The sequence below is a fragment of the Glaciimonas immobilis genome, assembly GCF_011947285.1.
Taxonomy (GTDB): Bacteria; Pseudomonadota; Gammaproteobacteria; order Burkholderiales; family Burkholderiaceae_D; genus Glaciimonas; species Glaciimonas immobilis.
Genome location: NZ_JAAOZT010000002.1, coordinates 859,299 through 908,765, shown reverse-complemented (window position 1 = coordinate 908,765; position 49,467 = coordinate 859,299). Strand labels below are relative to the sequence as shown.

The following is a 49,467-nucleotide window of genomic DNA, read 5'->3' as shown; positions in this document are numbered from 1 at the left end:
TGCGGCCCGGCAAAGTCGTAGCGCGGCCAGCGCGCAGCTTAGCGTAGTGCACGATTCTTCGTACTCGACCTCATAATTTCCGAGTATTGAAATTTGCCACGAACCAGACAACTTGACTTGCCGTTATGGCTGCCAACTACAACGCATTGGCGAGGATATCAGTGAGAAACTTAACTATACGCCAGGCGCATTCAGCGTCGAACGTCATGTTCGCGGGCAATGGGCTTGTGCGAGCTGTGAGACATTGATTCAGGCACCTCTCCCGGCCCAAGTGATTGAGGAAGGCATTCCCGCTGCAGCACTGCTGGCTCAGGCGCTGGTGGCCGGGTATGCCTATCATCCCCCCCCCTTTATACCGGCAAATCAGTATCTTCGGGCGCGTCCGTTTGTCGTTGCCAATTTCAACCCTGGGTGCTTGGGTAGGTATTGGGGGGTTGCGCTGCGCGCTGAAATGTTGCGCGAAGAGGTTCTTTACGCCGATGAAACACCGCTGCCCATGTTGAGTACGGGTAACAAGAAGACCACCGTGGCTATCTGTGGGCCTCTGCGAGCACACGTTTCTCTCCTCTGCGGGTCGTCGTTTATGACTTTGCCAAAAGTCGGGCAGAAGAATACGCCAGAAATTCCTTGGCGACTGGAATGTCAGTCTGATTTGCGACGATTATGGTGACTACAAAAAAGGATTCCAGCAGGGCATTTTGACAATCGGCGGCATGGCACACGCACGCCGAAAATTCTTTGATCTGCCAATCGCCAATCAAATCTAGATTGCCGAGCAAGCTGGAAATTCTTTACGGCCCTCTACGATATTGAACGGGAGGTCCTCACCCTCACGTCCAAAGAATGGCGGAAAATTCGCATGGCGTGCGCAAAACCGATTGCCGACATGCTGCATGCGTGGATGCAGAGTCAACGCCAGATGGTACCGGAGTGGTCCGCCATTGCCAAGGAACTGGATTACAATCTCAAACGCTGGAATGCCCTCGTCCGCTACTTCGATAACGCCTACCTTCCCATCGATAACAATTGGATTGAAAATCAAATAAAACCGGAGGCAATTGGGAGATGAAACTGATTATTCGTCGGCTCCCTGCGCGCCGGAGAACGCGCGGCAGCCCTCAGCGATCATGAGCTTTATTCAATCCGCCAAGCTCAATGGACACCATCCGTATCTTTATCTCAAAGATGTGCTCACGCGTTTGCCTATTCAAAAAGCCAGCGACATATCCTCACTCTTGCCGCACCGCTGGAACCTTGACCTGTCAACCGTCTCCTAACGCGGATCGCTAAACGGTGTAGGGGTCAAGGAGACTTCGCTAGCCGCTTACACTCAGGCTTATCGTGCGCGCTGATCATCAAGCGTTTTGGGAACGGTCTTTGTCGGTATGATCGCTGCACCGGCCGCGAATTGGTAGAGGCCGAGTTTCAGCCGATGTATCGGTCACCCAACTGGCGTAAGGGTGTATCCGCCTGCTCACACTGCAAATCTATCGCGTTAGAAGGTCATCTCTTCGCGACTACTCAAACATCTCTCTATAAATTTATGGTTAAACTGCAAATTATACGAGTTTGGTGGGGTCGTAAAGTTCATCTAAGGTATTACGGAATTTCGCCCAGTGGCTCTGGTAATAATCTGAAGTAGATGTTTTTACTGCATCATTACTCGGTTCTTCGTCAAAAATAACGGTTACGAGTTTGTCATAACGCTCTTCCTTTTTATCTCCTTGCAGGACGTGCTTAAGTCCCTCTGATAATATTTTTCTTCCCAGGGGACCATAATTTTGCGCTGCGAGGCCAACTTCCGGCAGTAGGCGATTAAAATTAACAGACTCTCTGTCATGACTAGTTTCATCGGTAATAAATAAATTAGCCATGGTAAACGTCGGGAGCCCAATTTTAATGGCATTAACCGATTGTTGTATCAGACTCTCTTTCAAGGAAAGTTTGGTGTCGCCGATGCCATTCAAAAAGTCACTGCAAATGCAAATATCATTTTTTATATACTCTTTATCCGCGCACGCTACCTCGGAAAGTTTTTCTTTTATTCCTTTAATATATTGCTGCTTGATATCGCTTCCAGATTCGGCCACTTGTTTCAAGGAGGCTGCAATATCAGTATCCTTTTTTACGGTTAAAGGATCGATGACATTGAAAGTATTATCAATCAAATCCTGAATCGAGAGTTTCCTCAGGTTTGATGATGGTGTGTTACCGCCGCTACTTATTGAACTCAGCATGTGTTATTTCCGTGAATGAGATGGTGGGCATACCATAAATATTTTTACTTAAAAAAGATTGCAACTTTCGATCATTTCACATGAAAACATAATTATTTTCCGAACCTGTCGCATAACATTTTTAGTAATGTGTTCGCTCAACTCAGTGCTCGCCGCCTCGAAGGTTGTCGACATTGTCGGTGTACAGATTTGGAAATCAGGACAGCGGCGCGGTGTGACACGGGCTCTGAAGGCGATAATTAAGCGCCACAGTGCCATTGAGCCGACCATTGGCCATATGAAATCGGGCGGCAAGCTCGACAAAAGCTGGCTCATAGCCTTGGGTGATGCGATGCACGCGATTCTGAGCGGTGCTGGCACAATTTACGCATGATCTTGAGAAAGCTGCGGCTTTCTTGTGACCAAATTCTGGACAACTTGGGGCGCCGATTTCTCACATCGCATCTGACGACATCACCACTGAACTGAAAAATTGAATTATTCACGGCCGACTACTTAGGTCGACACCTACAGGTTTTTCATTTACTACGACGTTTCGATTAGAAACAGTATCGTTTCTCAAAGAAACGAACGCGACCCAACCCGTTTCATCACGCACGGTAGAGCAGGCGCCTAGAGTCAAATTCCCCAAGGCTCTGGCCAAAATTACCTCGGCGGCGGGAGTGATCAGGACGATAAATTGGTCTGGCACGAACTATGCTAATTTGAATGAAAGAAATTATCTTTTGAGGCAGTACGCGGCATTAAAACAATTGTTCACATAGCGTACAAAATATTGCATCCACCGGGTTCAGTTAGGCTATTGCAAGCATCTTAAACTTGCAAAAGCAGCAGCTTTTTGCGGAAAACGCAGGCTAAAACCACCGTGGTCGCTATATTAAAAATTAATTCGCTATTTGTGCTGGTTTCCAAATGGAGAAGATCTATGAAAATTGATGACAAACTCTTTCGAAAAGCAATGAGCTCGTTTCCAAGCGGCGTGACGATCGTTACTACGCTTGATACGGAGGGACAATCGCGGGGATTCACAGCAACCGCGTTTTCTTCACTTTCGTGTAATCCACCGATGATCTTGATCTGTCTTTCTAACAAAGCAGAGTGCTTTCAGACATTTACCTCGTCGGGCCGCTTTGCGGTCAACATTCTCAGTCAGGACTATGAACAACTCGCAATGCGCTTTGCGACGACGGGGGCTGACAAGTTCGCCGGTGGCGAGTTCGTATTAGGGGAGAGTGGACTGCCCGTTTTGCCTTATGCGCTTGCTTCGCTTGAATGCAAGGTCGACCAATTTCATCCTGGTGGCGATCACGTCATTCTCACCGGGATCGTGGAGCACGCAAACGTCCATGAGGGTGAGGCTACCGTTTATTTTGGTGGAAAATTTCGCTTTTTGGCGGAACTTGTTCCGGCAAAAATTGATGCGTTAAAACTTCAAGTTACTGCCCTGATGATTAAGGCAGTTCGCAAGGAAACCAGGGCCGGTACGCTTGACTGCAGAGCGGTCCTCGACGAGACGGGATGCGACGTACAAAAAGCTATTGATTTAATTCGTTCACGTGGACAGAAGACGCCCAAGATTGTTTGGGTGTGAAGATGATTCGTCCAGAGCACGATAGCATTTTAAAAATACCAGGATTTATACAGGTAAATGAAAGCGAGGGCGAGCCTGTTTCGGCGGTGCCTGCCGGTGACGCGGCTCCCGGAGTTATCGCATTTACGCGCGACCGAGCTGGCCTTTCAAAGTGGTTTTTCGCTGCGAGATTCTGATTGGTAGCTGGCAAATTAAATGGCCTGTTTTTCGGGTGCTCGCGGTTGTAATACTTTATTAATCTTAAATAAATACTAGGAGATTTCGATTATGGCTCGCGAAGAACTGGAAGGCGAATGGACTCAGGGTTGGCCCGATCGAAAAAGAGCGCGCTTGATGCCCAGTAAAGATGCAGATGGGCGAACGATCTACGCCCGGACCCCAATTCTTGAACTAGAAGGCCTGATTACGCCGACCGATGCCTATTACATCATCGCCCAACTGAATATGCCAGAACCTATCCACCCAGACGATTACGTTTTTTCGGTGACCGGTATGGTAGATCGGCCGCTGAAACTGACGTTGAAGGATTTGCAGCTGCTACCAAGCCGGACGGTCCGCGTGGTAACCGAGTGCGCTGGGGACGACGGGGAGTTTTTCGGGTGGCAAAAAAATGGCGGCAAGAAACCGTCGCGGCTGAAGAAGCAGGCAGAAGCGGGAGGGTGGAATCAGATGGTCCCGGACGGCAAGAAGCCGGAAGTGGCTGAGCTTTTGAATACCATTCCGACCACTTGTCTGGTCAGCGGCGGCGAGTGGACCGGTGTGCCATTGTCGGAAGTACTTAAAAAAGCCGGAGTAAAGGCGGGTGCCGTCAGCGTGCATCTCGTCGGATTTGACAAGGGCCGGCCAGATCCAACCGCACAGTATCTATCTTCAGGTCGCACCGACATCGAGATATTCGATCCGGGGATCATTAACTATGACAAGGCGCTGGAGCTTGAAAAAGCACTACACCCGGATACGATCCTCGCATGGGCGCACAACGGAGAACATCTGCAGCATGTACATGGTGCACCACTTCGATTGGTAGTGCCCGGGTGGTCTGGAAACTGGTGGGTCAAGTGGATCGAAGAGATCGAGCTACTCGACTACACTCCTGACTGCTATTACCAGACGCATTACTTCGTTCTGGCAGACACGCCCGAGTCGACCGATCGCAAGCCATGCAAGGCATTGGGATGCAAGAGCATCATAACGTATCCAATTGATGAAGATTCGCCGATGGAGCCCGGTGCACATGCTGTGCGCGGACTTGCCTGGAGCGGTGGCGGAGCCATTACCCGCGTTGAGGTGAGTCTCGATGACGGCGAAAGTTGGCGCGAGGCCTACGTTGAAGAACACCAAGACAAATGGTTATGGAAACGCTGGTCGTTTGTGTGGGAGGTCCACAAGCCGGGTCATTACAAGATAATGGCGCGCGCGTATGACGAAATTGGCCGCATCCAGCCTACACAACCCTGGAATTTTCAGCAAAAGCACTTTGATGGGATTGTTCCCGTTGATGTTGAAATCCGCTAATAGAGGAGTACCTCAATGCATATCGTTGTCTGTGCCAAGCAGGTTCCCAACCCTGAAATCGCATCCAGTATTTTTAGAGTGGACGAGGTGAACAAGCAGGTTGTCGCAATCGCCGGCATGTCAATGGTGGTAAGCCCTTTTGATGAGCAGGCCATGGAAGCAGCATTGCGTATCCGGGAAAAGGGTGAGGACGTAAAAATTACGATCATGAGTATGGGCCCACCCTCTGCGCGCGATGTCATTAAGTACGGATTGTCGATGGGCGCTGACGAAGGCGTATTACTGACCGATCCAAGTTTCGACGGTGGCGATGCATTCACGACGGCGCTGGTTCTGACCGAGGCAATCAAAAAGTTAGGTGGGTGCGACTTGGTACTTACCGGACGCCAGGCGGCTGACTGGGACGCAGGAATCGTCGGATGTGGCATTGCCGAAATGCTAGGTATTCCTGCTATTACCTTCGCTAAATCTGTGCAGGTGGACGCGTCGACGCTGCGCGTGATTCGTGTCTTGGATGACGGGTTCGAAACCGTTGAAACGGCTCTACCGGCGGTGGTCACGATCTCCAACGAGCTTGGCACGCCTCGCACTGCCAACCTGCGTGAAACCATGCGTGCAGCGCGCAAGCCTGTACAGGCATGGACTGCCGCCGATCTTGGACTCGCAGCAACCCAAGTCGGTAACGCGGGCGCGCGCCGATGCCTGGAAAGGCTGTATGTGCCAGTCAAGGCGCGTCATTGCGAGTTGATTAAAGGTGCCTCGCCAGAAGAACTTGCACGAAACCTGGTACAGCGATTGCAAGAGGCCAAGCTTATTTAACCGTCTTATATCAGCTTACGGAGTCAGTCATGACAAAAGCAAACGGCATATTGGTAATAGTTGAATTGAAGCAGGGTAAGCCGAGCGGACCAACCTGCGAACTGCTTGGCTTGGCTGCACTATTGGCCAAAGACACCGGCGGCAAGGTTTTTGCAGCTGTATTCGGTTCCGCAATCGATGCGGCAACGCAAACGCTTATCGCCCACGGGGCTGACATAGTGTACCTGGCAGACCATCCTACACTTTCAGAATATCAGGCCGACGCTTGGGTCCAAAGCGTCGCTAAGATTACTCTGCAAGCGGTTCCAGCGATCGTGCTACTCAACCATACCGCCACAGGCGCTGATCTCGCTCCGCGCCTTGCTTTTCGCCTGGGCACGATGGTTGCAATGGGTGCGATCGAGTTGGCTGTCAAAGACAGTGCGTTTCATATAACCCGTCCGTGCTATGGCAACAATGCTCGCGAAGTGTTGTCGATTAACACCGAGCCGGCAATCGCGACCGTAAAAGCCAAGACCCAGGAAGCCCTTGTGGCGGACTATGGTCGTGTAGGGGAGGTTATAAGCGTCCCTATCGACATTGATCCCGCCACCCTTCGTACGCGTGTCGTTGATCGGCAGCGGGAAGTATCAGAAGGCGTTAGTTTAGAAAGCGCGACCATCATCGTGGCCGGCGGGCGCGGCTTGGGCGGCCCCGATGGCTTTCGCGAGCTGGAAAAACTTGCGAGTCAGCTTGGTGGTGCGGTAGGCGCCAGTCGCGTCGCTTGTGATCTGGGTTGGTGTCCGCCCTCCTGGCAGATCGGCCTCACCGGCAAGACCGTCGCACCCGATCTCTATATTGCGGTCGGCATCTCCGGCGCCAGCCACCATCTGGCAGGTATTGGTGCAGCCAAGACCATCGTGTCCATTAACAGTGATCCGGACGCCGCAATGTTCGATGAGGCCCGCTATGGCATTGTTGGCGATCACAAGGAAGTGCTGCCAGCATTGGTTGCCGAAATCCATAAAATGAAAAGCACAGTTACTTCCGGTGGGCAGTTTACGCAGGGCGTGGGCTGACGAGTATTGTTATCCGAGATGCATGGCGGATTACTCAGCCGGTCAGCGTCAGAAAAGCTTGGTTACATTATGGATTGGCCGCAGCTTGTGCATCAGGCTGCCAGTCATTAGTGAATTGCACCCGTACGCAAGTCCTGGTAAGACGTTGATTGACCAACTTTCAAGGAGTGAGAGTGTTAGATCGTTCGTTCATGGAGTATGACGTGGTGATAGTCGGCGCAGGGCCAGCGGGTCTGTCAGCCGCTATTCGCCTGAAACAACTGGCGAAACAACATAAACGCGAAGTAACAGTCTGCGTGATCGAAAAGGGTGCCGTCGTCGGCGCACATAACCTTGCCGGGGCAGTGCTGGAACCGCGCGCCCTGAACGAACTCCTGCCGGATTGGAAAAATTTGGGCGCGCCCCTCATTACGCAAGTAAAAGAGGACCGTTTCATGTTTTTTACTAAAAATAAAGCGATGAAACTGCCGACTCCGCCATCTATGCACAACGGGGAAAACTACGTAATAAGCTTAGGCAGTTTCTGCCGATGGCTGTCGGAACAGGCCGAATCACTTGGCGTTGAAATCTATGCAGGGTTCGCTGCCGCCGAGGTACTCTACAGAGATGGCGTCGTCTACGGTATCGCCACAGGAGACACTGGTGTAAGCAAGGCGGGCGCGCACACTGACCGTTATCAGGCGGGTATGGAATTGCACGCGAAGCAGACGATTTTTTCCGAAGGCTGCCATGGCTCGCTGACCAAAACACTCTTCAAAAAGTTTGATCTGCGCAAGGGTGTATGCGCGCAGACCTACGGCATCGGGATAAAAGAATTGTGGGAGGTCGCGCCCGAAAAGCATCAGTCCGGACTCGTGATGCATTCGGTCGGCTGGCCGCTAGATAACCAAACCTATGGCGGCTCGTTTATGTACCACCTGGAAGGCAATCAGGTCGCGGTGGGGTTCGTTGTTGGACTCGACTATTCGAATCCGCATCTGAGCCCCTTCAATGAGTTTCAGCGATTTAAAACACATCCAGCGATTCGTGAAACCTTCAAGGGAGGACGCCGCATCGCCTATGGCGCACGCGCCTTGTCCGAGGGTGGATTCCAGTCTATACCGAAGCTTACTTTCCCTGGTGGCATGCTCGTTGGCGACACGGCTGGCTTTCTCAATGTGTCGAAGATAAAAGGCATACATACAGCAATGAAGTCGGCCATGGTCGCCGCCGAAGCGACCTTCGACCATTTATCAGTTGGAGTCATCGAACCCGAAATCAGCGACTATCGCGCACGCCTCGAAAACTCCTGGTTGTGGCAGGAGCTTCGCCTGACCAGAAACATTCGCCCTGCGTTTCGATGGGGTTTAATCGCGGGCATGGCGCACGCCGCGTTCGATACCTACGTGCTCCGCGGAAGAGGGCTCTGGACCTTGCGCCACCATGCCGATCATGAAATGCTCAAAGACATAAAAAAATGTTTGCCCATCTCCTATCCCAAGCCAGATAACAAGATTACTTTCGATAGAACTTCCTCGATCTTTCTGTCGAACATACAGCACGATGCCGATCAACCGGTGCATTTACAGCTTCGTGATAAAAGCATTCCAATCGCAGTCAATCTCACAAAATACGGGGCACCAGAGCAAAATTATTGTCCAGCCGGCGTGTACGAGATCGTGCGCGATGCAGACGGCCACAACCCGGCGTTATTGATCAATGCGCAGAATTGTATTCATTGCAAAACCTGTGATATCAAAGATCCTACGCAGAACATTGACTGGGCTGTTCCGGAGGGTGGCTCTGGTCCGAACTATCCGAACATGTAAATTTGTAGTCCGCCACGGATTGATTTCGACCGCTTCGTGCACCAACGCTGCGGGCGTTCAATCCTAACGCTGTAAGACGATGAATTCCAGGAATGCCTTAACCACATCATTGTGGAATAAAGGGGTGATCTATCCCGCAAATGTTGGATTTTATAATATTAAAATAAGGAGACTCACAATGACGGGTGATTTCTTAGGCGTTCCCTTGATGTTCATAGGCATAGCAGTAACGCTAAATGCGGCTTGGCTAGGGCAAAAAGTTGATACGCGCGATGTCGGCATTTATAACCTGCTTGCCGGAACTCTGGGGGCAATCGGATCAGTTTATTTCGCGTGGGCGCATTCAAACATTCCATTGTCTGCTGCGGTAATGCTATTTGCGATGACATTTATATGGGTCGGTATCAATGCAATTCGCGGTGCTGTGGACCAGCGTGCTCTTGGCTTGTACTGTCTGCTGGTCGCTATCATTACCATTCCCTTTGCGATCCAGGCTTATCGTGGCGGCGACCTTGGCTGGGCTTTCGAATGGGTTACTTACGGCATACTTTGGTATTTGTTTTATCAATTGATGGGTCGTGCAAATACGCGGTCTATGGGGCTGACTATCGCAGTTACCTATTTTGTCGGCATCGAAGTATTGATAACGGGCTGGGTTTATTTGTACGGCTACTGGCCCTTTGGAAAAATGTGGCCGCTTCAATAAGGAGAAAAGCATGAACATAAACCTGGCGCAGACCGAAGAGATTGTCGCTGAGCTGAAAGCTGGACGGATGGTCATTTTAGTTGATGGAGAAGATCGCGAAAATGAGGGAGATCTTGTGGTGGCGGCAGAGTTTGCGACGCCGCAGGTAATCAACTTTATGGCTACGCATGGTCGCGGGCTCATCTGCCTGACGCTTACGGATGAACGTTGCAGGCGCCTTAACTTACCGCAAATGGTTGTCGAAAACCGAACTTCCCACAGCACGGCATTTACGGTTTCGATAGAAGCTGCGACCGGTGTAACGACCGGTATTTCGGCAGCAGACCGTGCGTGTACAGTCAAGGCCGCTGTCGCACCTGATGCGACTAATCTTGACCTGATTCAACCTGGGCACATCTTTCCATTGCGCGCACAACCGGGCGGCGTGTTGAGGCGAGCGGGCCACACCGAAGCGGGATGTGATTTTGCACGGCTGGCCGGATTGGAGCCTGCTGCAGTGATCTGCGAAATCTTCAAGGATGACGGGACGATGGCACGCTTACCGGATCTGGTTATTTATGCAAAACTGCATGGCCTAAAACTCGGGACTATCGCAGACTTGATCAGCTACCGCATGCGAACCGAAAAGTTGGTGGAGCGGGTAGCAAGTCGTTTCATCAAGACCAATTACGGCCGATTCAATTTGACTGCTTATCGCGAGACTTTATCAGGCGTCGAACATTTTGCCATACTCAAAGGCGATATTAAAGCTACGACCGAGACCTTGGTAGGGGTGCAGGATATGCCATCGGCGATGGAGATGCTGCAGGTAAACGGCTGCGGCAATTTCTTTTCCTTAAATCAGGCTTTGGAAAAAATCTCCGGCGTGGGTGTGGGTATGATGATCTTGTTGCAGCAGCCTGAGAACCAGGCCGGATTAATAGGGCGGGTAATGAGCGAGGACTCCGTTGGACTAGCGAAAATGCTGGACGTAGTAAGCCAAGGTATCGCTGCGCAAATATTAAAAGATGCAGGCGCTGGCAAAATAAGGCTACTGACAACATTACGGACGATGCCGTCACTTGTAGGTTTTGGTCTTGAAGTGACCGGTTACGAAAGTCAGGTTCCGGAAAAGCTCGTCAACGCGAACAACTGGCTCAGTGATCGATTTACGTCACAGTTTTGGGTTGGTGGTCGTACCCAAGAGCAGCCAGATGAGGATGTCAATGTGATGCAGCGACATTGGCAGCTCCAAAGTTAACTCTGTGTTCATGCGCCGTGTCGACCCTGCGTGCTGGGGTCGACGTTTGGTGAAACTGTGTAGTCGCTAATGTCAAAGATGATCAGGCGCACATCGCCTAAGCTGTCAGGTGAGCGACTTTTCGCAACCCGCACACCAGAATCTATGTGATAAAAAGCCGCATTCGATAAACAGATTATCTCAACCCTTGGCGATTGTAAGCATCTTCAGCGCTTCCATTTTTACGTACATCGTTTGATTGGTTTTATGTGCCAGAAACCCGGTAGCGTCGTCTATCATCGCCATCAAGCCTACCCTCAGGCAGGTCCTCGCTATTGAAATTGCTTGGTCTACGGATTTGCAGTTGGCCCGGCTCAGCAAGTCGCGTTCCCAGGCTTCGAGATATTTCTCTAATATCTCGATGACGATCAGCGCGTCATAGCCGATTTCATGCTGTTTCATTCCTGTAATCTTGAACGTAAATGCATTGCTTTCAACCAGAGCATTATTAATCAACGGATTTACTTCGAGTAACGCTAGCAAGTCCACGCTCTGCTCTCCAGCTGTTAACAATCTCGTCAGTTCTTTTGAGGAAAAGGCGCGCCGGAAGTCGTTGAGCACGTGGCACTCATAAGCAATACCATTGATCTTTAATTTGCCGCGGAATATCGAACTAGGTATCACTGCATCGTCGCCGCTATGGGCTGATTCAAGCGCTGGTTGATTGTGGTGTTCCGAAGTCATCCCGAAGCCCTTTTTGGTTGCCAGGATAGTATGAAAGAAAGTGCTGACTCAGAAGGTAGTACTCTCTATGCCAACATAAAACATGACCACTACAAAGGTGGTGGAATCGAAAAGGATGAAAACAAAGCGCATTCAGATTTGAACAGTGACCTCCGTTTGCAGAGTGCTCGATACGATTGAGTCACAAATTGGCTTACTGCATCAAATTCAATCTACGCTTCAATAATTATTTTCTATAAACGCAGTGGCCCTCGAATGTTTTGCGTCGAGATAAGCTTTGTTGAGAGGATTTTCATGTTCGGTGGTGAGAACCTGTCCCGAAACCTCAATCCCGAGTTTACGCAGGTTTTCAATTTTCTCTGGATTGTTCGTAAGTAGCCGCACCGTCAGGATACCCAAAGCACGCAACATTTGCGCTGCGATATTGTATTCCCGCGCATCTTCTGGATGGCCTAAAAGTGCATTTGCGCTATAGGTATCCACGCCGGTTTCCTGTAGCAAATAAGCTTCAATCTTTGCCCGTAACCCTATGCCCCGGCCCTCCTGGCGAAGGTAAAGCAGAATTCCTCCAGTTTCAGAGAATATCCTCAAAGCCTCTTTGAGCTGTTCACCGCAATCACATCTGAGCGATCCTAGCGCATCGCCGGTAATGCATTCCGAATGTATGCGTATCAACGGCACGCCGGTGAAGTTATCCTTTGACTTAAAAATAAGCGCGAAATGATCTCGCCCGTCGTCTCCCTCAAGGCCATAGAATGTCGCGATTTCCGGATGACCTCCTGTTTTAAGCGGAAGCTTTGCTCGCGTTATCTTCAATGCCATGGTGTCATTAACCAATCTGTTCTGAGCAGCGCAACACGCTTTTGGTGAGCGCCGTTACTTCTAGTTCGACGCGCGACTAGAAAAATGACAGGAGTAACGGGGTAAAAATTACTCACCTATATTTTCAGTGCGCCGTTAATGAAATAAATTTGGTTATATATTATTGCAATCCAGAACTGCGAGGCCCCACTTTACAATTTACGCAATTTTGTACAAATCCTGACGCTGTTTTCAAGATATTTTTGCATTCCCACGAAACCATCTTTACACCCAAACAATTTTGGGTGTTTTCTGTCCACGCAAACGAATCAACTCGATAGCCTTTTCTACGTCGCATCCGGTCTCCTCCAGAACTGCCCTGCAGTCGAGGGTACCGGCTCGGGTTTCCTTGCGAACTGCCTTTATCATCAAGGCAGTAACTTGAATTTTTAATTTTTCGTCAATCTGCATAAGTCTTCTCCATCTAGAAATCAGCACAAATATCGACTAGATTTTCAAGTATAGCCACCCAGCTCGGTATTGAAGTTTCACCCCGTCAAAACCTAAAGCAAAATGCTATCAGGAACTGTATTTCTATCTAATCATCGTAACTAGTGGAGGTATCCATACCGATGCCTCCATGGTTTCTGGGGAACGATGCGACCAGACCCTGGCTTTTTTTCGGCAGTTCCTTGTATAGCTTCTCCGCGTCTAGTGGCGACAACACTTCCAAGCTATCCTTGCCGCTTTCGCGTTGAACAAAATAGTTCGAGTTGGATGCTCGAAATAAGAAAGTGGATTTTTCGTCTGATGCCAGCAAATAAGACGTGTCAGTCCGGTAACGCTCGCCATCAACAACCATAGATATATTCTTTGGCTCATTCATAATGTCCTCGAGTAGTCTTAAAAAAATGGGTGCTTTTTTAGTCGACGTTGGGTCCGACTGTGGCATCCGGAAATCTAATAACAGCTGAGCGGCGCTGTCCCGGTCTGGCGATTTTTAAATTGTAAACGCTATTTAGGTGGTCAATACTTTTCGAATAATTACCGGCCCGCTTGCACCCAGGGCTTCTTGCGGGAGGTGTTCATAAAGCCTCACGACGCCTTCTCCCAACTGTCGTAGCCGATCAATAATGCCCACGTCTATCAAGGTTTTTTCCGAATAATGATCATTATTGATATAGACCGAACCTGGCAACACGAATGCATGGAAAAAGCCAAGTAGTGGCTTCAACTCGTGCTCCAGTGCCAGGTAGTGGTGGTCACTCGCAGCGGTGGCGATCAAGCCGACCGGCTTGCCGGCCAATGCATCATTTGGGATGATATCGAAAATGTTTTTTAAGATTCCAGTGTATGAGCCACGATACATTGGCGTCGCTACCAGAAGACCATCTGCCGCCTGAATTTTCTTAATAATTTCCTGCGTCACGCCCTCGTACTCCTCCGGATTTCTGCCATCACAAAACTGTACATCGTGGTCGCGAAGGTTAATTATTTCGGTCGAAACTGAAGGGTTAAATTTACCGGCAAATTCCATTGCCATTTCAATTGCAATCAAGGTTTTAGAGCAACGGGGCTTTACTGAAGGGCTGCCCGACAATCCTAGAAGTTTCAACATATCCTCCGCTTGAGCGTAAGTTCATCAGGATAACAACGGGCCATCCGAAGTGCGCGCAGTTCAAATTCAGTTTATTGCGAACACCCGCGAGAATGCTTCGTTAAGACGATTTTGAAAGGTGCCCTCGCAATTCACGAGGACACCAGTGCCTGCTTAAGCCGCTCTTGCCTTTTTCTTTCTAAGAGCTTCTTCTTTTTCACGAACAAGGGGGATTACCGTCTTACCAAACTCAGCCAGTTCGGTGTTGTAGTGCAGGAATCCGCATAGGATGACTTTCATCCCCAGTTCCTTCAACTCCATAATCCGGTCGGCTACTGATTCAGGGGTTCCTATCAGGCCCGTCTTAAAGCCGTCATTGTATTGAACCAAGTCTTCAAATGAGGAGTTGGCCCACATGCCGGTACCATCTGACGAGGAACGACCAGCATTCTTCACTGCTTCGCCAAAGCCTTTTACAGCTTCGACGTCCGCGTTAGAGATGATGTCGCGAAGTGTTTCCGTCGCCGCCTTCATGGTCGGCCGGACAATGCAGAAACCGTTTGCACCGAATTGCAGTTCGCTCGGATCGCGGCCAGAAGCAATTGCCGCCGAAATAGTTCCACTCATGATGGCTTTGAAGCCAGCGTTGGAATTTCCATTCATGAATAGACAGTCGGAGGCCCGGCCTGCCATTTTCTGAGCATCCGTTGAATTTCCACCTTGGAAAACAACAATTCGGTGAAGTGGTTTAGGTAACATCGGAGCAGCGTTAATTTGATAGAAATCCCCGTAAAACGTGAATTCGTCTTCAGTCCACATTCCCTTCATAACGCGGATAAATTCTTCTGAACGGCGATAGCGCTCTGAGTGATCTAGCCAAGGAAGGCCAAGTGCTGTAAATTCACCTTTGAACCAACCGCTGACCACATTGATTGAAGTTCTTCCGCCACTAATAACATCTAGCGATGCCTGCATTTTTGCGACAATCGCTGGGTGCCAGAGACCTGGATGGACTGCCGTGATCAGTTCAAGGGTTTTAGTTTTCGCAAGGATTGCCGAGGAGATCACAAACGCTTCGTGCTGATGATCTGCTCCATAGCTCGCGAACCACCGTGTTTGCGCCAACGCCGTAACGAAACCATTGGCTTCGGCGTCCTGCGCATATTTGATGTTGGCTTCTGGACTCCAATCTGTGTCCATCGGAATGGTGGTAACAACGAGCCCGCCGGAAATGTTCGGAACCCAGTAAGCAAATTCTAACTGGTCCGACTCAAGCCAAGCGGATGGTGCTGCTGGGTTTTCGGAATTGGGTAACAACCTAGGATATGTAGCCATATTTTAAAACTCCTTATCAAGGTGATTAAATAATCGTAAACAGCTGCGGCATTGAATGTTTTAACGTAGATCTAAACAGCGAACTTTCTATGCATCCGACCCGGCGGAAAGTTCGAAAATCAAAAGCATTGAGCGACTCTAATGTGTGGCAACCATGCTCTGGCTCTTGTTAGAAAACGCAGATATTTTCTCGTGCCTCGTGGAAGAGTTGCTGCTCCGCATAGATAGCCGTATCCCCGAAGCGCGTGGGAGTAAAATTGGGGGCTCTTTCCATTCGTTAGAATTACGTGCCATGCCAGTTCCTTTTAGAGTCGGTGAAAATCAATGATTTGCCATACTCGATGAGCAGCAAACCTCTTTGAACTCTACTGAGCATAGTTCGTGCCAGACCGGTCGGATCAGCTAAATCGGCCGCCCCGGAGAGGAGGTTTCGGCAAAGCGCCTTAGCACTGTGCTTTCGGAAAACGTGGTGTGCAGTGCGCGAGGAGTCGGCTTGAGCAAAATTTGTTTCTTTGGGAAACGATGCCGTTTCGTCTCGAAACATCGCAACGATCCATAGCGCTACTGGCAGATTCATACATTGTGATATTGATTATGACTGCTGTTTTGTCCATCTAAAAACCAAATGTAAATGGCGTTATCGCAAGGTAGTCGCGTCGGTAAATACCTTTGTCTCCGGTAATGCTTGCGATACAAACTTTCGTATCATGCATGGCGTCCAGATAAGACGAATGTCAAAATCCGTGGTAATCGTGCCTACTTAAAATGCGCCGTCGATCGTGATGGAAACACGATTGAATTTAGCTTAATGCCGCATCTTGAATAACTTTCGGCAGAGGGCTTTTTTTACAGAAGGATCAAAATACATTGCCGCGCAATGGACAACATCACACTCAATAGTTACGCCCCCGTATTTGCCAAAGGCCATTTTGCGGGCGACGGCAGTGATGGCTGTTCCACTGAATGTCGCCTGCGAAGTGCAGAAATTATGTCCATGTAAAACGCTCCGGATGCCTGGGGTTAAAACAACGGATAGTTACGCATTTGGAGGTAAATTAACAGACGTTGCTTCTGCTCATCGGGAAAGTGTTTCACACTGTTTGCGATCGTTAATGCAATGCGATCCAAACTTTCAAGACCAAACATCAGTCCGATATGAGACTTGTTAATGCAATATTCTGCAAGCTGGAACCATGGTTTATCGCTTTTTAAAACCGAAAAAAAAGCGCCGAATTTAACAAAAAAGTGGAAGTTATTGGACGCTGATTGACAAGAGGCAAATCCAGACGTAAAATTTTTTGCAGGGATCGTGCACCGATTTTTATTTTTTACGGCGTCGCATAAACGAAACCCCCATTCTTATGATTGCGCGGTATTGCTAAATCGATAGTGGATGCGAGTTTAGGGTATTGAGGATTGATCAAGGCCCAATTATTTTTTTGCTAACTCATTGCTATTATCAGGACGATTTCGGCGACGCGTAACCCTTGGCGGATAACAATAAATAGGCCTCGATCCCGTCCTATGCAGTCGATCATAGTAGAACAAGAGTTGCTCTTTAGTTTTGCAGACGGTCTGCCCTGGCCAGTAATAGTGATCAGCGGCGACGGGCACGTGATACGCGTAACTAGAGACATTCCCGGTTTAGAAGACGCCCATCAAACCAATGAGCGCTCGAATCTTGCGGCCTTGTTCCCCGAGTATTTTTCGATACTCCGCGGCAGTGTGCGTTGGCTCGTTCCACAAGAAGCCGAGCTGACGCGGCAGCTCACCAACGGCATTGTTCACGAGCGTATAATTCTTTGTCGCGTTTTGACAGGGGCGTTTTTGATCATTCAAGACCAAACCTGGTTGCGTACGCTCGAAATATCGAATGTCCAGACTGCGCGTCTTGCAGCGCTTGGATTCATGGTCGCGGGCGTCTGCCACGAGGTAAGCAATCCTTTAACTTCCATTTACTCGATTGTGCAGATACTTAGATCGGACGAGAAGAAGGAGTCTGGTTTCCTTGATAAAGGACTGAAAAGTATTGCAACAAACGTCACGCGATTACTCGGTATATCCCGACGACTCCTGAACTTTGGCAGAGTAGGTGATGAGCAGCGATCGACTTTTCCAGTCGATGAAGCAATCAAAGAAGCATTCGTCATCATAAGGCAAGATGCAGGTGCCCAGGATGTCTCACTAGAGTTCGAGCCCGATCCGGATGCAGTCATCTTCGGCAGCATCAACCAAATGCAACAAGTGTTCGTCAATATTTTTGATAATGCAATTCAGGCAATGCGCGGGGTAGGTAAGCTTAGCGTGAAGACCCTGCGCAGTGATGGGGAGCGCATCACTGTTTGGATTTGCGACACTGGACCCGGAATTTCTGAGGAAGCCTTGCCCCGGCTTTTTGAACCATTCTTTACCACAAAGCAGACGAGTCGCGGATCCGGGTTGGGTTTAACCATCAGCCATGAAATTCTACGCGAGCACAATGGTCTGATCGAGGCCAAAAACAATGCCGATGCAGGGGCATGCTTTTGCGTTGACCTGCCGCTGTATAAGGGGAATCCATGAACACAGGCAAACCAGAATCACACCATGTGTCGGTACGCACCGAGTGCATTTTAGTCGTTGACGATGATGTTGGAATAACCGAAGTTGTGCACTGGATCCTGCAGCAAAAGGGCTACGAATGCATTATTGCCAATACTGGGGCAGCGGGCCTGGCGGAGCTGAATCTTCATGACTTCGACCTTGTCATTACAGACTTAAAGTTACCAGATATGAGTGGTTTAGATGTCATCCGGTCGATCAAGGAATTGGAATTGAAAATGCCCATAATTCTGATGACCAGTTTCTCATCTGTTGAGAATGCCATTGAGGCGCTGCGCCTGGGCGCTATTGATTATCTGATAAAACCTTTTCACAACGAAGGCTTTGTTTTTGTTGTGGAACGCGCAATGAACGAACGCCGCATCCAAAGGGAGAATGTCGTTCTCAAGCGCAGTTTGCGTAAGGTTTTTTCCAAAAACGCGATAATCGGTGAAAGCGACGGAATCAAAAAAATGCTTGCGATGATTCAGCGAATTGCTGCCACGGACGCTAACGTGTTGATCCAGGGTGAGAGCGGTACCGGCAAGGAACTGGTGGCCCAGGCTCTCCATTATGGGGGAAGCCGCGCGGATCGCCCTTTTGTACCAGTCAATTGCGGAGCGATTCCATCAGAACTATTAGAGTCGGAACTCTTTGGACACACTAAAGGCGCATTCACCGGTGCCGTAGCCGCGAACGCGGGCCTTATTCGAGAGGCCAGTGGCGGAACATTGTTTCTCGATGAGATATCTGAAATGCCTTTAAATATCCAGGTCAAGTTGCTGCGGGTCATTCAGGAGAGGCAGGTTCGCCCTTTGGGATCAAATAATAGCTATGTAACGGACACACGCTTCGTTGCAGCGAGTAACCGAAATTTAAAGGTAGAGACAGAAAAAGGCACATTTCGCGCAGATCTATTTTATCGGCTTAATGTGATCACAATTCAGGTTCCTCCGCTGCGCGAAAGAGCAGAAGACATTGAAAATTTGGCGCAGCACTTCTTGAAATATCACAGTAGAAAGCAAGGTAATCGCATACTTGGGATGCGTCAGGACTTTCTGGACTTCATCAATCAGTACGACTGGCCGGGCAATGTTCGAGAACTCGAGAACCTGATCGAACGGGTAGTCATTCTTGCGGAATCCGACATCCTTACCTGCGAAGACCTGACCGACATGCTTTCGGTCTCGTCAAGTGAAATGCCCTTCTCGGCTAAAGAGGAAAGACCTTTGTCGATCGATGAGTACATCAAAAAATTCATCCTTCAACATCAAGACAGTCACACCGAAATCGAACTTTCCTCGATGTTAGGCATAGGGCGCAAGGCTCTTTGGGAGCGTCGTCGTTGCTGGGGAATTCATAAGGTAAAAGAGGGCGATGAAAATGTATCGCCGGAACCGCTCGATCGCGATTTCCGTTGATTCAAGTCAGTCTTCTGGCAGGACGGGCGAAGGCGTACCGCAAGAACTGTAATGTGCTAAATGTACGCGTTCGCTTTTCGTCGCAGTTGACTGATGTGGCACCGCGTTGAGTTAAAGGCACGGAATTTGCGTTCATTCTTATGGACAGTCAGGCAAGCTGTGCGATCGCACAAGGGATATTTTGATTTTCTGCATTGCGTAATCGCGTGTTAAGAGCCGCTCACATCTCACCCTGTTTGCTAGTCATAGGAGAACCAAAATGCCGGATTTTATTGTTCAGGAGGACGCGCTGCGCGCTGCACGTGTGCAGATTTTTTCGCAGACTCAGTTCTTTTCTGATCTATCCAATGAGCAGTTGATGCTCGTGTCGTCAGCCAGCCACATTGAAAAATATGCTAAAGGCCATCAGATATATAAAATTGGCGAGAAAGCCACCAAGCTCTATGTTTTGATCGAAGGCATGGTCAGATTTGCAATAAGTTTTGATCAAAGGGAGGCCTGCGCCGGTAATATTTTGCGTCACGGGGAAGTGTTTGGTTGGGCTGCGCTAACGCCAGCGTCCAGAGTGAGAATAGCTTCGGCCTCTTGTCTTACATCGTGCAGTATTCTCGCGATAGATGGCGACACCCTTCTGCGTTTTATGGAGGAGGATCATACATTAGGCTATAGATTGATGAGTCAATTAAATACCTTGATAACGGGAACGTTAATAGCATTCGCAGGTGGATGAATCCGGCCTCGCGTAATGACGGAATGTATGCTTTACCGTTTCTGCCTTCGAGGGCATGAGTGATCGTCGGATTGAGGTAGGTCGTCATCGGCCTACTGATCGCAGCAGTCTGCAGGGATAGAAGACTGCTTTTCGCAACAGTTTATCTTTTCGTTGGCTTCTCAATTTACGCCGCAATACGTAATGTTGACGACTCTTTTTACCGCCATGTTGGCCCACATTTCCGCTGCTTTTCTTTCAATCGACAGTCGGAGCGCTTTCCGGTTTTGCTTATGGGCTTGCGGGTGCCAGCGGACCGACTTTTTCTATGCCGATCACACTGATGTTCAGATTTTCGTTCCTGACCATTGTCGGAGCGACTCAACGAATACTAATTCAGACAATGGTCGGGAAAGATAGGGAATCTGCAATATAGATCATCGATATCTAATTTACGTGAATTCGCCGTCCTGACAATCCTACCGATCGCTGCGATGTTTCGAGATGAAACCGCATCGTTTCTCAAGGAAACAATCGCGCCCTATGCCGTGGTCTATCTGACTTGGTTTTGAGCTCAAAAAAACATTCCTGAAGCCGTCGACAAAAAGGAGAAAAACCAGAACTCAAAAAAATTTCATAAATACACCCTCTAGTGAACAACTCGCTCGGAATTTACCGCCTGACCGGAATTACGGCTTCTGGATAATTGATCCGGGTGTAGCAATCGAACTGGCACAAGCTATGCTTATCCTGATTAATGATGATTGTTAATTATCGATTATGGCAAATCATCGATTTCCCTTGACTCTAAAAGAATTGGTTATGGCACGTATCTCTAAAAATCGTACGTTCACTTTAAGAGAGTTCAGGTGGAATCCCCACAAACTATTGAAGCGCTGATCTATAAGTCTTGCCTGATTTTGGATGACAAAGACTTCGACGGTTATTTAGGGCTTTGCGATACGGCGTTTCATTACTCTGTCTCCACATATAACCCGGAAATTCGCAAAGACATGATCTGGCTTGAGCACGATCTGGAAGGAATGAAGACCTTGTTCTCTAATCTGTCCAAACATAACAGTAACTATTATCCGCTTAGCCGCCGCGCGAGGATCTATGTGGTCGAAAAATTGGAAGACGGACTCAAGACAAAGGTCACCAGCGCGTTGCAAGTATTCAGGACTTCGCTGGATGGCGGCGTGACCGAGCTTTTTGCCATGGGAAAAATGATAGACGTAGTACAAATGTACGACGAAGGATTGAAGTTTCTAGACAGGAATATCCGACTAGAGGCCCGGATGCTTGGCTTTGGATTCCACATTCCGTTTTGATCACAAAGAACAAAGGCTAGTTATACTGATTAAGAGAGTTTAAACAGATCTTATTTTTAAAAAAGGGAATCACAATGTCACACGACACAATTGATAAAAATGGCTGGCTGGGCACGGATAATGGCATGCCAGCTGTCGGCGCAACCGCTGAACGGTCAAAGCTGGTGGAAGCGCGATTCATTCAGTTATTTGCCGACATGACCGGCGACCATAACCCATTGCATTTTGATCAAGAGGCTGCAGAAAGATCTGTTTTCGGGGGATTGATCGTTCAGGGGGGCGTCACCTCTGGCTTGCTAAATGCCGTCGTGGCAGAAGACCTTCCCGGTCCGGGAACAGTATTTCTTGGCGTTGAATGGAGTTTTGTTAAAGCAGTTTATCCCGGTGACACTATTACCGGTCGCGTTGAAGTTCTCGCAGTGCGACCAGACAAACCAATTTGCAAGATTAACACTACCATTCATAATCAAAACGGTGAACTTTGTCTGAAAGGGACAGCAACTACCTATACCGTTTCACTTAAAAATAACTAACTCTAAGGCTCTCCATAGATGCGGATACGGTGACATCATGCAACCCAATAGGGCGACATCTATGTTTGCCGATATAGCGGCGGAGCAGCGCAAAGTTGCCATGACGAGAATCAGTCTTGCGGTCGAATGGTACTATTTTTATAGCTGCGGAACCTGCGCAGCGCTTATTTTTCCCAGCGATCCGGCAATAGACCCATGGCGGCCTGCGCGGTCGGCTTACTGCGAAACCTACTGGGAGGAGCTGTTTTCGGCCACCACGGAGATTGCCTAGTATGAATCGAAGCACAAGGACGTATGCTTAAAATCTCGATAGGCAAGACGGTTACAAGTTTTAACGCGAGGCCACAGCCAGCGCTGGCAGGTAAGCGCTGGTATGTTCTCGCAATGCTGTCATTGTGTCTTATTCTTTCAATGACAACATGGTTTTCCGCGACAGCTGTCATCCCCCAATTGCGGGTTGCGTGGGGCTTGACCGATTCTCTCGCGGCATGGCTGACGATCGGCGTGCAGATCGGGTTTGTCATTGGCGCCGTCGGCTCGAGCGTGATGAATCTTTCTGACGTCGTTCAGGCAAGACAATTGATGATTGTGGGATCAATCGGCGCTGCCATCGCCAATTTGTGTATGCTATTTGCAGGCGACGCATGGCTCGCCATTACCTTTCGCACATTGACTGGCGTTTTCCTTGCTCTTGTCTATCCACCCGCACTTAAATTAATCGCAACGTGGTTCACCACTGGTCGCGGCTTTGCGCTTGGCGCTTTGGTCGGTGCTGTGACGCTCGGCTCGGCATCGCCGCATCTGGTCAACGCTGTCGGCGGCTTGCAATGGCAAATAGTGATTACAACGACTTCCGTCGCTACTTTGACGGGGGCTCTGCTGGTTGCTTTGTTCGTGCACGACGGTCCGTATCCATTTCCGCGTGCGCCATTCAGCCCTGGACGAGTAAAACAAGTTTTTCATAATCGCGCTATCGTACTGGCTAGCCTTGGATATTTCGGTCATATGTGGGAGCTTTATGCGATGTGGGCATGGTTCCTGACCTTTGCCCGGATGGCGCTTGCAGCACAGCATTCGGGCGGCGCGACTGCCGCATCGTTTCTTACCTTTGCAGTTATCGCGGTGGGGGCAATTGGCTGTATCGTCGGAGGTGTCTTTGGTGACCGTTGGGGACGGACGTTGACTACTAGTCTCATGATGGCTCTTTCCGGCGTATGTGCTGTGCTTGCTGGAGTTGTGTTTGCTGGTCCGCCATGGCTGTTCATCACCATTAGCCTGGTGTGGGGATTCACGGTGGTAGCGGATTCTGCGCAATTTTCAACTATCGTGACCGAATTAGGTGATCCGATGTACGTCGGTACCGCATTGACCCTTCAGTTAGGACTAGGCTTTATATTAACTGTGGTTACGATTTGGCTCTTGCCGCTGGCGGCCACCTTGCTAAACAGTTGGCAATGGGTGTTCCTCATTCTTTTGCCAGGTCCCTTGCTGGGAATCATCGCAATGCTCTTGTTACGCCGGTTACCGGAGGCCAAAAAAATAGCCGACGGTAATCGCTAGCAAAGTTAGAGTGCGAAAAGCGATGCGGAGCGAAAAAATCATTATCTTCATACTGGGTTGGCAGTGAGGCCTTGTCTTGATGAGCCAATCGTTGAGAGTGCCTTGTTCTTGGTCACACCCCGGATGTGACCGATATAGCGAGGATAGCGCTGAATGTAGCCGCCTGCCAACGATAGGCAACGGGGTTGCCCTACTGATTTGATTGTTTCATCAACAGGATCTATCAACGGAGCGGTACATGAAAAAAATACCAAGCAGTCGCCCATACTCCACAATCAAGCAAACCGCCGAAGCACTGGAAGAACAAGAAGAGCGATTTCTTGCCAGCGAACGAAAAGATCCCTTGTCCCCTTATTATCGTGGCTCATCGACACTAGCAGACCAGACAATGCCGCAACGCCGGCGCTTTATGTTGGGAGCCATGGCTGCGTTAGGGACGGCAGGGGGAACAGCCCTGGGAGCGACGCCTGGTTCTATACAGCGGCTGGTTCCTGAGGATGCGACGAAAACGCCAGGTATAGGTGTTGCCACTGAAGATGGCGGTTATGGGACTCGCTCACAATTCGAGACCGAGGTGCGTACTCGCTTTGCGACGAAAGCCGCGGAATCGTCCTGGAGTTTTACGCCGTTGCAAAATAGCCTTGGAATGATCACCCCGTCTGGCCTGCATTACGAGCGTCACCACGGGGGTATCGCCACGATTGATCCAGCTAAACATAGTTTGTATGTGCATGGCATGGTCAAGCAAGCCAAAAAATTTTCTATACCTGACCTTAAGCGTTTTCCCGTGCTGTCACGTTTTATGTTTCTCGAGTGTTCCGGCAACGGGTTGACGGAATGGGCCAAGCCTACCCTTAAAACGGTGCAGGGAACGCATGGCTTGACATCCACGTCTGAATGGATCGGCGTTCCCCTGTCCACGATTTTAAATCACGTAGGTTTGCGCCCTGGCGCAAAGTGGCTATTAGCTGAAGGCGGAGATGCGTCGGTCATGACGCGTAGTATTCCGATAGAAAAGGCATTGAAAGACTGTTTGTTGGTCTACGGCCAAAATGGTGAGGCGGTCCGACCTGAACAGGGTTACCCGTTGCGTTTATTCGTACCCGGCTACGAAGGCAACATGTCCATCAAATGGCTACGGCGCCTCGAGGTCTCGGATAAACCGTTTATGACCAGAGAAGAAACCTCCAAATATACCGACTTGATGCCGGATGGTAAGGCGCTGCAATTTACCTATCTTATGGAGGCCAAGTCAGTCATTACCTATCCATCCGGCGAAATGGTGCTTCAAAAGCCCGGCTTTTATGAAATTTCTGGTCTGGCTTGGTCCGCGCGCGGCAAGATCAGGCGAGTGGAGGTCTCGGCTGACGGTGGGAAAACATGGCACGATGCTGTCTTACATGGCCCTATCCTGTCCATATGTCACACGCGGTTCACTTTGCCGTGGAAATGGAATGGTAAAGAAGCTATTTTGCAAAGCCGTTGTACGGATGAAACCGGCTATGTCCAGCCCACGATTGGCGATCTGACTGACAACCGGGGCATGCTGTCGGTGTATCACTTAAATGCTATTCAAAGTTGGAAAGTGGCTACGACGGGGGAGGTAACAAATGTCCATCATTACTAAAAAAAACATCGTGCTCACGGTGTTCAGCCTGACATTTGTCGGCAGCGTTAACGCTCAGTTTCAAGCCTCTGAAAAACTATCTGTAGCGCAAGCGGCCAGGATGCAAGCGCGCAAAACAACAGGCACCGCAACTTCAGTTGCACACGACCCTTTTGATTTCGGGACTAATATTACGGATGCAGACTTGAAACAATTTACATCGCCGCTACCGGACGGTCGAGGTATGCCGGTCGGTTCTGGCACAGTCATGCAAGGTAAAATAATCTATACGCAACACTGTTTAGCCTGTCACGGAGCAAATTTGGAGGGCGGATTTGGCGACCGGCTGATTGGCGGGCGTGGAACGCTTGTCAGGAAAGAAGGAGTAACCCCCGTTAAGACTGTAGAAAGTTATTGGCCGTATTCGACCACGCTATTTGACTACATCAAGCGCGCTATGCCATTCACGTCTCCTAATAGTTTGTCTGACGATGATGTTTATGCCGTATCTGCTTACATATTGTCTCAGGCCAAAATAATTCCCCCCGATGCAACGATGGATCAAGACAGCATGCCTAAAGTTTCGATGCCAAATCGCAATGGATTTATCCGATCTAATCGTTAACAATCATTACCGAAGTGTTCAAAAAAAACAACCACGACAAGGTCTCGGTAAAACTGCACGCGAAAACGTCAAGGGACGCGCTGAAAATTCCCCCTCTGGCGCAATTTTTACGGACTATATGCGCACGCGATCACCGCTTGGTTTGGTTGAGCGTATCTATCGCGACGTGCGCCTGCCACATATGCGAACGACCCAACCGTATCCGGCGCGTGGTCATCGGGCGAGCGGTCGCCCAGTAACGCCTTGCGTTATGTGGGCAGAATTAAGAGAGCGGATGAAATAACTTTAAAGAGACTGTCGCGCCGATGACTGTTATGCATGGCGAATCATGCGAAACTACAAGGTGGGCCCGTTTTGCCAACCGACCAAGCGTCTTGCAAGAGGGCAAGTAAGGACGGCGTAGAATAAATACCGATCAGCGAATCGGTTTGCGCATAGCTGGGAATGCAAGTAGAGAGACAGTTAATGGTAAAACAGACGTTGATTTACAATAAGCGCTGCCTTTACTATGACAAGCAATGCCCAAATAAAATCAAATAAAAAGGAGACAACATGTCATTCAATCAAAAATACCAAGAAAAACGTTTAAGCGCAGATGACGCCGTTCGGCTTGTCCATAATGGCGATACCATAGTCGTCCCGACTGGCTCCGCGGAACCGCCAACCTTGTTGATAGCATTGTCCGAGCAGCGCCGCGATTTCAGGGATGTGCGGGTCTCCCAGATTCTGCCATTGCGCAAATACGGTTATTACGACCCCGAGACCACCGAGCATGTGCGACACGTCGCGTACTTCTTTGGTCCGGCATCGCGGGCAGGCGGGCAGGCCGGTTGGAGTGACTATATACCAGCCTATTTCGCCGAGTTGCCGACACTGCTCAGGCAAGGTCTTTCACCCGCCAACGTTGTTTTCAGCATGGCGTCGCCGATGGACGAGGAGGGCTACTTCTCGCTAGGTTTAGCCGCCGACTATACGATGGCCGCCATCGAAAAGGCGCGTGCCGTGGTCCTTGAAGTCAATCCCAACGTACCGTTTTCTTTCGGAAACTGCCGCGTTCACATTTCGCAGGTCACTGCTATTGTAGAAAGCGACGAGCCTATTCCGGAAGTCGGTTTACCCAAGATTGGCCCGATCCAGGAAGCGATAGGCAAGTACGTCGCGGATATGATCAATGACGGTGATACGCTACAAATTGGCTATGGCGGCATCCCGGATGCGGTGGTAATGCAACTAACCCACAAACGCGATCTCGGTATTCATACAGAAATGCTAGGCGATGGTTTGATGACGCTGGTGGAATCCGGTGCCGTCACCAATCGACGCAAGAACTTTCATCCGAACAAGATGTTCGCTACGTTTGCGCTTGGCTCTAAAAAGTTGTACCAGTTCATGCATCGTAATCCTGCTTTGGAAATGCATCCGTCGGATATTACCAACGATCCGTATCTTGCCGGCCAGAATGACAACCTGGTCACGATCAACGCGACCATGCAGGTTGACCTGATCGGTCAGTGTGGTTCCGAAACGTTGGGTTTTTGTCCTGTATCAGGGACTGGTGGACAGACCGACTTCGTGCGCGCGGCTAATCGCTCCAACGGCGGTAAGTCTTTTATCGTCCTTCCGGCCACCGCGAAGGATCAGACCATTTCCCGGATTGTTCCCACACTAGCCGCAGGCACGCATGTCAGCACCAGCAAAAATGACGTGAACTACGTCGTGAGCGAATACGGTGTTGCACAATTGCGTGGAAAAACCGCCCGTCAGCGTGCTGAGGAGCTTATCGGCATCGCGCATCCTGACTTTCGGGGTGAATTGCGCGAGGCGGCTAAAAAGATGAATCTGCTATAAGCTTCTGCTAAAAGCTTTTGCTATATGTGTCTGCTATAACTAAGACGGCAGACACGCTGATCAACAATCGCGTAGCGAGTTATTGCCCGCCACGCGCTTCAGAAAGTGCAATCGTAAGATGCTGAACTTTCTTTTTCAATAGATCACGCTCGTCGGTCAGTTCTGCCACCACCTGCGCCAAACGGAAAATTTCTAGCTGATCCGCCGAGGCGTTCTCTGGGGGGGGCGGTAATTCGGGCTTGGGTGGTAGTCGGGCTTCACGTACCTGTCTTGCCGCCTGACGCAGTTCTTTTTTGCCGCCCGCGACAGCGGCTATTTGTTCTTCACTGGACAGCGACGCCACAGCAGCAGCGGCATTGATAGAAATGACGCCGGACTTTATGGCATTGACTAGTTCCGGCGCGGCGGTCTTTTGGATTTTCTCGATATTCCCCAAGGTCGCACTGCTCATGCGGGCAGAACGCGCAACGGCCTCTCTGTTCCAGGGCGGTTCACGCTCGGACTTAGCGGTGGCATCAACTGCTGCTGACTCTTCCGAGGCTGGCTTGGCTGGTGCCTGTGCCATACGCGATGATACGATTTCTTTTTTTCGTAGCGCAAGCACGCCGCGTTGAAAATCCGACACGCTGCGGCGTCCCAGATGGTTATCGATCATCCAAAGATGCACATCGTCCAGCGACGTGAAAGTTTGGCTTTGGATGGTATTGAACGGAATTTCGTGTTTCTGACAAATACTGTAGCGGTTGTGACCATCCACCAGCAGATCGCCCCACAATACCAGAGCATCGCGACAACCTTCGGTCAGCAGGCTGCGTTCCAGCGCAGTGAATTCATCTTCGGTCAGGGGATCGATATAGGCGCGCAAGTCTTCGTTGATAGTCAGGGTCATGGTTCTGTAAAAATAAAATGATAGCGCGCAGTGTACGCAACGCCGTCATTTTACGCCAGACAGCGGTCCATGTTTTCAGGCGCAGGTCGCGGCACTCTTGCCTCTTCAAGGTTATTCAAAGAAATTTTTTAGTCCGGGACGTATAAAGAGCAACGTTTTGGGACGCCCATAAGCAAAATCCCATCCGAGACTATCGGACGGGATCTATCCACCACATAATCGGTACTCAACGCGTCGGCAGCTATGACGCCATCGGATGAGAGCCGGTTGCGCTAATCCAGAAAGCCAATCGAAATTCCTGGAATCGCCGCGACAATTAATAAACCCACCAGCAATGCGCCAAGATAAGGCTAAATTCTGCGCATGCCCGCGTCTGGACTGACCCGACCAATTGTGCACGCGCTGTAATAGCCGAGACCAAACGGAGGGGCGAACAAGCCGATGCCCATCGCCAAAATCACGACCATGGCGTAATGCACCTCGTGCACGCCAATTTGTCTGGCAATAGGAAACAGCAGGGGACCAAACAGCACCATCCCGGGAATTCCTTCAAGCACGCTGCCCAACACGATGAATGTGACGATCGAAATCAGCAAAAAGCCCCAACGACCGCCCGGCATCATCGTCATAAGCGAGCTATATCTGGGACGCGTGGCCGGTGCGCTTGGCGCGATTGGCAACGCTACTACCGATGTCCGCAAGGGCGTGCGCAATACGCTGTATGTGCATGCCAGCCCAAGTTTTAGTAGCCTGTGGCTAATGCCGCGTCTGGGCAGCTTTGCACGCGCCCATCCAGACATTTCGTTGTCGCTGTCGGCCTCGCCAAATCACTCGGACTTTGCGCTGGGACAGGTTGATATCGATATTCGCTACGGCGTCCCCAATTGGCCGAATTTGGTGGTGGAGCCGGTTTTTGACGAGAAAATTCTCCCACTCGCGAGTCCCGATTTGCTGGCGAAACAACCGATACATGTACCGGAAGATTTGCTCCAAAGGCCATTGATCCAATCCACTGTCAGCGTCGTGCAATGGCCGGTCTGGTTTGCCACGCGTGGCATCGTCGGTGGCCCCGATCGGTTTGCATTTTGGTTTGACCGTGCTTATCTCGCGCTGGAAGCGGCAGTGTTAAGTCTGGGAATTGCGCTCGAAAGCGCAGAGATCGCGGCACCGCATATCGCGGCCCGACGCTTGCGTACCGTATTCCATCCGGCATGGGCACTCGACGTGCGGGCGCACTTCATGGTCTATCCGGAACGGCACGCGCACCGTACCGAGGTCGCGCATTTTATTACGTGGCTGCGTCAGCACGTGGCGGCGTCAGGTACGAAGGCAGGGCGGGGCTGATTTTACGACCGCTATGAATGTGGGCTATCTCCTTTCTGCCGCTAATCGGGAAGGTCGTCCACACATATCATAGATCCGCGCTTTCGCGGGCGACATCATGCCGGTTAGTCTGGGTGGCAATAAGCCCTCGCACCGTGTGGTGCCGCCTTGAACCCTGCCAGAGACTTTGCCAATAACGATAACTTGTTAAGCGCCGTGTAATTGGCGGCGTTGACAACGTCGGGAAGTATCATTTGCGTGAAATGCCACGCGACGGCAGATAGACATCACCGTAAGCGATTCTTTCTGTGCCCAATGACTCCAGCTTTTAGTCTTCGGCTTTATGGCAGACGGCCTCGATACGGTTGCCTTCCGGATCGCGTAAAAATGCAGCGTAATAAGATCGATGATAATCATGCAGGCCAGGTTGTCCGTTGCAAATGCCGCCTTTTAAAATACCGTTGCGCCAGAATGCATCGACTTCTTTCCGGGACGAGGCTTTGAAGCACCAGTGACGGCGTGTAGCGTCGTCGGGTTGCAGACCAAGTCGGATTGAAAAATAGGTTAAATCCGGCCTGTGTTCGTCAGCGCGCTCACCGTAACCTATCCATCCGTTCTCAAAATCTGTACCTACCTTGCACACGCCCAGCGCCAGAAAAACGGCATCGTAAAATTCTTCCGCACGTGCTAAATCGGTCACCGTAACCGAAACATGGTCAAGCATAGTTAGCCCCTAAATGATAGTAAATATTCCCGGTAAATTATATGTCAGTATCAGCGTGAAAATTTGAACACACTTGGTCCGCCATAGGTATTGCGCCTTTAGGCGGCCCTAAGAGCACCTAATTTGACATAGCCTTATAATAAAGAGGGATGCTTAAAAGGAATGAATCTCTGATACTCTTGTGTTGCCAACTGCTTAATTAGCGCATTTTCCGATAGGGCAGAGGCAATCAAATATTTGTCAAATATTCTGTAGCCCTTCCAAAAAACAAAAACACGATAAAGAAGGAATCAACAATGAGCGCAGGGACAAGATTAGCGGGAACCACGGATCCGATGCATATTTGGGAAGGAGCGGGCGGCGTTAAGATTGCTGGTGATTCATGGGGCGATCCAGGCGGTCATCTGGTGATTTTGCAGCATGGCGGTGGACAGACCCGGCACGCCTGGAAGCATACGGGTAGATTGCTTGGTGCGGCGGGTTATCACGCGGTCGCCTTTGATGCGCGTGGTCATGGTGACTCCGATTGGGCACCGGACGGTTTGTACGGGCAAGACATTATGGTGGAAGACCTAAAATGTGTGATTGCCACGTTTGGTAATCGCCGCCCGGTGTTGGTCGGCGCCTCAATGGGCGGTGGCACCAGTCTGGTTGCGATTGGTGAAGAGCACGTCAATGCGACCGCGTTGGTATTGGTAGACATCGCGCCCCGCATTGAGATTCAGGGTATCGATAAAATTCAGGCGTTCATGAGTCTGAAGCCGGATGGATTCGACTCCTTGCAGGAGGTAGCTGACGCGATCGCCAGCTATCAACCACATCGTGAGGCCCCGAAGAATCTTGATGGGTTGGCCAAAAATGTTCGTTTGGGCAGAGACGGCAAATACCGCTGGCATTGGGATCCACGGTTTCGACCGCAACGGCACGACTTTACCGCGCGCGCCATTCGCCTCACAGAGTGTGCGCGCAGATTGCGACTGCCAGCGCTTCTGGTACGCGGCGGTCTGTCGGATGTGTTAACTGAAGAGGGCGCGCAGGACTTTTTGCGACTTTGTCCGCACAGTGAATATATTAACGTGACTACGGCGGGGCATATGGTAGCGGGTGATCGCAATGATATTTTCGGCACGGAGGTCATCGCGTTTCTCGCGCGGCAGGTTCCAGCAGCCGGTACACCGACTTTCCCATCCCAGGTGTTGAATCCACAGACGACTCGCGCGACCGGACATATGTTCGATGTGCCCTGAGGCCGGTTTGCTGATGCGCTTACACAACCTTTAATCAGGAGACCAATGTAATGACGGGCGACGCCAAAATCGAAAACTCACATCTTACTAAACGAGATATGGCGCTCTTGCGTCACGCAATCACATTATCCAACGAGTCGAGACAACGCGGTCGCCATCCGTTCGCCGCCCTGGTCGCCGATGAGAATGGCATTATTGTCGTCACCGCCGGTAACAATTCAATGCCACCGGAAGGGGATCCGACCCAACACGCCGAGCTCGTCGCTGCAGCGCGCGCTGCACAGAAGTTCAGCCCCGAACAACTCGCCAAGAGTACGCTTTATACCAGCGCCGAGCCGTGCTGCATGTGCTCAGGTGCGATTTATTGGACCGGTATCGGTCGTGTGGTGTACGCATTGTCTGAGCATACTTTGCTCGGACTAACAGGTGATCACCCGGAAAATCCCACCTTTTCGCTGCCGTGCCGTGAAGTGTTTCTCCGCGGTCAACGGCAAATTGAGGTTATCGGTCCACTATTGGAGGATGAGGCCGCTAAAGCGCATGAAGGATTTTGGAAATAACAAGAACGAGCGTAATGCTCTAAATTAAACAGGACGTTGTAAGTGATTGTAAAGAAGCATTGTCAGTCGCATCAACCCGGTTATAGTTGGCCTGTCTCCTCCAACACCTCCTAAGGTTTGGTTTTAGCCCGCGACCGCAAGGTTATGCGGGCTTTCTTTTTTTCCGCTATACAAGTTAGATGGTGTAACGCCAGCTCATCCTTAGCGCAAATTGTCTTGAAGTCGTTCCTAAGTGCTAAAAGTACCGAAGCAACGGACGAAATCCCAACGTGGCTGATGATACGTGTAAAATTGTTTACCATTAAGAATGGTCCCATGCGCAGTACCTACTATCAGTGTTGATAGCCAAATTAAACGAGGCCCTGATTTTTCGGGGCGTTTTTTTTAATTGGCTGTCTCGTCATGATGTGCGCGCACGCTGACCGCTTGGTAAATAATATTGCGTTTTATCTTGAATAATCACATTTGGAAATAAGTATCATGCTCGTCATTACCATTAAGCAAGGCAAGGAAAAAAGTCTGTTAGTTCGGCAGCCATGGATTTATGCCTCTGCCATTGAGCGGGTCGAAGGCAAGCCCGGAGAAAATATGCAGCTTGGCGCGACCGCGCTGGTGCATTCGTCTTCCGGTAAATTTTTGGCGCGTGCTGCGCACAGCCCTAAATCCGAAATTAGGGCACGAGTTTGGACTTTTGACCAAAATGAGGCGGTCGATCATGCATTCATGAAACGCCGCGTCAAGGCCGCAGTCGCTGCACGCAGTTTGGCCGCGGGTAGAAAAAATAGCGCCGCTACCGACGTAGTGCGTCTGGTATTGGCAGAAAAAGATGATCTACCGGGTTTATTGGTGGATTGGTACGGTGGCCGTCAAGGTTATCTTATTTGCGAATTTCAGGCGGCAGGGGTGGAAGCCTGGAAGGTGCCAATTGTTAAGGCATTGATGGCCGAAACGGATTGCCTCAACGTATACGAACGTTCCGACGAACTGATCCGCAAAGGCGAAGGTTTGCTCAACGTATCGGGCGTGTTAGCCGGTGAAGAGCCGCCGGATGAAACGCAATTTACGGAAAACGGCGTGCGTTTTGCGCTGGATATCAAAACGGGAAAAAAGAGTAAATATCGGTAAATCGAGATTTACTCTTTGTCTTTGGGCTCATCAAGAAATTGAATAATTACGCGATTACTTAATTAGTTGATTACTTGATGACTTGATGACTTGATGACGCATGAGAAGATAAGCCTGAAGGCGTTATGCTTTTTCGCACTCCGCTCTAGCAACCGCAGGGTGAGACGCCAGTAATAAATCTCAGGCGTTATCCTAAACTTTCCAGGATCCGCAAGGTGCTGCTCTCTACCAGGTCGCCAGCTTGGGCAATCCATGCGACGACGTGCGGCGCTTTAAAGTGCTGATGCAGCAATTCGCGACTTTCCCAGCGCTCATAGAATACGAAGGTGCGCGGATCATCCAGGTCGCGATGCAGGTCATATTGAAGGTAACCCGGATCGGCCTGGCTTGGCGCAATCAACGCACGCATCGCGGCTTCCATTTTTTGTTCCTGACCAGGTTTGGCAGTGTTGATGGAGATGACGGCTATTTGGGACATGTTTTCCTCTATTTGGTTGATACTTTATAATCGGCAGCCTAGCAAAGATACAGTAAAAAGATAAAGTAAAACTCAGCAAGGCGCAACAGTTCAGGCAACTCATACAAACGTTGCAGAATCCTTCGATTGCCCATCATATAGAAAGTCCGTAATGAGTGAAAAATTAGCGCCAGCGACCAGCGAAGATTTTCTTCCTGTGGGCATGCTTGCCAGTGGACGCGGCCCGGCCAAGGCAATGGAGAGCGTTGCCAAACGAAATATTAATGTGGAGGGCTGGGAGCCGTTTCACTATGAGCAAATTTCGGCCACGGAATATGAAGTGACAGGTGGGATTCCTGCGATGATCGGTGGCGCAAAAAAATGGCCGGAACCGCACACAACGGTGATTGTTCTAGAGCAGGAACTGACGCAAGAGTTGCAGGCAAATGCCGTAACAGACATGCCGTCTGTCGGGGAGATTGCGCCGGTTATAAGCGACGCTGTGCAAACTGCTGTTTTGGTACCTACCTTTTCAGCGTCGGCGAATTCGCATACCCGCCCGCAATTCATGACCGTTATCCTGCGCATGCCGGACGATGAGGCTGGCCATCGGCGTCTGGCCGAAATGCTGGCTTTGAACAAAAATTTCTTTGGCGCGGACGTGGTATCTACCGCTTTTCAAAACGATATTATGGTGAGTGCATCGCTGCAAAAAACTATTTTAAAATAAAAGCCAGGATCACATTTGGCGTTAATTTGGTGGTTTCAAAGCCTGGCCAATCGGGTTGAGTCCAAGGCCATGCAGTACGCGTTCGCGCAATTCTGCGGACGTTTGGGAGATGATTTCTTCGGGCACCTTGAATTTTCGCGTGAGGCGCTTATGGCTTTCAAAGCCATACGACACCATAAACGGATGCATGCCGGACTGAATCCCTGCAAGAAAATCCTTCTCCTCATCACCGCAAATATAACAGCGCGCAGGATTGATATTAAAGTGTTCTCGGGCGGCGCGGAATTGTACCGTCTTTTCTTGGCGTACAGGTATGTGAGCAAAAAAATCCAGCGCATCAAGATCAATGTCATGACGTCGAAACAGCAAGCGTAGCGTCTCCTCGGGCTCGTTGGTGATGTTGCGGGTGACCAGACCGACAATCACATCCGGTGCGGCGATCAAGGTTTGAATGAGTTCTGCTATACGGGGATAGAGTTGCGCTTCCTCACGATACACCTCGGTAAGCGTTTGGATGATTTGTTTGCGGCTTTGCTTGCCTATCTGCTTTTTGATATTGGAAGGAAAGTCTCGTAAGCCACCAAGATATTTAAAAATATGGCGCCGCTTCTGAAAACTCTCTTCATCTCCGATCGTCATATTATGTCGCGCAAAGGTCTTATCGATGGCGTTAAATGCGTCTATGGTGGTGCCATCGGCATCCAGAATAATCAGTCGCTTGTTGTCGGTGTACATATCTTACCCGTGATGTTATTTGTTAAAATTTATGAAGGCATTGCAGCGGCTATAAGCACGGCGATTCCGTCAGCACCCTACCTAAATTATGTGACATGATCGTGACGTTAGTGAGCGACTGGTTATTTACGATGCCATAAGTTGCCGGATTGTCCGCGCTAACGGGATGTGAACGATGATTATAGAAAAAAGATTTCTATTTTTGGTAATAGTCGCTCAGGCGAGCAAGGCGTAAAAAAACCACGTGTATGAACGTGGTTTTGGCGGAGCAAGGAGCAGAAGTACAAGTGGTGCACAGTCTTTGCTAGCGCTGATTTTTGTATGATAAGTGTCCAACCTTGCGCCCGATTCCATGAAGCATCTATGACGCCTCCGTAACTTACATCTCGGTGTGTTCCGATGCTGGCTGCTCTGGTTCATTTGAGCCTAGCGGTGCTGGTGATGTTTTCATCACGCGCTTTTTGCCCATGAGGCCCAAATCTGCCCCGGTAATGCCATATTCCTGCATCTTGGTTTTGATTTCAAGAATAACGTCTGCGAGTTCGACCTTACGAACTTCTTCGGCTTGCTGGCGCAACTGTTCAATTTGCTCTTGTAGTTCTCTATATGTAGACATGTCTAAGGCTCTCTTATGCTGGTCAGCCGAGAAGTATACATTAAGCACGCGCCTAAGCGATCAGCGCTTTAGAAAATCGGTTAATAATTTTACGGACGGCTATCTTTAGTCTTAAGGGAGCGTTTTCAACGCTTAACAAGGACCTTAATCAAATGCCGGAGGAGGGCCACGCGACCGTTTCAGACCGCCCTGATAGAGCCGGACAAATTTACGAGCTTGCAAAAGATTTGACCTCAGATGACAACTCTCTCAGACATGAATGTCTGCAAATAACTGCACATTTTTAACTAAGGCTTCAACATGGTGCGTTACTTAATCGCCTTGTTATCGGCGGCAGGCTTGCCTTTTGCGCCGCTGCACAAGCATATGAATATTGTCACCCATCGCAAGTCGCAAAATGACACAAGCCGCGAACAGTATGAAGCATTAATTTGCAATACCTTGTTGGCTTAAAGGACATGGCGCACGCGGTGCATGTCCAAAACCCGGGCCCGCAAATAGAGATGCGCTACACGGCTATGCCTTCCCAACTGGCTGATGGTCCGGAGACCGCGGTCTTATTCAGTACAAACTGGATGACCCACATTGAGCGGTTCGGCCTAGAGCGCGCACAGCGTAGCACGCAAGGAGGCGCTAACTAGGTCCCACGCGCCCCTATTGCCGTCCTTGACAGCAGTAAAGATGGCTGCGTTTCAACGCTGAAAGGGGATTTCTCCACGAAGCCAGAAAATATTTGGATGTCGTTTCGGCAATAATTATTCTGCTGCTAAAAAGCAGGGTCTCTATTACAAAGTCAGCCATTTATTGTATTTTTGACTAGCTTATTTGATAATAATTCACTATTCTAAGGGGTCTGCTGTGAAGCACCGATAATATTTATCGAATATCTATCAGGACATACTTGCATTGATCGAAAAAGGGTTGCCCGTTGCGAATGAAAGATTGCGACAGATTTAACGGTCAATACTATGCCAAGATGCGGCTGAAAAATTGTGAAAGCAGACCTGTTTATTCGCTCACCGGGGGTTTGTGGTAGTGGGGATAAAACAGTGAATCTCCGGGTAACCGAGATCAGCGTTAACAAATTTAACCAAAAACGGGGCTTAGAAGAATGAAATATTTTTCAATAACGTGGATATTTAACGCATTCGGGAATATCTTGCTGATCATGCTCCTATCTGGATGCGCGCCCGGTACCCTAAAAACTGTTGAACTAAAACCGCTGCTGGTTACAACGGGTACGTCAGTTGTCAGCGGATCTTTCGGTTTTTGCGACAAAGAAGGCGTGACTCCCGTATCGACTTTTTCTTCAGCACCGCCAACGGTCATGGTCGGGTACGATGATTTTTTTAAGGGTGGCAAGGTACCTTTTGCTTGCGATGATGTGCGCGTGTCCACATTCAAAGGCGGAGTAAAATTTGACGTCAGCCAGTTCGACAGCATTACCAATGCGGAATTATTGCTTGATACGATCAGGTCTGTATCCCGCGACGATGGCAGATTAATCGCCACAGAGGTACCGATTTCCTATGCAAACAAACTTTGTATGTCTACGGAAATTTATGCGTCCCCGATGCTCTGCGATAACCATACGCGATTGCCGGTGGGAGAAACTATTAAGGTCAGAGTGTCTGAGCAAGTGGGTGATTGGGTAACGATGAGTCGCAATAATTTCGGGTTTGTTCTGAAAGGCCCTCGCCCAGAGTTTTCAATACAAACACCACCGCGAGATAACAATGCGAAGGTAAGTTGGTACAGTAACTTTCGTCTGCGCGTTACATATCAGCCTGCGCTTAATTCCCGGGCTCCGCAGTAACTCGAGCCGTGCAATCAAAAGTCGGTGTGAAATGCCATGTTGAAAGTAGTGATTTGGTAGATGAAGGAACTATAATAGTGCTACCTCGGCAGCCATCTCTCGGAATATATCGGCAAGTGATATTTCATTCCGAATAAGCTGTTCGCTCATAAACAATACCCATAAAAAAACGCTCCCTAGAGCGTTTTTTTTATTACACAACGACGCGCAATTTAGTAATAATAAGCAACGTCGCTATGTAAACGGATTCAGACGATAAAGATTATTGAATCTTTGCTTTTGCGCGCAACTCTTGTTGATATGCTTGCAGTTTTTTCTGTTGTAGCGCTTCAGTGATTTGCGGTTTGACTTCAGCCATGGCAGGAATCTTGGCTGGACGTGACTCTTCCAGTTGGATCACGTGATAGCCGAATTGTGTCTTAATCGGTGTTTCAGTGTACTGGCCAGGCTTCAACGCGATCAGTGCGTCAGAAAATGGCTTAACGAAAGAAACCGGGGTTGCCCAGCCTAGATCGCCGCCATTAGCTGCAGATCCTGGATCTTTGGATTGTTTGGCCAGATCTTCGAACTTTGCACCGGCTTTTAGTTTGGTGATAATGGTTTTTGCGTCCGCTTCGTTTTCTACCAGAATGTGACGCGCATGATATTCCTTGTCGCCAGCTGACGCTTTGAACTTATCGTATTCTGCTTTAATGTCTGCATCGCTGACTGGATTCTTTTTAACGTAATCCGCTACCAATGCGCGGATCAGGATTGACTGACGAGCGATATCGATTTGCGCCTTAACATCTGCTGAGTTCCCAAGGCCTTGTTTTTCAGCTTGCTGAATTAATACTTCGCGATTAATTAGCTCTTCTTTAACCATTGCGCGCAATTGCGGAGAGTCGGGCTGGCCGTTACCTTGCGCAGCCATTTGTGAAATCATCAGGTCGGCGCGGGAAGAGGGAATCGCCTTGCCATTAACCACGGCGAGGTTCTGGGCAAAAGCGGGTAACGCGGCTGCAGCAAAAAGTACCACCAGCAAGTGAGCAGGTTTAAAAGTCATATTCAAATCCTAAATAGTATGGGGAGTTGTTAAAGAATAAAACAGAATATAGCGAGAAATAGAAGAATGTTTTAATTGATATGTAACTAAACTTCATCAAGGATTACAGTTTTGCGTTTTAAAGAGTTCAACACTCCGATGGCGCCAACGCAGTAATCGCCAAGGCATGAATTTTATGTTGCATCATGTCATCTAAACAATCATACACCAGACGATGGCGACTTATACGATTTTTCCCTTCAAAAACCGTCGAAATTAACCTAAGTCTGTAATGACTACCGCCCGATGCCGCCCCGGCATGCCCCACATGCATAGCCGATTCATCCTCCAGTAGACATTCCGTCGGCAAAAAAGTTGCAAGCAACCTCTCCCGAATTTCCTCTAGTTGCGACATCATTTAGGCTCCTTGATGTGTTTGGAGAGAAAAAGACTCTGACCAATCACAAACGCAAACATTAATCCCATGCCCCCAAACAGTTTGAAATTTACCCATGTATTGAGAGAGAAATTAAACGCGACATATAAATTTAGTAGCCCCATGAAAATAAAAAAAGCGCTCCATGCGAAGCCGACTTTGGCCCAGATTGGCTCTGGCAAGGCCATCTGTTTTTCCATCATTGTACGAATCAAGTTCTTTTTCATTATCAACTGACTACCCAGAAGTGCTGCCGCAAAACACCAATACAAAACGGTAGGCTTCCATTTTATAAACGCATCATTATGGAAGTAAATAGTTGCGCCGCCAAAAACTGTAATAATTATCAGGGAGACCCAGAGCATGGGATCTACTTTTTTACGTCGGCTTAGCAAATAACCGATCTGGACCAGTGTGGCGACTATGGCCACAGCCGTCGCCAATATTATTGGTGCTTGCGCTGCGGTAACGACGCCGCCTGACACAAAACCAGATAAATATTGGGAGACGAAAGCTTGCGCGGCGTCGGTATGGCCTTCGCCCCACTTAAAAATACCGAAAAAAAGTATTACCGGAAATAGGTCAAACAAAAACTTCATGGACTTTACTTTCGTAATTGTGCGGAGCTTGCTCAGACAAACGCAGTTGCGCGACGTGATCAAATAAACTTAAAAGCGTAACTTAATTGCACTTCAATGAATCATGCTGGATCAAATCTGAGCGAGGCGGAGTTAATGCAATATCTTAAACCGGTAGGCGGAGGGCCGTCAGGAAATACGTGCCCAAGATGCGCGTCGCATACGTTGCATAAAATTTCGGTACGGGTCATCCCATGAGCGCGGTCAATCCGTTCGCGGACATTTGCTGCATTAATGGCTTTGAAATAACTTGGCCAACCGCAACCGGAATCGAATTTAGCATCGGATTCAAATAGGGGCGTATCGCAGCAGATGCACGTATAAATGCCATGATCATGATGATCCCAGAACTTTCCCGAAAACGCGCGCTCGGTCGCTGCCTTGCGCGTGACTTCGTATTCCATCGGTTCTAGTGCCGCACGCCATTCTGATTCGGTCTTGGTGACTTTCGTATTACCCATGGTGTTCTCCTATTTTTACCGGATAGTTTTTGAATGTCTCTGTGAGAATGTATGAGCGCTTTCTTTTCCACTTGCCTTAATGCAAGGAAACCAATTTGCTCACTCCGTTATCGTGTACACCTGCTAAACAAATATATGTTTATGAAGAACAACTCACTTCCAGTCCGTTTGCCCAATCTGGCGGCAGCGCAGCATAATGCTCATGCTCAGGCTGCTCATCAAATGGCCGCTGTAAAATGTGCAGTAACTTTCCGACTTCGGAGTAATCTTTGTTCTGTGCTTTTTCGATAGCCACCTGCGCCAAATAATTACGCAGAATATATTTGGGGTTGGTTTGGTGCATTTCAAGGCGACGAATCTCGTCCTGGCTATTTTCGGCTATCAATCGGATTCTATATTGTATCGCCCAAGCGTCAAAACCGGCGCGGTCTATAAATAGATCCCGTAATATCGCATCGGTTTCTGGACGCGCACATTTTAACTCGCCTAGCTTACGAAAGAATAGGGTGAAATCAGTATGGTTAGCTTGCATTAACGCAAACAACGTATCGAATAACTTGGCGTCTTCCGCTTGAGCAGTGCATAGGCCTAGCTTTGCATGCATTAATTCATCAAACTTTTGTGTGTATTGAAGTTGATAATCTTTCAGTGCATCTTCGGTCTCTTCGACGCTGCCAATTAATGGCAATAAAGTCTGGCCTAAGGCGTAACAGTTCCAATGGCCAATTTGCGGTTGCATATTATAAGCATAGCGTCCTTGTTGATCGGTGTGATTACAGATATGACGAGGATCGTAGGCCTCCATAAATCCGAACGGACCGTAGTCTAATGTAAGGCCCAGGATCGACATATTATCGGTATTCATAACGCCATGCATAAATCCGACTGCCTGCCATTGCGCTATAAGGTGCGCGGTGCGCTTGGTCACTTCGACCAACAAGTCGTGGTAGCGATTTTCGCTGGCCACTAGTTCTGGATAAAATTGCGCAATCACATAGTCGGCCAAAATTCTTAGTGAGTCATATTGCTTGTTATAAAACCAATGTTCAAATGAGCCAAAGCGCACGAAACTTGGCGCTAGCCGCGTCACCACAGCGGTCGTTTCTGGCGTTTCTCGCATAATAAATTGATCGGAGCCGATAACACTTAAAGCACGCGATGTCGGAATGTGGAGCGCGGCCATGGCTTCCGAGCATAGATACTCGCGAATTGATGAACGCAATACCGCACGACCATCACCCATGCGCGAGTAAGGCGTTGCCCCTGCACCTTTTAGTTGTAGTTCGATGCGACCAGCACTGCCGTCTTGTGCGGGTGTATCGCCCAACAATATCGCCCGTCCGTCGCCTAACTGCCCTGCCCATTGTCCAAATTGATGGCCCGAGTACACCGCAGCCAGTGGTTGTGAGTCATCCAGCAGTTGATTGCCGGAAAAAGTTTCAATAAATTCTTTTGAGGAAAACGCAGCGTGATTAAGGCCAATCATAGCGCCTGCTGCAGGATTCGCGTCAACCAGATAGGGCGCGGGCACCGGCGTCGGCATCAGTCTCGTATAAAAATTCGACGGTAATGCTGCAAATCCGTTACTAACAGAAAGGTCGATAAATGCTTCTTTTCTAGTGTTTACCGTTGAGTCAGACATGCAGGTTCCTTCGTGGTCAAAATGTGGTTTCATGCCGTATTTTGACAGAGATCGCGGATGTCGTTTTCAACCATTCTCAATTCTTGCCTCAATTCTTGCCTCAATTCTTGCACCTGCTAACTTTTGTACTGAGATTCGACTTATAACTCTACCGGCATTTTGAACTATAACGTTCAACTTTATAGTTCAAAATGCCGGGCCGCCATCTGAAACCATTTAATCCAAAGCAATAGGGTTTTCAGGTTCGGAGCTAGAGGGTTTTATAGTATTTACAGCACCTACAAAATCGTCCTCAATAAGTGATGTTGACGCCTCTTTAATCAAGCGCTTGACAAGGCATCCCAAGCGTCTACCACCTCACGGAATGCGTCGACTTCAATTGGTCAAAATCGTGTACCTGCTTCTCTTCGCTTCGGCAATATTCAATCCCGTCGCATAGATATTTCCTAACCTGATCAGCGTCAAAAATATCGCCTTTATACAACTGTAAAAAAACCTCGGCCAATATCTTCACTGTCTCCATTGCCCTGGCTTCCAGAGCGCCTCGTAAAGCGCTGGACCCGTCGCTCCCTTTGCCGGACAGAATTTTAAAAGTTGCTTGCGACGTGAGTTTTTTTGTTCTGCCTGACGGACAAGTACACTGCAAAATACCCGAATCGGACTGGAAAATCCCGCTCTTGCTCCGACCGTTAACAATAGTATGAAAGGTGTACGCTCATTTAACGCCCCCATTAAAAATTGCGTGCGCTCGTCACTGTTTAAGAAGTCGGGTTATCTTCATTAAGAAAAATGTCGCAAAACACCTGCATCGGACCAGCCTGTCCTTCCAAAAATGCGTTGCTCGCAGCAGATGTGCGATTGGTGCAGGTGCCAAATAAAAGTCGAAATCGTTGTAACGGCGTGAGGGCATGCGATTTATTTTCATCCAATAGTGCCTCGCAAAAAATACGCCTTAGTTCTGCGTGGCCTTCACCGTATGCTTTTGCCAAAGCGCACTTGCCTTCGTCTGAAACCCCAGCCAGACAATCAAAAATCTGTGCTGGGGTCAAAAGTGGACGTTCCCCCTGCCCAAGCGCCAACACTTTTTCGATTTACATGTTAACTTGTAGCGCGTCCCCACGCCCGATAGCGATGTTGAAAGCGGATAAACCAGCATTTTTGCTATTCAAAATTTGCGTAAGATTTAGTGCCGATATCAAATTTTGGACCGAGGCTTCCTTTAATATATCGAGAGAGACAGCGATCGCATTGGCGTCCACTCCGGTTTGCATCGCGGTAACCAAGAGGGGAGTGTTATACATATCTTTAGATTCAAGGATTTCCATAGCGCTCTTCGAACACATTTTCAGCACGACGCATGGAGTGGGAAACCGGGTCGCTGCGGGACGGGCTGTAATTAGATAGGGGGGAATTTTCTCCTAATTTTAAATTTTGCGCTAGTGCCTCTGAAAGTATTAAACGACGCTCATACATCGATAATTTTTGGATATTTCCTTCGTGCTGTATGAGGTATTCCGCAATGCCTTCAGGCACCAATTTTAAAAATAGCGCTTTTATTTTCGTGGGGGAATTAGGTTAATACGAAACCACGGGAAAGGGTGGCATGCAGAATGCACCTCGGGGCAGGATATAGGTGTAGAGCATAGTCTGCGAAGCTGAGGGCAGGCCTGCAAAAAAGGTCCATTTTGCGGCAGGAGCAGATCCACGAGGGGTGCCGAGGATTAGAATGCGCTGGGCTAATCAGATTCTCTGCCTGCGTTGTAGGGGAGGGGCGCTTGATTTGGTGAGAGCAAACGCGACTAAAAAGGACACAAAAATAATCTACAGGTGAATGATTTTTGGAATGCCGTCCTCAGACGTTGCCACAAGAAACTATATTTTGAACGCACTTACATGGCGGGGCGATGATGAAACAAGAGGTGCGCTAACACTTAAAGACAAGGGCAGCGGTGGGATGGCTAACAGGCTATATTTCACCAATAGTCTTCAGTCACAAATTGCCCGGGAACAGCCTTGCGGCAAGGTCGCATGCCACGTTGATAGAGGATATTTCTGGTTGCCGTTATCATGTCTGGATTGCCACAGATCATTACGCGGGAGGAGTCGACGGTGATCGGACGTCCTGCGGTACTTTCAAGTGCGCCATTTTCCAGGATAGTCGTGATGCGTGCATGTAAATGACGCGGACCTGTCGTGTCGGTGTCTCGTGTGGTTGCAGGAATTAAAACCAACTGCGCACCACCTTCCGCTAAGGCAGGACGTTGCGGCAAACTCTGCAATAACGGCTGATAAGCCAATTCTTCAGTGTTTCGCACGCAATGCACCAGCACCAGGTTGCGGAATCTTTTCCATACCGACGGATCTTGCAAAATGGAGATGAAGGGTCCAAGTCCGGTGCCGGTGGCCAGCATCCAGAGGTCTTCACCGTCAACGAATCGATCTGTGGTCATGAATCCATAACTGAATTTTTCCACGAATATCTGGTCTCCAGAACGCAGATTGCACATCAGCGCAGAAAAAGGGCCGTTCGGTACCAGAATAAGAAAGAACTCAAGCTCAGTTTCGTTTGGAGCAGATGTCACCGAGTAGGCGCGCGACACAATCTCACCACTCTCGGTCACGAGTCCAAGGCGCGCAAACTGACCGGGGGTGAATTGATAGCCCGGCGGACGCGTACATCTGAATGACAGCAACGTCTTGGTCCAATAATGCACGCTGGTGACGGTTTCAGTTGTATGTTTTGGGCTATTGCCTGCGCTAATTATGTTACTTTTTACGTCATTGGTCATATGGTCAGAAAGAAAGTGAAAAAGCGATAAAAACCGCTTGCTGAAACTGGGTATCGACTACTTGGTGCGCGGAGCCTGATACCTGACGTTGGGACGAATGCAGGGGTCAAGTCCGCAATGCGCGCTTTAGACCATTCCAGATTTCCACCTTGTTACGTCCCGTTTCTTTCGCAATATAAAGCGCTGTATCGGCACGCGCCAATAAATCGTCGAAGCCGCGCACCGATTCGTCCATCACGCTGATACCGATGCTGATCGTATATTTTATTTCGCCACCTTCAAATGTAACGCATGCTGCCTCGACCCGCTTACGGAAGCGTTCCGCTAACTGGAAAGCACCTTCACTATCGGTTGAAGGTAGCAACGCGGCAAACTCTTCGCCGCCAATGCGCGAAACCGTATCAATTTCACGCATGGACTCCCCCAACGCGGAGGCAAGGTCGCAGAGCACCAGATCGCCTGCAGCATGACCATAGGTGTCGTTGACCTTTTTGAAAAAGTCCGCATCGATAATCATCAATGAGAGCGGGCGAGGATGCCGATGCCAGCGCTTCAATTCAAGTTCAGCGGATTCAAAAAGCGTACGCCGATTCGCGATCCCCGTCAAATAATCGGTCGACATGGCGTTTAGTCGGGCGCCGGCGTCGCGCGTACGAGCGGTAATGTCTCTTATGATCAATGCGTAGCGCTTTTCTTCCTGTAATACAGAAGGCGCGCCGCCACCGGTTTCGGCTACCATCTCCTCAATGGGCACGATCATGCTACTGCTCCAGAAGCGGGAGCCATCGCCTTTCATGCGCCAGCCTTCGCTTAAACTCCAGCCGTCTTCGTCGGCCTCTCTTAGGTAGTCTGTCATGCGGTCAATGGAAATGCCTTGATCTTTATAAAAGACCGAAAAATATTTCCCCACGACTTCCTTTGCGGTAAATTTCGTCACCCTTCCTATGCTTGGGTTCCATTCCTGAATGCGTCCATCGTGATCCAGGCTCATCAACGCGTAATCAGTGACACCGGCAGTGATCGCGTTGAGCCAGGCGGTGTTGTACTTTAATTGGCGCTCCTGCGCTATTACCTGTGTCATATCTGTGAGAACTGCCATAAGTCGGTCTGGAGCCAGTTTGATTAAACTTATTCCAAGCATTTTGGGCTCTTCCTTACCACGAATTCCTCCCGTTAGTTGCGCCCTGAATCCCTCGCAAATTGCGCCCTGCGGTGATATAAAATCTTCCGCCATGCCCCGTAATTCGGGGGCGACTGATTCGAGGACTTTAAAAAGGTTAGCCAGGCCGCCGTCTTTAGAAAGAGGCATTAACAATTGCGCCGATAAGGGATTCATGAGCTCAACCTCACCGGCGGCACTGGTTTGCACGAGGCCAACTGGGGCGAGATAAAGAAATTGCAGTAATGCTTCATGCTCAACTGCCAAATCTTGCGTTCCGCTATGAGCGCTCATAGAGCGCGTTGTACCAGAATGAACTGAAGGTCCAGGTCCGGACTAGACAAAAGCCGGAGTTTTACCTGAACCGGTCGCATGCGTAAAGTGAGGACGTAATCGATAACCATATCCAGGGGAGTGTGCTTTTTTTGCGCATCTTCGAAACGTCGTGCGACCATAAAGTTATTCATACAGGGCGCTACGTTGATAAACAATAGCGCACCTCTTATATTGTCTGCGCGAAGCCCAGCCAATTTGGCTTCATAAACGTTGTAGCGGTGGACAACGCCCGCTCGGTCGAAGCCAATCACGCCAAAGTCTAATGCGTCAAGTTCCTCCGTGGACGCGTGAGCAATCGATGAAATCAGTGCTGCCTGATTAAATTGAAAATTAGCCATTTCAAGCATGTTATCTCCGCAGGTTTTTTAACTAAAATAAAGTTAAATATCAATGAAATATGGCAGAAAAAGCTAGCACTAAAAAGTTAACACTAACAGTGACGTCAGAAAGGAAGTTTGTGCACGCAGAATAAAGTGCACAATTTTTGAAAGAAAATCGGTGACAGCAAACGTTTTGCTAAGTGAGGACTTTTGATGGTCAGTTATGACCCGGCGCGGAAGGCGCAGAGAGTTGCGCCGGTGCCATTGCTACAAATTATGTTTCATAATACCGTAAAACGAGACTGGTCGACGGGTCTTTATTCGCATCGCCCCGGTTGCCCAGGACAGCCAGATCCAAAGAAATGTTGCATGCGTAATTTCCACCACAGTATCTATTTCTGCGGCGACACTCTCTTAAAGCCAATAACCTAATGATCGGGCTGCCCATTCCTTGATACGGTCAGCGAAAGATCGGCGGCTCCACTCATCCTTAGTGATTTCATCCGAAGTGCTGAGGTCATCATCAAACGCATTTTCCATCTCGCCACCAAATTCCTCGCCTAGAACCACTACATTAGCTTCGTAATTATGAAGGAAGCTACGTATATCCATATTTGCAGATCCTACCGTAGACCAGTTGCCGTCGATTACTGCGGTTTTAGCGTGCAGTATTGCCACTTGCAGTCGATAGATCTTAATGCCCGCTGCAAGCAGTTGATCGTAATATGATTGTCCCGCCTGCGATGCGAGACCGCTATCAGAAACGCTGGGGAAAATCATTGAGACCTCCACACCGCGTTGCGCGGCGTCGGTCAAGGCCTTGACCATTTGTTGATCAGGGGCGAAGTAGGGCGTTGTAATATGGATAGTTTTTTTTGCATTCTGAAGCGCCTGCATGTAGGCTTTATACAAGATAAAATCGCCATCAGGCCTGCTGATCAAAACGCGCACAACTTTATCGCCGCTTTTTTGAAGGGGCGGAAAGTACGCTAAATCCGGCAAGTCTTCTGTTCCCTGCCGGGCCCATGTGCGCATGAAAGATAATTGCAGAAATGCCGCCGCTGGGCCTTCGATCATAATATGTGTATCGCGCCATCCGATGATGCCGTGAGTATTTTTTTGTGAGCGAAATAATGAACTATTTGCGTAGGCTGCGCTGATGTTTACGCCTCCAGTAAAGGCAGTTTTTCCATCGACGACCAAAATTTTGCGATGGTCTCGATTATTTAGCCGCCATGCGCCGATACGCTTAAGGGGATTAACCGGATTAAACTCTACCAACTTAATCCCAGCGCTGCGCATACGCTCAAAAAAATCCGCCGGGGTTCCTATCGTGCCCACGCTATCGTAAATTATGTTGACCTGCACCCCGGCACGCTGCTTTTCGATTAATAAATTTGCAAACTTTAAGCCAAGGGGATCTTGATCAAAAATGTAGGTTTCTAAATTGATATTATTTTTTGCGTGTGCAATCGCCTCAATCATTGCGTTTAGCGTTTGAGGACCGTCGAATAATAACGTTACTTTATTACCTTTAATTGGTGGTGCCGTCGCGGCCGCATTTTCCAACGCGGCCAGTCTTTGCAGGTCAACGTGTGAGTGGCGTAATCGCGATACCAAAACCGATGACGCGCGGAGGTTTTCTTGTCGGTCTTTGAGGGCCAGCGAGCCAGCGACCGGTTGCTCATTGAGCGTACTGACATCGGGTAACGACGCGCAGGAGGAGGCTGCCAACCCTAATATCGCGACCAACAGGATTCGGCCTAGAGGAACAAATAGCGCAAGATTGGATCGCGTAGTGAGCCCCGTAGCGAATCTCTCGACAAATTGCATGGTGAATTTCATGGCGCGTCTCGTAAAAAATTTGGTAGAAAATCTCATCAGGTATTGTCATCCCAGGTCTAACAAGGGCGCTGGCAGGCCCACTATTTCATCGTCAGTATATAGGCAAATGGTTATTTCCCTAAAAGCACCAATCCCAGGTCAAGCTGTAAGGGAGCGAAATCTATTCAACGGTGCTTGTGCAAACAGAAAGTATTAAACAATGCAGGTGGGGGTAAAAGCTGGGCTTTTGGTCGATGGAGTCAAGAGCTACTATCATTCGGTGATTTGATCACTAAGCGTCTACCCGCGAGCGTTAGATGCGTAATGGTGTGAGGAATAGTGGCGTTCCTGGCCATCCAGCCGCAACGTATTTTACGACGGCATAACCGACTCTTTACGACATGCAATGAATGCTCTGCTGTATGTCCTGGTCAACTCAAAACAGTCAAAGTCTGATATTCGGTCCTAGCATATTGGCTGTCACGGTCCGCGTGAAAAATCCATTCAGGTGCGAGCTGGCGCATTTGGAAGGCCTGAGATAATGCCCGCCAAATCAAGTGCGTGTGTATCGTAGGTAAACGCGTCTAGCCGACAATTTTCCGTGGATATAAATGCATCACCAAAGCCAGACATGACCAGCCTTGTCGGGTTTGGATAAGTCATATCTGAGACCCAGGAAAGGTCAGGATGCGCCAGGTTAAATTGCCGATTAAGAATATTATCGGCGACAGGCATGTAATGTTTGCTATCGGTCGTATCGATAAATTTACGCTTCCATACTGGCCGACATTGGGCTTCACGCGACAGCACTGCAAAACCGTAAGAGCGGCATTCGTCATGCTATGAATGAGCTTGTATCTCAGTTTTCAGACAGTACGGTGGTGCCAGAAACCGTCATTCTTCTAATCGACAAAATTTGCAAAACATCGCCAGAAGCGCAAATTGTGAATTTTAAATCTGTATCTTTTCTGGT

48 protein-coding genes and 3 pseudogenes (1 of these 51 cut by a window edge) are annotated in these 49,467 nt (G+C 49.2%); 24 read left to right on the top strand and 27 right to left on the bottom strand.

From position 1 onward, the window contains the following. Positions 1-76: 76 nt before the first annotated feature. Positions 77-1,277, top strand: a pseudogene (gene tnpC, locus HAV38_RS22085) (IS66 family transposase); the annotation flags it as partial. A gap of 282 nt (positions 1,278-1,559) precedes the next feature. Here the strand turns inward: tnpC and HAV38_RS06420 are convergent. Continuing rightward, on the bottom strand, positions 1,560-2,237 hold the full coding sequence (locus tag HAV38_RS06420) for a hypothetical protein (RefSeq protein ID WP_168053446.1): 678 nt from the start codon (positions 2,235-2,237) through the stop codon (positions 1,560-1,562). A 172-nt stretch (positions 2,238-2,409) separates the two neighbouring features. On the opposite strand from HAV38_RS06420, the pseudogene HAV38_RS06415 reads away from it, so the two are divergent. The 8 genes and pseudogenes from HAV38_RS06415 to ribBA form a co-directional block, all read left to right on the top strand. Further along, positions 2,410-2,705: pseudogene (locus HAV38_RS06415) on the top strand (hypothetical protein); the annotation flags it as partial. A 457-nt stretch (positions 2,706-3,162) separates the two neighbouring features. Next, positions 3,163-3,828 (top strand): flavin reductase family protein, encoded by a 666-nt coding sequence (locus tag HAV38_RS06410; protein ID WP_168053444.1) that lies wholly within the window; start codon positions 3,163-3,165, stop codon positions 3,826-3,828. A 267-nt stretch (positions 3,829-4,095) separates the two neighbouring features. Then, positions 4,096-5,343, top strand: a complete 1,248-nt coding sequence (locus HAV38_RS06405; protein WP_168053442.1) for a molybdopterin-dependent oxidoreductase — start codon at positions 4,096-4,098, stop codon at positions 5,341-5,343. A 15-nt stretch (positions 5,344-5,358) separates the two neighbouring features. After that, complete coding sequence (locus HAV38_RS06400) at positions 5,359-6,162, top strand: electron transfer flavoprotein subunit beta/FixA family protein (RefSeq protein WP_168053440.1); 804 nt, start codon at positions 5,359-5,361, stop codon at positions 6,160-6,162. A gap of 29 nt (positions 6,163-6,191) precedes the next feature. Beyond that, positions 6,192-7,220: an electron transfer flavoprotein subunit alpha/FixB family protein gene (locus HAV38_RS06395; RefSeq protein ID WP_168053438.1), complete on the top strand. Its 1,029-nt coding sequence runs from the start codon at positions 6,192-6,194 to the stop codon at positions 7,218-7,220. Positions 7,221-7,411: 191 nt separating this feature from the next. Further along, the gene (locus HAV38_RS06390; RefSeq protein ID WP_168053637.1) at positions 7,412-9,028 is read left to right on the top strand and encodes an electron transfer flavoprotein-ubiquinone oxidoreductase; all 1,617 of its coding nucleotides are present in this window, start codon (positions 7,412-7,414) and stop codon (positions 9,026-9,028) included. Between the two features lie 178 nt (positions 9,029-9,206). Then, the gene (locus HAV38_RS06385; protein ID WP_168053436.1) at positions 9,207-9,734 is read left to right on the top strand and encodes an AmiS/UreI family transporter; all 528 of its coding nucleotides are present in this window, start codon (positions 9,207-9,209) and stop codon (positions 9,732-9,734) included. 16 nt (positions 9,735-9,750) lie between these two features. Continuing rightward, the gene (gene ribBA / locus HAV38_RS06380; protein WP_168053635.1) at positions 9,751-10,974 is read left to right on the top strand and encodes a bifunctional 3,4-dihydroxy-2-butanone-4-phosphate synthase/GTP cyclohydrolase II; all 1,224 of its coding nucleotides are present in this window, start codon (positions 9,751-9,753) and stop codon (positions 10,972-10,974) included. Between the two features lie 180 nt (positions 10,975-11,154). Here the strand turns inward: ribBA and HAV38_RS06375 are convergent, their stop codons facing one another. The 6 genes from HAV38_RS06375 to sfnG all read right to left on the bottom strand — a co-directional run bounded on the left by HAV38_RS06375 (position 11,155) and on the right by sfnG (position 15,430). Further along, complete coding sequence (locus HAV38_RS06375; protein WP_168053434.1) at positions 11,155-11,697, bottom strand: hypothetical protein; 543 nt, start codon at positions 11,695-11,697, stop codon at positions 11,155-11,157. 219 nt (positions 11,698-11,916) lie between these two features. Further along, a complete protein-coding gene (ribA, locus tag HAV38_RS06370; RefSeq protein ID WP_168053432.1) occupies positions 11,917-12,519 on the bottom strand; it encodes a GTP cyclohydrolase II RibA in 603 nt (200 codons plus the stop codon). A gap of 264 nt (positions 12,520-12,783) precedes the next feature. Further along, on the bottom strand, positions 12,784-12,969 hold the full coding sequence (locus tag HAV38_RS06365; protein WP_168053430.1) for a hypothetical protein: 186 nt from the start codon (positions 12,967-12,969) through the stop codon (positions 12,784-12,786). A gap of 127 nt (positions 12,970-13,096) precedes the next feature. Continuing rightward, on the bottom strand, positions 13,097-13,384 hold the full coding sequence (locus tag HAV38_RS06360; protein ID WP_168053428.1) for a hypothetical protein: 288 nt from the start codon (positions 13,382-13,384) through the stop codon (positions 13,097-13,099). A gap of 132 nt (positions 13,385-13,516) precedes the next feature. Beyond that, positions 13,517-14,116, bottom strand: coding sequence for an NADPH-dependent FMN reductase (locus tag HAV38_RS06355; protein ID WP_209216626.1), 600 nt, complete (start codon positions 14,114-14,116; stop codon positions 13,517-13,519). Positions 14,117-14,269: 153 nt separating this feature from the next. Continuing rightward, positions 14,270-15,430 (bottom strand): dimethylsulfone monooxygenase SfnG, encoded by a 1,161-nt coding sequence (gene sfnG / locus HAV38_RS06350; RefSeq protein WP_168053426.1) that lies wholly within the window; start codon positions 15,428-15,430, stop codon positions 14,270-14,272. Positions 15,431-16,954: 1,524 nt separating this feature from the next. Here sfnG and HAV38_RS06340 point away from each other — a divergent pair. From HAV38_RS06340 to HAV38_RS06295, 10 genes are all read left to right on the top strand, one after another. Beyond that, positions 16,955-17,992: a sensor histidine kinase gene (locus HAV38_RS06340; protein ID WP_168053422.1), complete on the top strand. Its 1,038-nt coding sequence runs from the start codon at positions 16,955-16,957 to the stop codon at positions 17,990-17,992. After that, a complete protein-coding gene (locus HAV38_RS06335) occupies positions 17,989-19,431 on the top strand; it encodes a sigma-54-dependent transcriptional regulator (protein ID WP_168053420.1) in 1,443 nt (480 codons plus the stop codon). The genes HAV38_RS06340 and HAV38_RS06335 overlap by 4 nt, the downstream gene beginning before the upstream one ends. Before the next feature lie 259 nt (positions 19,432-19,690). Continuing rightward, positions 19,691-20,161 carry a cyclic nucleotide-binding domain-containing protein gene (locus HAV38_RS06330; protein ID WP_168053418.1) on the top strand — a complete coding sequence of 157 codons (471 nt, stop codon included), beginning with the start codon at positions 19,691-19,693 and terminating at the stop codon, positions 20,159-20,161. Positions 20,162-21,009: 848 nt separating this feature from the next. Further along, complete coding sequence (locus HAV38_RS06325; RefSeq protein WP_209216624.1) at positions 21,010-21,471, top strand: aromatic-ring-hydroxylating dioxygenase subunit beta; 462 nt, start codon at positions 21,010-21,012, stop codon at positions 21,469-21,471. Positions 21,472-21,545: 74 nt separating this feature from the next. Further along, positions 21,546-22,004: a MaoC family dehydratase gene (locus HAV38_RS06320; RefSeq protein ID WP_168053416.1), complete on the top strand. Its 459-nt coding sequence runs from the start codon at positions 21,546-21,548 to the stop codon at positions 22,002-22,004. A gap of 61 nt (positions 22,005-22,065) precedes the next feature. Beyond that, positions 22,066-22,275 carry a hypothetical protein gene (locus tag HAV38_RS06315; protein WP_184013375.1) on the top strand — a complete coding sequence of 70 codons (210 nt, stop codon included), beginning with the start codon at positions 22,066-22,068 and terminating at the stop codon, positions 22,273-22,275. Positions 22,276-22,298: 23 nt separating this feature from the next. Further along, positions 22,299-23,564 carry an MFS transporter gene (locus HAV38_RS06310; RefSeq protein ID WP_168053412.1) on the top strand — a complete coding sequence of 422 codons (1,266 nt, stop codon included), beginning with the start codon at positions 22,299-22,301 and terminating at the stop codon, positions 23,562-23,564. 238 nt (positions 23,565-23,802) lie between these two features. After that, the gene (gene soxC, locus HAV38_RS06305; RefSeq protein ID WP_168053410.1) at positions 23,803-25,191 is read left to right on the top strand and encodes a sulfite dehydrogenase; all 1,389 of its coding nucleotides are present in this window, start codon (positions 23,803-23,805) and stop codon (positions 25,189-25,191) included. Further along, positions 25,175-25,795, top strand: a complete 621-nt coding sequence (locus tag HAV38_RS06300) for a c-type cytochrome (RefSeq protein WP_245182220.1) — start codon at positions 25,175-25,177, stop codon at positions 25,793-25,795. Before soxC ends, HAV38_RS06300 begins: the two co-directional genes overlap by 17 nt. A 552-nt stretch (positions 25,796-26,347) precedes the next feature. After that, complete coding sequence (locus HAV38_RS06295) at positions 26,348-27,643, top strand: acetyl-CoA hydrolase/transferase family protein (protein ID WP_168053408.1); 1,296 nt, start codon at positions 26,348-26,350, stop codon at positions 27,641-27,643. 79 nt (positions 27,644-27,722) lie between these two features. Here the strand turns inward: HAV38_RS06295 and HAV38_RS06290 are convergent, their stop codons facing one another. Both HAV38_RS06290 and HAV38_RS06285 read right to left on the bottom strand, forming a co-directional pair. Continuing rightward, the gene (locus tag HAV38_RS06290; protein ID WP_168053406.1) at positions 27,723-28,532 is read right to left on the bottom strand and encodes a ParB N-terminal domain-containing protein; all 810 of its coding nucleotides are present in this window, start codon (positions 28,530-28,532) and stop codon (positions 27,723-27,725) included. A 272-nt stretch (positions 28,533-28,804) separates the two neighbouring features. Then, a pseudogene (locus tag HAV38_RS06285) lies at positions 28,805-29,161 on the bottom strand (TRAP transporter large permease subunit); the annotation flags it as partial. On the opposite strand from HAV38_RS06285, the gene HAV38_RS06280 reads away from it, so the two are divergent. Further along, a complete protein-coding gene (locus tag HAV38_RS06280; protein WP_245182218.1) occupies positions 29,109-29,876 on the top strand; it encodes a LysR substrate-binding domain-containing protein in 768 nt (255 codons plus the stop codon). The pseudogene HAV38_RS06285 and the gene HAV38_RS06280 overlap by 53 nt on opposite strands. Before the next feature lie 307 nt (positions 29,877-30,183). Here the strand turns inward: HAV38_RS06280 and HAV38_RS06275 are convergent, their stop codons facing one another. Continuing rightward, positions 30,184-30,579, bottom strand: coding sequence for a VOC family protein (locus HAV38_RS06275; RefSeq protein WP_168053402.1), 396 nt, complete (start codon positions 30,577-30,579; stop codon positions 30,184-30,186). Between the two features lie 296 nt (positions 30,580-30,875). On the opposite strand from HAV38_RS06275, the gene HAV38_RS06270 reads away from it, so the two are divergent. The 3 genes from HAV38_RS06270 to HAV38_RS06260 all read left to right on the top strand — a co-directional run bounded on the left by HAV38_RS06270 (position 30,876) and on the right by HAV38_RS06260 (position 33,511). After that, a complete protein-coding gene (locus tag HAV38_RS06270; protein ID WP_168053400.1) occupies positions 30,876-31,826 on the top strand; it encodes an alpha/beta fold hydrolase in 951 nt (316 codons plus the stop codon). A 50-nt stretch (positions 31,827-31,876) separates the two neighbouring features. Then, positions 31,877-32,386 carry a nucleoside deaminase gene (locus HAV38_RS06265; protein ID WP_168053398.1) on the top strand — a complete coding sequence of 170 codons (510 nt, stop codon included), beginning with the start codon at positions 31,877-31,879 and terminating at the stop codon, positions 32,384-32,386. Positions 32,387-32,866: 480 nt separating this feature from the next. Beyond that, complete coding sequence (locus HAV38_RS06260; protein ID WP_168053396.1) at positions 32,867-33,511, top strand: class I SAM-dependent rRNA methyltransferase; 645 nt, start codon at positions 32,867-32,869, stop codon at positions 33,509-33,511. Between the two features lie 187 nt (positions 33,512-33,698). Here HAV38_RS06260 and HAV38_RS06255 read toward each other — a convergent pair whose 3' ends face one another. Then, on the bottom strand, positions 33,699-33,989 hold the full coding sequence (locus HAV38_RS06255; RefSeq protein WP_168053394.1) for a putative quinol monooxygenase: 291 nt from the start codon (positions 33,987-33,989) through the stop codon (positions 33,699-33,701). A 151-nt stretch (positions 33,990-34,140) separates the two neighbouring features. On the opposite strand from HAV38_RS06255, the gene HAV38_RS06250 reads away from it, so the two are divergent. Next, positions 34,141-34,698 (top strand): hypothetical protein, encoded by a 558-nt coding sequence (locus HAV38_RS06250; protein WP_168053392.1) that lies wholly within the window; start codon positions 34,141-34,143, stop codon positions 34,696-34,698. Between the two features lie 21 nt (positions 34,699-34,719). Here HAV38_RS06250 and HAV38_RS06245 read toward each other — a convergent pair whose 3' ends face one another. The 16 genes from HAV38_RS06245 to HAV38_RS06170 all read right to left on the bottom strand — a co-directional run. Next, positions 34,720-35,433 carry an HAD family hydrolase gene (locus HAV38_RS06245; RefSeq protein WP_168053390.1) on the bottom strand — a complete coding sequence of 238 codons (714 nt, stop codon included), beginning with the start codon at positions 35,431-35,433 and terminating at the stop codon, positions 34,720-34,722. Between the two features lie 379 nt (positions 35,434-35,812). Continuing rightward, the gene (locus tag HAV38_RS06240; protein ID WP_168053388.1) at positions 35,813-36,049 is read right to left on the bottom strand and encodes an H-NS histone family protein; all 237 of its coding nucleotides are present in this window, start codon (positions 36,047-36,049) and stop codon (positions 35,813-35,815) included. 1,086 nt (positions 36,050-37,135) lie between these two features. Then, a complete protein-coding gene (locus tag HAV38_RS06235) occupies positions 37,136-37,492 on the bottom strand; it encodes a hypothetical protein (RefSeq protein ID WP_168053386.1) in 357 nt (118 codons plus the stop codon). A gap of 635 nt (positions 37,493-38,127) precedes the next feature. Next, the gene (locus HAV38_RS06230) at positions 38,128-38,910 is read right to left on the bottom strand and encodes a peptidylprolyl isomerase (protein WP_168053384.1); all 783 of its coding nucleotides are present in this window, start codon (positions 38,908-38,910) and stop codon (positions 38,128-38,130) included. A gap of 127 nt (positions 38,911-39,037) precedes the next feature. Then, positions 39,038-39,307: a BolA family protein gene (locus HAV38_RS06225; protein WP_375791650.1), complete on the bottom strand. Its 270-nt coding sequence runs from the start codon at positions 39,305-39,307 to the stop codon at positions 39,038-39,040. Continuing rightward, the gene (locus HAV38_RS06220; RefSeq protein ID WP_168053382.1) at positions 39,304-39,924 is read right to left on the bottom strand and encodes a septation protein A; all 621 of its coding nucleotides are present in this window, start codon (positions 39,922-39,924) and stop codon (positions 39,304-39,306) included. The genes HAV38_RS06225 and HAV38_RS06220 overlap by 4 nt, the downstream gene beginning before the upstream one ends. Before the next feature lie 101 nt (positions 39,925-40,025). Continuing rightward, positions 40,026-40,424 (bottom strand): peptide-methionine (R)-S-oxide reductase MsrB, encoded by a 399-nt coding sequence (gene msrB / locus HAV38_RS06215; RefSeq protein WP_168053380.1) that lies wholly within the window; start codon positions 40,422-40,424, stop codon positions 40,026-40,028. Between the two features lie 139 nt (positions 40,425-40,563). Continuing rightward, positions 40,564-42,066, bottom strand: coding sequence for a protein adenylyltransferase SelO (locus tag HAV38_RS06210; RefSeq protein ID WP_168053378.1), 1,503 nt, complete (start codon positions 42,064-42,066; stop codon positions 40,564-40,566). 758 nt (positions 42,067-42,824) lie between these two features. Next, complete coding sequence (locus tag HAV38_RS06205; protein WP_168053376.1) at positions 42,825-43,115, bottom strand: hypothetical protein; 291 nt, start codon at positions 43,113-43,115, stop codon at positions 42,825-42,827. A 42-nt stretch (positions 43,116-43,157) separates the two neighbouring features. Continuing rightward, positions 43,158-43,391 carry a hypothetical protein gene (locus HAV38_RS06200; protein ID WP_168053374.1) on the bottom strand — a complete coding sequence of 78 codons (234 nt, stop codon included), beginning with the start codon at positions 43,389-43,391 and terminating at the stop codon, positions 43,158-43,160. Positions 43,392-44,039: 648 nt separating this feature from the next. Continuing rightward, entirely contained in the window at positions 44,040-44,855 is an 816-nt protein-coding gene (locus HAV38_RS06195) for a ferredoxin--NADP reductase (protein WP_168053372.1), read from the bottom strand. 106 nt (positions 44,856-44,961) lie between these two features. Further along, the gene (locus HAV38_RS06190) at positions 44,962-46,308 is read right to left on the bottom strand and encodes a sensor domain-containing diguanylate cyclase (RefSeq protein ID WP_168053370.1); all 1,347 of its coding nucleotides are present in this window, start codon (positions 46,306-46,308) and stop codon (positions 44,962-44,964) included. Next, on the bottom strand, positions 46,305-46,697 hold the full coding sequence (locus tag HAV38_RS06185) for a PAS domain-containing protein (protein WP_245182216.1): 393 nt from the start codon (positions 46,695-46,697) through the stop codon (positions 46,305-46,307). Before HAV38_RS06185 ends, HAV38_RS06190 begins: the two co-directional genes overlap by 4 nt. Positions 46,698-47,084: 387 nt before the next feature. Further along, on the bottom strand, positions 47,085-48,515 hold the full coding sequence (gene cls, locus HAV38_RS06180) for a cardiolipin synthase (protein ID WP_245182215.1): 1,431 nt from the start codon (positions 48,513-48,515) through the stop codon (positions 47,085-47,087). A gap of 483 nt (positions 48,516-48,998) precedes the next feature. Further along, entirely contained in the window at positions 48,999-49,304 is a 306-nt protein-coding gene (locus tag HAV38_RS06175; protein ID WP_168053368.1) for a hypothetical protein, read from the bottom strand. Between the two features lie 162 nt (positions 49,305-49,466). Then, a protein-coding gene (locus HAV38_RS06170) for a DUF2863 family protein (RefSeq protein WP_168053366.1) crosses the window boundary here: on the bottom strand, position 49,467 shows a 1-nt sliver of it. 1,256 nt of this gene lie beyond the right edge of the window; only 1 of the gene's 1,257 nt is visible here; its start codon lies off the right edge, out of view; only part of the stop codon is in view: it crosses the right edge, with 1 base visible at position 49,467.

What these genes read in the sequence shown, in the direction of transcription:
- HAV38_RS06340 (WP_168053422.1), top strand. Translation starts at nt 16,955, where the DNA reads ATGCAGTCGATCATAGTAGAACAAGAGTTGCTCTTTAGTTTTGCAGAC.
- HAV38_RS06245 (WP_168053390.1), bottom strand. Translation starts at nt 35,433, where the DNA reads ATGTACACCGACAACAAGCGACTGATTATTCTGGATGCCGATGGCACC.
- HAV38_RS06260 (WP_168053396.1), top strand. Translation starts at nt 32,867, where the DNA reads ATGCTCGTCATTACCATTAAGCAAGGCAAGGAAAAAAGTCTGTTAGTT.
- HAV38_RS06250 (WP_168053392.1), top strand. Translation starts at nt 34,141, where the DNA reads ATGAGTGAAAAATTAGCGCCAGCGACCAGCGAAGATTTTCTTCCTGTG.
- HAV38_RS06315 (WP_184013375.1), top strand. Translation starts at nt 22,066, where the DNA reads ATGTTTGCCGATATAGCGGCGGAGCAGCGCAAAGTTGCCATGACGAGA.
- HAV38_RS06420 (WP_168053446.1), bottom strand. Translation starts at nt 2,237, where the DNA reads ATGCTGAGTTCAATAAGTAGCGGCGGTAACACACCATCATCAAACCTG.
- cls (WP_245182215.1), bottom strand. Translation starts at nt 48,515, where the DNA reads ATGAAATTCACCATGCAATTTGTCGAGAGATTCGCTACGGGGCTCACT.
- HAV38_RS06230 (WP_168053384.1), bottom strand. Translation starts at nt 38,910, where the DNA reads ATGACTTTTAAACCTGCTCACTTGCTGGTGGTACTTTTTGCTGCAGCC.
- HAV38_RS06395 (WP_168053438.1), top strand. Translation starts at nt 6,192, where the DNA reads ATGACAAAAGCAAACGGCATATTGGTAATAGTTGAATTGAAGCAGGGT.
- sfnG (WP_168053426.1), bottom strand. Translation starts at nt 15,430, where the DNA reads ATGGCTACATATCCTAGGTTGTTACCCAATTCCGAAAACCCAGCAGCA.
- HAV38_RS06355 (WP_209216626.1), bottom strand. Translation starts at nt 14,116, where the DNA reads ATGTTGAAACTTCTAGGATTGTCGGGCAGCCCTTCAGTAAAGCCCCGT.
- HAV38_RS06240 (WP_168053388.1), bottom strand. Translation starts at nt 36,049, where the DNA reads ATGTCTACATATAGAGAACTACAAGAGCAAATTGAACAGTTGCGCCAG.
- HAV38_RS06290 (WP_168053406.1), bottom strand. Translation starts at nt 28,532, where the DNA reads ATGACCCTGACTATCAACGAAGACTTGCGCGCCTATATCGATCCCCTG.
- HAV38_RS06200 (WP_168053374.1), bottom strand. Translation starts at nt 43,391, where the DNA reads ATGGAAATCCTTGAATCTAAAGATATGTATAACACTCCCCTCTTGGTT.
- HAV38_RS06300 (WP_245182220.1), top strand. Translation starts at nt 25,175, where the DNA reads ATGTCCATCATTACTAAAAAAAACATCGTGCTCACGGTGTTCAGCCTG.
- ribA (WP_168053432.1), bottom strand. Translation starts at nt 12,519, where the DNA reads ATGGCATTGAAGATAACGCGAGCAAAGCTTCCGCTTAAAACAGGAGGT.
- HAV38_RS06360 (WP_168053428.1), bottom strand. Translation starts at nt 13,384, where the DNA reads ATGAATGAGCCAAAGAATATATCTATGGTTGTTGATGGCGAGCGTTAC.
- HAV38_RS06405 (WP_168053442.1), top strand. Translation starts at nt 4,096, where the DNA reads ATGGCTCGCGAAGAACTGGAAGGCGAATGGACTCAGGGTTGGCCCGAT.
- HAV38_RS06195 (WP_168053372.1), bottom strand. Translation starts at nt 44,855, where the DNA reads ATGACCAATGACGTAAAAAGTAACATAATTAGCGCAGGCAATAGCCCA.
- HAV38_RS06390 (WP_168053637.1), top strand. Translation starts at nt 7,412, where the DNA reads ATGGAGTATGACGTGGTGATAGTCGGCGCAGGGCCAGCGGGTCTGTCA.
- HAV38_RS06375 (WP_168053434.1), bottom strand. Translation starts at nt 11,697, where the DNA reads ATGACTTCGGAACACCACAATCAACCAGCGCTTGAATCAGCCCATAGC.
- msrB (WP_168053380.1), bottom strand. Translation starts at nt 40,424, where the DNA reads ATGGGTAATACGAAAGTCACCAAGACCGAATCAGAATGGCGTGCGGCA.
- HAV38_RS06210 (WP_168053378.1), bottom strand. Translation starts at nt 42,066, where the DNA reads ATGTCTGACTCAACGGTAAACACTAGAAAAGAAGCATTTATCGACCTT.
- HAV38_RS06385 (WP_168053436.1), top strand. Translation starts at nt 9,207, where the DNA reads ATGACGGGTGATTTCTTAGGCGTTCCCTTGATGTTCATAGGCATAGCA.
- HAV38_RS06310 (WP_168053412.1), top strand. Translation starts at nt 22,299, where the DNA reads ATGCTTAAAATCTCGATAGGCAAGACGGTTACAAGTTTTAACGCGAGG.
- HAV38_RS06410 (WP_168053444.1), top strand. Translation starts at nt 3,163, where the DNA reads ATGAAAATTGATGACAAACTCTTTCGAAAAGCAATGAGCTCGTTTCCA.
- HAV38_RS06220 (WP_168053382.1), bottom strand. Translation starts at nt 39,924, where the DNA reads ATGAAGTTTTTGTTTGACCTATTTCCGGTAATACTTTTTTTCGGTATT.
- HAV38_RS06400 (WP_168053440.1), top strand. Translation starts at nt 5,359, where the DNA reads ATGCATATCGTTGTCTGTGCCAAGCAGGTTCCCAACCCTGAAATCGCA.
- HAV38_RS06255 (WP_168053394.1), bottom strand. Translation starts at nt 33,989, where the DNA reads ATGTCCCAAATAGCCGTCATCTCCATCAACACTGCCAAACCTGGTCAG.
- HAV38_RS06270 (WP_168053400.1), top strand. Translation starts at nt 30,876, where the DNA reads ATGAGCGCAGGGACAAGATTAGCGGGAACCACGGATCCGATGCATATT.
- HAV38_RS06295 (WP_168053408.1), top strand. Translation starts at nt 26,348, where the DNA reads ATGTCATTCAATCAAAAATACCAAGAAAAACGTTTAAGCGCAGATGAC.
- HAV38_RS06275 (WP_168053402.1), bottom strand. Translation starts at nt 30,579, where the DNA reads ATGCTTGACCATGTTTCGGTTACGGTGACCGATTTAGCACGTGCGGAA.
- HAV38_RS06335 (WP_168053420.1), top strand. Translation starts at nt 17,989, where the DNA reads ATGAACACAGGCAAACCAGAATCACACCATGTGTCGGTACGCACCGAG.
- HAV38_RS06185 (WP_245182216.1), bottom strand. Translation starts at nt 46,697, where the DNA reads ATGCTTGAAATGGCTAATTTTCAATTTAATCAGGCAGCACTGATTTCA.
- HAV38_RS06365 (WP_168053430.1), bottom strand. Translation starts at nt 12,969, where the DNA reads ATGCAGATTGACGAAAAATTAAAAATTCAAGTTACTGCCTTGATGATA.
- HAV38_RS06190 (WP_168053370.1), bottom strand. Translation starts at nt 46,308, where the DNA reads ATGAGCGCTCATAGCGGAACGCAAGATTTGGCAGTTGAGCATGAAGCA.
- HAV38_RS06235 (WP_168053386.1), bottom strand. Translation starts at nt 37,492, where the DNA reads ATGCTGTCGAACTGGCTGACGTCAAATTTTACTCCGCCTTTGAATGTG.
- HAV38_RS06225 (WP_375791650.1), bottom strand. Translation starts at nt 39,307, where the DNA reads ATGATGTCGCAACTAGAGGAAATTCGGGAGAGGTTGCTTGCAACTTTT.
- HAV38_RS06320 (WP_168053416.1), top strand. Translation starts at nt 21,546, where the DNA reads ATGTCACACGACACAATTGATAAAAATGGCTGGCTGGGCACGGATAAT.
- HAV38_RS06330 (WP_168053418.1), top strand. Translation starts at nt 19,691, where the DNA reads ATGCCGGATTTTATTGTTCAGGAGGACGCGCTGCGCGCTGCACGTGTG.
- HAV38_RS06265 (WP_168053398.1), top strand. Translation starts at nt 31,877, where the DNA reads ATGACGGGCGACGCCAAAATCGAAAACTCACATCTTACTAAACGAGAT.
- soxC (WP_168053410.1), top strand. Translation starts at nt 23,803, where the DNA reads ATGAAAAAAATACCAAGCAGTCGCCCATACTCCACAATCAAGCAAACC.